The sequence below is a fragment of the Stenotrophomonas sp. As-7 genome (assembly GCF_030291015.1).
Taxonomy (GTDB): domain Bacteria; phylum Pseudomonadota; class Gammaproteobacteria; order Xanthomonadales; family Xanthomonadaceae; genus Stenotrophomonas; species Stenotrophomonas lactitubi.
In genome coordinates, this window is sequence record NZ_CP127405.1 from 1609248 (window position 1) to 1665761 (window position 56514).

54 protein-coding genes (2 of these 54 running past the window's edge) are annotated in these 56514 nt (G+C 66.5%); 19 read left to right on the forward strand and 35 right to left on the reverse strand.

What is annotated here, in order from left to right; genetic code table 11:
* Positions 1-927, forward strand: partial view of a ligand-binding sensor domain-containing diguanylate cyclase gene (locus tag QP457_RS07475; RefSeq protein ID WP_240196358.1) — the 3' end only. It extends 2019 nt beyond the left edge of the window; only the last 927 of its 2946 coding nucleotides appear in the window; its start codon lies beyond the left edge, outside the window; its stop codon occupies positions 925-927.
* A 288-nt stretch (positions 928-1215) separates the two neighbouring features.
* Here the strand turns inward: QP457_RS07475 and rnt are convergent, their stop codons facing one another.
* From rnt to QP457_RS07555, 16 genes are all read right to left on the reverse strand, one after another.
* A complete protein-coding gene (rnt, locus tag QP457_RS07480; RefSeq protein WP_032951815.1) occupies positions 1216-1800 on the reverse strand; it encodes a ribonuclease T in 585 nt (194 codons plus the stop codon).
* A gap of 157 nt (positions 1801-1957) precedes the next feature.
* The gene (locus QP457_RS07485; RefSeq protein ID WP_205403991.1) at positions 1958-2479 is read right to left on the reverse strand and encodes a DoxX family protein; all 522 of its coding nucleotides are present in this window, start codon (positions 2477-2479) and stop codon (positions 1958-1960) included.
* Positions 2480-2502: 23 nt separating this feature from the next.
* The gene (locus QP457_RS07490) at positions 2503-3258 is read right to left on the reverse strand and encodes a putative DNA-binding domain-containing protein (protein ID WP_205403990.1); all 756 of its coding nucleotides are present in this window, start codon (positions 3256-3258) and stop codon (positions 2503-2505) included.
* Positions 3251-4126: a DUF692 domain-containing protein gene (locus QP457_RS07495; protein WP_205403989.1), complete on the reverse strand. Its 876-nt coding sequence runs from the start codon at positions 4124-4126 to the stop codon at positions 3251-3253. Before QP457_RS07495 ends, QP457_RS07490 begins: the two co-directional genes overlap by 8 nt.
* Positions 4113-4463, reverse strand: coding sequence for a hypothetical protein (locus QP457_RS07500; protein ID WP_205403988.1), 351 nt, complete (start codon positions 4461-4463; stop codon positions 4113-4115). The genes QP457_RS07495 and QP457_RS07500 overlap by 14 nt, the downstream gene beginning before the upstream one ends.
* Before the next feature lie 180 nt (positions 4464-4643).
* Positions 4644-5351 carry a phosphate signaling complex protein PhoU gene (gene phoU / locus QP457_RS07505; protein ID WP_049465163.1) on the reverse strand — a complete coding sequence of 236 codons (708 nt, stop codon included), beginning with the start codon at positions 5349-5351 and terminating at the stop codon, positions 4644-4646.
* A gap of 65 nt (positions 5352-5416) precedes the next feature.
* Positions 5417-6247 (reverse strand): phosphate ABC transporter ATP-binding protein PstB, encoded by an 831-nt coding sequence (gene pstB, locus QP457_RS07510; RefSeq protein ID WP_025875381.1) that lies wholly within the window; start codon positions 6245-6247, stop codon positions 5417-5419.
* Between the two features lie 19 nt (positions 6248-6266).
* A complete protein-coding gene (gene pstA / locus QP457_RS07515) occupies positions 6267-7130 on the reverse strand; it encodes a phosphate ABC transporter permease PstA (RefSeq protein ID WP_180164219.1) in 864 nt (287 codons plus the stop codon).
* Positions 7130-8098 carry a phosphate ABC transporter permease subunit PstC gene (gene pstC / locus QP457_RS07520; protein WP_025875378.1) on the reverse strand — a complete coding sequence of 323 codons (969 nt, stop codon included), beginning with the start codon at positions 8096-8098 and terminating at the stop codon, positions 7130-7132. Before pstC ends, pstA begins: the two co-directional genes overlap by 1 nt.
* 82 nt (positions 8099-8180) lie before the next feature.
* Positions 8181-9269, reverse strand: coding sequence for a phosphate ABC transporter substrate-binding protein PstS (gene pstS, locus QP457_RS07525; protein WP_180164220.1), 1089 nt, complete (start codon positions 9267-9269; stop codon positions 8181-8183).
* A gap of 510 nt (positions 9270-9779) precedes the next feature.
* The gene (pstS, locus tag QP457_RS07530; protein ID WP_180164222.1) at positions 9780-10799 is read right to left on the reverse strand and encodes a phosphate ABC transporter substrate-binding protein PstS; all 1020 of its coding nucleotides are present in this window, start codon (positions 10797-10799) and stop codon (positions 9780-9782) included.
* A gap of 136 nt (positions 10800-10935) precedes the next feature.
* A complete protein-coding gene (locus QP457_RS07535; RefSeq protein ID WP_205403987.1) occupies positions 10936-11715 on the reverse strand; it encodes a hypothetical protein in 780 nt (259 codons plus the stop codon).
* Positions 11716-11825: 110 nt separating this feature from the next.
* Complete coding sequence (locus QP457_RS07540) at positions 11826-13037, reverse strand: OprO/OprP family phosphate-selective porin (RefSeq protein ID WP_205403986.1); 1212 nt, start codon at positions 13035-13037, stop codon at positions 11826-11828.
* Between the two features lie 228 nt (positions 13038-13265).
* Positions 13266-13955: an endonuclease III gene (nth, locus tag QP457_RS07545; RefSeq protein ID WP_099819987.1), complete on the reverse strand. Its 690-nt coding sequence runs from the start codon at positions 13953-13955 to the stop codon at positions 13266-13268.
* On the reverse strand, positions 13955-14308 hold the full coding sequence (locus QP457_RS07550; RefSeq protein ID WP_099819988.1) for a hypothetical protein: 354 nt from the start codon (positions 14306-14308) through the stop codon (positions 13955-13957). The genes nth and QP457_RS07550 overlap by 1 nt, the downstream gene beginning before the upstream one ends.
* A 4-nt stretch (positions 14309-14312) precedes the next feature.
* The gene (locus QP457_RS07555) at positions 14313-15107 is read right to left on the reverse strand and encodes an enoyl-CoA hydratase-related protein (protein ID WP_205403985.1); all 795 of its coding nucleotides are present in this window, start codon (positions 15105-15107) and stop codon (positions 14313-14315) included.
* Between the two features lie 166 nt (positions 15108-15273).
* On the opposite strand from QP457_RS07555, the gene QP457_RS07560 reads away from it, so the two are divergent.
* The 3 genes from QP457_RS07560 to QP457_RS07570 all read left to right on the forward strand — a co-directional run bounded on the left by QP457_RS07560 (position 15274) and on the right by QP457_RS07570 (position 17806).
* On the forward strand, positions 15274-15975 hold the full coding sequence (locus QP457_RS07560) for an FKBP-type peptidyl-prolyl cis-trans isomerase N-terminal domain-containing protein (RefSeq protein WP_089239934.1): 702 nt from the start codon (positions 15274-15276) through the stop codon (positions 15973-15975).
* Positions 15976-16103: 128 nt separating this feature from the next.
* Entirely contained in the window at positions 16104-16907 is an 804-nt protein-coding gene (locus QP457_RS07565; RefSeq protein WP_100464395.1) for a CoA pyrophosphatase, read from the forward strand.
* A complete protein-coding gene (locus QP457_RS07570; protein ID WP_205403984.1) occupies positions 16904-17806 on the forward strand; it encodes a sulfurtransferase in 903 nt (300 codons plus the stop codon). The genes QP457_RS07565 and QP457_RS07570 overlap by 4 nt, the downstream gene beginning before the upstream one ends.
* Positions 17807-18135: 329 nt before the next feature.
* Here QP457_RS07570 and QP457_RS07575 read toward each other — a convergent pair whose 3' ends face one another.
* A complete protein-coding gene (locus tag QP457_RS07575; RefSeq protein WP_089239939.1) occupies positions 18136-18702 on the reverse strand; it encodes an N-acetylmuramoyl-L-alanine amidase in 567 nt (188 codons plus the stop codon).
* Between the two features lie 72 nt (positions 18703-18774).
* On the opposite strand from QP457_RS07575, the gene QP457_RS07580 reads away from it, so the two are divergent.
* Together QP457_RS07580 and rlmKL are read left to right on the forward strand one after the other, a co-directional pair.
* Positions 18775-19299, forward strand: coding sequence for a hypothetical protein (locus tag QP457_RS07580; RefSeq protein ID WP_205403983.1), 525 nt, complete (start codon positions 18775-18777; stop codon positions 19297-19299).
* A 144-nt stretch (positions 19300-19443) separates the two neighbouring features.
* Positions 19444-21582, forward strand: coding sequence for a bifunctional 23S rRNA (guanine(2069)-N(7))-methyltransferase RlmK/23S rRNA (guanine(2445)-N(2))-methyltransferase RlmL (gene rlmKL, locus QP457_RS07585; RefSeq protein ID WP_205403982.1), 2139 nt, complete (start codon positions 19444-19446; stop codon positions 21580-21582).
* 62 nt (positions 21583-21644) lie between these two features.
* Here rlmKL and QP457_RS07590 read toward each other — a convergent pair whose 3' ends face one another.
* From QP457_RS07590 to QP457_RS07620, 7 genes are all read right to left on the reverse strand, one after another.
* Positions 21645-21974 (reverse strand): DUF3325 domain-containing protein, encoded by a 330-nt coding sequence (locus tag QP457_RS07590; protein WP_205403981.1) that lies wholly within the window; start codon positions 21972-21974, stop codon positions 21645-21647.
* Entirely contained in the window at positions 21971-23599 is a 1629-nt protein-coding gene (locus QP457_RS07595; RefSeq protein ID WP_205403980.1) for a PepSY-associated TM helix domain-containing protein, read from the reverse strand. Before QP457_RS07595 ends, QP457_RS07590 begins: the two co-directional genes overlap by 4 nt.
* Positions 23596-23916: a DUF3649 domain-containing protein gene (locus tag QP457_RS07600; RefSeq protein ID WP_025875358.1), complete on the reverse strand. Its 321-nt coding sequence runs from the start codon at positions 23914-23916 to the stop codon at positions 23596-23598. The genes QP457_RS07595 and QP457_RS07600 overlap by 4 nt, the downstream gene beginning before the upstream one ends.
* A gap of 106 nt (positions 23917-24022) precedes the next feature.
* Positions 24023-26251 (reverse strand): TonB-dependent siderophore receptor, encoded by a 2229-nt coding sequence (locus tag QP457_RS07605; protein WP_205403979.1) that lies wholly within the window; start codon positions 26249-26251, stop codon positions 24023-24025.
* A gap of 306 nt (positions 26252-26557) precedes the next feature.
* Positions 26558-27844, reverse strand: coding sequence for a DUF445 family protein (locus QP457_RS07610; RefSeq protein ID WP_089239951.1), 1287 nt, complete (start codon positions 27842-27844; stop codon positions 26558-26560).
* 124 nt (positions 27845-27968) lie between these two features.
* The gene (locus QP457_RS07615) at positions 27969-28853 is read right to left on the reverse strand and encodes a plasmid replication/partition related protein (protein ID WP_099819997.1); all 885 of its coding nucleotides are present in this window, start codon (positions 28851-28853) and stop codon (positions 27969-27971) included.
* 63 nt (positions 28854-28916) lie between these two features.
* Positions 28917-30269 (reverse strand): aspartate aminotransferase family protein, encoded by a 1353-nt coding sequence (locus QP457_RS07620; RefSeq protein ID WP_205403978.1) that lies wholly within the window; start codon positions 30267-30269, stop codon positions 28917-28919.
* 153 nt (positions 30270-30422) lie between these two features.
* On the opposite strand from QP457_RS07620, the gene QP457_RS07625 reads away from it, so the two are divergent.
* Together QP457_RS07625 and QP457_RS07630 are read left to right on the forward strand one after the other, a co-directional pair.
* Positions 30423-31919 (forward strand): aldehyde dehydrogenase, encoded by a 1497-nt coding sequence (locus QP457_RS07625; RefSeq protein ID WP_180164252.1) that lies wholly within the window; start codon positions 30423-30425, stop codon positions 31917-31919.
* A gap of 214 nt (positions 31920-32133) precedes the next feature.
* Entirely contained in the window at positions 32134-33414 is a 1281-nt protein-coding gene (locus QP457_RS07630; protein ID WP_205404038.1) for an MFS transporter, read from the forward strand.
* On the opposite strand, the gene QP457_RS07635 is transcribed toward QP457_RS07630, so the two are convergent.
* Together QP457_RS07635 and QP457_RS07640 are read right to left on the reverse strand one after the other, a co-directional pair.
* Positions 33415-33876 carry a bacteriohemerythrin gene (locus QP457_RS07635; RefSeq protein WP_025875341.1) on the reverse strand — a complete coding sequence of 154 codons (462 nt, stop codon included), beginning with the start codon at positions 33874-33876 and terminating at the stop codon, positions 33415-33417. It lies immediately after the preceding gene.
* Between the two features lie 85 nt (positions 33877-33961).
* A complete protein-coding gene (locus QP457_RS07640; RefSeq protein WP_180164332.1) occupies positions 33962-35305 on the reverse strand; it encodes a diguanylate cyclase in 1344 nt (447 codons plus the stop codon).
* A 202-nt stretch (positions 35306-35507) separates the two neighbouring features.
* Here QP457_RS07640 and QP457_RS07645 point away from each other — a divergent pair, with 202 nt between their 5' ends.
* Positions 35508-35894, forward strand: a complete 387-nt coding sequence (locus QP457_RS07645; protein ID WP_223880014.1) for a hypothetical protein — start codon at positions 35508-35510, stop codon at positions 35892-35894.
* A 112-nt stretch (positions 35895-36006) separates the two neighbouring features.
* On the opposite strand, the gene QP457_RS07650 is transcribed toward QP457_RS07645, so the two are convergent.
* Both QP457_RS07650 and QP457_RS07655 read right to left on the reverse strand, forming a co-directional pair.
* The gene (locus tag QP457_RS07650; protein WP_286041398.1) at positions 36007-37617 is read right to left on the reverse strand and encodes an MASE1 domain-containing protein; all 1611 of its coding nucleotides are present in this window, start codon (positions 37615-37617) and stop codon (positions 36007-36009) included.
* A 197-nt stretch (positions 37618-37814) separates the two neighbouring features.
* The gene (locus tag QP457_RS07655; protein ID WP_240196366.1) at positions 37815-39053 is read right to left on the reverse strand and encodes an FAD-binding oxidoreductase; all 1239 of its coding nucleotides are present in this window, start codon (positions 39051-39053) and stop codon (positions 37815-37817) included.
* Between the two features lie 201 nt (positions 39054-39254).
* On the opposite strand from QP457_RS07655, the gene QP457_RS07660 reads away from it, so the two are divergent.
* The 7 genes from QP457_RS07660 (at position 39255) to QP457_RS07690 (ending at position 47139) form a co-directional block, all read left to right on the forward strand.
* Positions 39255-40016 carry a gamma-glutamyl-gamma-aminobutyrate hydrolase family protein gene (locus tag QP457_RS07660; RefSeq protein ID WP_205403976.1) on the forward strand — a complete coding sequence of 254 codons (762 nt, stop codon included), beginning with the start codon at positions 39255-39257 and terminating at the stop codon, positions 40014-40016.
* Positions 40013-41407: a glutamine synthetase family protein gene (locus QP457_RS07665; RefSeq protein ID WP_089239973.1), complete on the forward strand. Its 1395-nt coding sequence runs from the start codon at positions 40013-40015 to the stop codon at positions 41405-41407. The genes QP457_RS07660 and QP457_RS07665 overlap by 4 nt, the downstream gene beginning before the upstream one ends.
* A 91-nt stretch (positions 41408-41498) precedes the next feature.
* Entirely contained in the window at positions 41499-42608 is a 1110-nt protein-coding gene (locus QP457_RS07670; RefSeq protein WP_180164261.1) for a polyamine ABC transporter substrate-binding protein, read from the forward strand.
* Positions 42609-42806: 198 nt separating this feature from the next.
* Positions 42807-43943 (forward strand): polyamine ABC transporter ATP-binding protein, encoded by a 1137-nt coding sequence (gene potA / locus QP457_RS07675; protein ID WP_099820006.1) that lies wholly within the window; start codon positions 42807-42809, stop codon positions 43941-43943.
* The gene (locus QP457_RS07680; RefSeq protein ID WP_180164263.1) at positions 43940-44872 is read left to right on the forward strand and encodes an ABC transporter permease subunit; all 933 of its coding nucleotides are present in this window, start codon (positions 43940-43942) and stop codon (positions 44870-44872) included. Before potA ends, QP457_RS07680 begins: the two co-directional genes overlap by 4 nt.
* Positions 44869-45711, forward strand: coding sequence for an ABC transporter permease subunit (locus QP457_RS07685; protein WP_100464457.1), 843 nt, complete (start codon positions 44869-44871; stop codon positions 45709-45711). Before QP457_RS07680 ends, QP457_RS07685 begins: the two co-directional genes overlap by 4 nt.
* 63 nt (positions 45712-45774) lie before the next feature.
* Positions 45775-47139: an NAD-dependent succinate-semialdehyde dehydrogenase gene (locus QP457_RS07690; protein ID WP_205403975.1), complete on the forward strand. Its 1365-nt coding sequence runs from the start codon at positions 45775-45777 to the stop codon at positions 47137-47139.
* Between the two features lie 88 nt (positions 47140-47227).
* On the opposite strand, the gene QP457_RS07695 is transcribed toward QP457_RS07690, so the two are convergent.
* From QP457_RS07695 to QP457_RS07720, 6 genes are all read right to left on the reverse strand, one after another.
* A complete protein-coding gene (locus QP457_RS07695; RefSeq protein ID WP_089239983.1) occupies positions 47228-48262 on the reverse strand; it encodes a magnesium and cobalt transport protein CorA in 1035 nt (344 codons plus the stop codon).
* Positions 48263-48268: 6 nt separating this feature from the next.
* Positions 48269-49510 (reverse strand): DUF4105 domain-containing protein, encoded by a 1242-nt coding sequence (locus QP457_RS07700; protein ID WP_205403974.1) that lies wholly within the window; start codon positions 49508-49510, stop codon positions 48269-48271.
* Positions 49507-50388, reverse strand: coding sequence for a transporter associated domain-containing protein (locus QP457_RS07705; RefSeq protein ID WP_089239987.1), 882 nt, complete (start codon positions 50386-50388; stop codon positions 49507-49509). Before QP457_RS07705 ends, QP457_RS07700 begins: the two co-directional genes overlap by 4 nt.
* A 64-nt stretch (positions 50389-50452) precedes the next feature.
* Positions 50453-51004, reverse strand: a complete 552-nt coding sequence (locus QP457_RS07710) for a hypothetical protein (protein WP_205404037.1) — start codon at positions 51002-51004, stop codon at positions 50453-50455.
* 120 nt (positions 51005-51124) lie between these two features.
* Entirely contained in the window at positions 51125-51610 is a 486-nt protein-coding gene (gene ybeY, locus QP457_RS07715) for an rRNA maturation RNase YbeY (RefSeq protein ID WP_100552066.1), read from the reverse strand.
* A complete protein-coding gene (locus QP457_RS07720) occupies positions 51607-52593 on the reverse strand; it encodes a PhoH family protein (protein WP_180164269.1) in 987 nt (328 codons plus the stop codon). Before QP457_RS07720 ends, ybeY begins: the two co-directional genes overlap by 4 nt.
* A gap of 364 nt (positions 52594-52957) precedes the next feature.
* Here QP457_RS07720 and QP457_RS07725 point away from each other — a divergent pair, with 364 nt between their 5' ends.
* The 3 genes from QP457_RS07725 to QP457_RS07735 are packed head-to-tail and all read left to right on the forward strand — an operon-like array spanning position 52958 to position 55967.
* Positions 52958-53914, forward strand: a complete 957-nt coding sequence (locus QP457_RS07725; RefSeq protein ID WP_205403973.1) for an HlyD family efflux transporter periplasmic adaptor subunit — start codon at positions 52958-52960, stop codon at positions 53912-53914.
* Positions 53915-53934: 20 nt separating this feature from the next.
* The gene (locus tag QP457_RS07730) at positions 53935-54858 is read left to right on the forward strand and encodes an ABC transporter ATP-binding protein (protein WP_205403972.1); all 924 of its coding nucleotides are present in this window, start codon (positions 53935-53937) and stop codon (positions 54856-54858) included.
* Positions 54855-55967: an ABC transporter permease gene (locus QP457_RS07735; protein WP_205403971.1), complete on the forward strand. Its 1113-nt coding sequence runs from the start codon at positions 54855-54857 to the stop codon at positions 55965-55967. Before QP457_RS07730 ends, QP457_RS07735 begins: the two co-directional genes overlap by 4 nt.
* A gap of 91 nt (positions 55968-56058) precedes the next feature.
* Here the strand turns inward: QP457_RS07735 and miaB are convergent, their stop codons facing one another.
* Positions 56059-56514, reverse strand: the final stretch of a protein-coding gene (gene miaB / locus QP457_RS07740; RefSeq protein ID WP_205403970.1) for a tRNA (N6-isopentenyl adenosine(37)-C2)-methylthiotransferase MiaB. Its footprint extends 963 nt past the window's final position; the window shows 456 of its 1419 coding nt (coding positions 964-1419); its start codon lies off the right edge, out of view; its stop codon occupies positions 56059-56061.

Consider the following 56514-nt stretch of genomic DNA (forward strand, 5'->3'; position numbering starts at 1 on the left):
AGCTATCTGATGTCCGACCGCATCCGCTACCGCACGCGGCTGGAGGGTCTGGACAACGGCTGGGTGGAGCGTGGCCCGCAGCGCAGCGTGGAGTTCGTTGGCCTGCCGCCGGGCGACTACACGCTGCACGTGGCCGCTTCGCACCCGGGCGGCAGCTGGGGCCATCAGGAAGCGGTGTGGAGCTTCACTGTCGAACCGTTCTGGTGGCAGCGGCGCAGCGTGCAGGCGCTGACCGGGCTGGTGCTGCTGGCCGCGCTGGTAGCGCTGTACCGCTTCCTGCTGCAGCAGTACAAGGCCAGCAACCTGCGCCTGGCACGGCGCGTGGATGAGGCAACCTTCGACCTGCAGGCGCAGACCGTGCACCTGCAGGCGTTGAACCAGGAAAAGACCGAGCTGGCCGAGCGCCTGGCGCGGCAGGCCGAGGCATTCGAACGACAGGCCCGCGAGGACGCGCTGACCCGGTTGGCCAATCGTCGCGGTTTTGACGAGGCGCTGGCCCGCGATTTCGCCCGCGCCCAGCGCAGCGGCCACCCGCTGTGCCTGGTGGTGCTGGACATCGACCACTTCAAGGACGTCAACGACCAGCACAGCCACAGCGTTGGTGATGCGGTACTGGTGGAAGTGGCCCAGGTGATTGCAGCGGCCAGTCGCGATTCGGACCTGCCGGCACGCACCGGCGGCGAAGAATTCGCGCTGCTGCTCAACGACACCCGGCTGGAGGAGGCAGCGCAACTGTGCGCGCGCCTGCGTGGCCTGTTCCATGACCACCCGGACTGGGCCGGCATACCGGGCCTGCGGGTGACCTTCAGTGCCGGCCTGGTGGAACTGGATGGCGACGACCGCACCCCGGCGCTGCTGTACCAGCGCGCCGACCGTGCGCTGTACCGCGCGAAGAGCGACGGCCGCGATCGTACGAGTATCGGTTGATCAAGTGCGAAGCATCCACGCATGGCGTGGATCTACTGGAGTGCCGTACCAACGGTCGGCACCCATCGAGCGCAGCGACCCGCTGTTGCCCCCGCTTTTATGATCTTTCCGTGGCGCCCAGGAAACTGTCCGTGGCCGGGCGGGTGGGCTGCGCAGGGGCGTGAGCCGCATGGATGCGGCGACCGAGCTTACAGGGATGTACTTGCAGCGTCCCCTGCGCAGTCCACCCGCCCGGCCTTGCGCCGAATCGCTGTCAGCCCGCCACGAGGGGCTCCGCCGTTGGCTGCCTTACCGCGGCCAGGCGTTGGCAATCGTGCAGAACAACCGCGCCGTCTGCTCGGTGTCATACACCGCGCTGTGCGCCTCGTTGGCATCCCAGCCCAGCCCGGCCGCCGTGGCCGCGCGCGCCAGCACGGTCTGACCGTAGGCGATACCCGCCAAAGTGACCGTGTCGAACACGCTGAACGGATGGAACGGATTGCGCTTGTGCCCGGTACGGGCCACCGCAGCGTTGACGAAGCCCAGGTCGAAATGGGCATTGTGGCCGACCAGGATCGCGCGCTGGCAGCCGTACTTCTTCATCGCTGCACGCACCGGAGTGAAGACGTGATCGAGCGCCGCCTTCTCTTCCTTGGCCAGCCGGAACGGATGGTCGAGGATGATGCCGGTCACTTCCAGCGACTTCGGGTCGATCTCCAGCCCTTCGGCCGGCACCACGTGGGCGCTGGCGGTCTGGCCGGGGTAGAGCAGGCCATTCTCGTCCATCTCGATCGGCACGGCGGCGATTTCCAGCAGTGCATTGCGCTGGCTGTCGAAGCCGCCGGTTTCAACATCCACCACCACCGGCAGAAAGCCGCGGAAGCGTTGTGACATCGCGCGCTGCGCCTGGGGTACGTCGGAAACAGGGGCGGCGGCAGGTGCGGAAGTGGGGTCAGTCATGTGCGGATTCTAGCAGAGCGACCCTGAGCGCCCGGGATCCCGGTAGGTGCCAACCTTGGTTGGCACGCTGTGCGCCGACCAAGGTCGGCGTCTACCGGACCGCGGGCTGCGCCGTGGGGGGCGACGGATACCACCGCTGCAGCACGGCATCCACGCTCAGGCGCCCGGCGCCGGTGAACAGCAGCGGCAGCAGCATCGCCATGAACAGCAGCGGCAGTTTGAAGTTGCCAAAGCCCTGGTCGCTGATCGTGTAGCCCATCGCCAGATCGCCCAGCGAGCCCCATTCGGCTGGCCAGTGCACCGCGTACGTTGCCACGACCGTCAGCACCAGCAGGCTGGCGGCGGCGAAACGGGTACCGAAGCCGAGCAGCAGGCAGGCTGCGCCCAGCAGCTCGAACCAGGTGGCCAACTGCCAGTTCAGCGCAGCAGGCAACTGGTCGAAGGGGAACGGGAACGCGCCCTGCAGGTCGGCGAACCAGTTCTCGCCGTGCAGTTTCTCGCGGCCGGATTCAAAAAATTCCCAGGCCAGCAGTATGCGCAGGCCAAGCGGGGCCAACCACGGGGCGAAGCGGTCCAGCTGGCCGCGGGTTGCGGCCAGGATCGGGGTCTTCATGGGTGAATCTCCTGGAAGGGGCGTCAGGGTGAAGCGGAGAGCGGACCGATCACGCCAGCACGCAGGAACTGCTGCAGCAGTTGCGCACCCGGGGCGGTCAGGGTCTCGGGATCGAGGTGGTGCAGGACGGCCAGTTGCTGCAGCTGTTGTTGGCCGGTGGCCCCGGGCGCCTCGCCGATCAGCGTCAGCAGATGCACCGCCAGGCTGGTCAGGGTGGCAAAGCGCACTGCGCCATCGGCATCGCGCCGTACCAGCAGGCCGGTGGGCTCTGCTGGCGGTTGCGACGCTGCATCGTCGCTACCCAGTTGATGCACCGGCCAGCGATACAGCAGCGGCCAGGCCAGTGGCGAGCGCTGCAACGGTACTTGCAACGGATCGATGTCGCCCGGTTCCGGCAGCGGATCAGCCTGCAGCTGGTACAGCGCGGTCTCCACCCACTCGTAGTGGGCCAGTTCGGCCAACGCCGGGTGCGGCAGCGCCGGCTGCGCCTGCAGCCACTGCACGAACTCGGCCGCCAGCTCGGTGAACAACGGGGTGTGGCAACGGTGGCTGGCGAAATAGTGGCGCACCAGCGCACTCCAGGCCGGTTCGCCCGCCAGGCGCACGCAGACCGGGAAGCCGTTGCTCAACAATCCCAGCAGGTTGTTGAACAGCAGGCGTTGGTACACCGCCACCCGGCGCGGGTCCATGCCGGGCGGCGCCGGTACCTGCGCCGGGTCGCGCAGGTGTGCGGTGAAGGCCCGCTGCTGCGTGCGCAGTCGTTCGGGGGTGTTAGCCATGGGCGACTCCGGCATGCACGGCCTGCAGGCGGTGGATGGTCTGCAGTTCGCCGCGCAGCTCGGCGTAAGGCGGGAAATTGAAGTCGCGTTCGAGCAGGGTAGGGCGTGGGCCGATGCGCGCGTAGGTGCGCGCCAGCAGATCCCACACCGGGTCGATCACCGGGCTGCCGTGGGTGTCGATCTTCAGGTCCGGAGCTTCGTCCAGATGCCCGGCCACGTGCAGGCAGACGATGCGCTGCGCGGGCAGGCCGGCAATGAACGTATCGGCGTCGTAGCCGTGGTTGCAGGCATTGACGTACACGTTGTTGACGTCCAGCAGCAGATCGCAGTCGGCCTCGGCCAGCACCGCATTGGTGAAGGCCAGTTCGTCCATCATCGGTTCCGGCGCCAGGTAGTACGACACGTTTTCCACGGCGATGCGGCGGCCGAGGATGTCCTGCACGCGGGCGATGCGTGCAGCGGTGTGGCGTACCGCTTCATCGGTGAATGGAATCGGCAGCAGGTCGTACAGATGGCCCTCGTCGCTGCAGTAGCTGAGGTGTTCGCTGTACAGCGGCACTCGGTGTTGCTCAAGAAAGGCACCCACCTGTGCCAGCAGCTGGGTATCCAGCGCTGCGCTGCCACCCAGTGACAACGACAGGCCGTGGCAGCTCAACGGATGGCGCGTGACCAGTTCGGCCAGCGCGTCACCGGCGGGGCCGCCTACACCGATCCAGTTCTCCGGCGCGCACTCGAGGAAATCGAAATCGCCGGCGGGTGCGTCGCGCAGGTCCTGCAGCAGGGCGCGGCGCAGGCCCAGGCCCACGGCCGCCGCGGGAAGCGGCGACCGCGGGTGGACGACGCCGGCGCGGAGGTCAGTGCTTGCCACCGCACTTGCCTTCGCCGCACTTGCCTTCGGCCGACTTCTTGTCGCCGCCGGTCTTGGCCTTGGCGTCGGCACCGGCCGCTGCCTTGCCCTTGTCGCCGCCACACTTGCCCTCAGCGCTCTTGCCGTCGGCGCCACACTTGCCTTCTGCATGCTTGGCCGCGTCGGCGGATTTCGCATCGGCCGCCTTCGCGTCGGTGGCCTTGGCCGCCTGGCCGGCAACCAGATAGCCCTGGGCGAGATCGCTCATGCTCAGGGCCGAGGCGGAGGCGGTCATGCCGAGGCCTGCGGCCAGGGCGGTGGCGGTCAGCAGGGACAGCGTCTTGTTGGAGGTGCTCATCGGTCGTGCTCCTGGGTGGTGGGCGGGTGCCCGTGGTGAAGCGATGGTGCAGCGATCCTACTCAACGAATCCTCGCCGGGAGTTCAAATTTTCGTGAGAAGTATTGCGACGCCAAAAAAAAGGCCGCTGTCGCGAGGACAGCGGCCACCCTGGAGTCGAATCCGGTGTTGCAGTGCAGTATCAGATGTCGCCGGCGCTGGAGGTCTCGTCGCGCTTCTGGCGCGGCGGCAGCGGCTGTTCGCCGTGCACCAGGAACCACACGTTTTCGGCGATGTTGGTGGCGTGGTCGCCCACGCGTTCCAGGTTCTTGGCCATGAACAGCAGATGGGTGCACGGGGTGATGTTGCGCGGGTCTTCCATCATGTAGGTCAGCAGCTCGCGGAACAGCGCGGTGTACTGCGCATCCAGGCGGGCATCGTCCTCGCGCAGTTCCAGCGCGGCATCGGCATCGTTGTCGCGGTAGGCGGCGATGGCACGGCGGACCTGCTGCGCAGCCAGACGGCCGAGCGCGCGCAGGCCCTGGATCTGCGGCAGCGGCGGCACCTTGCCCAGCGCGATGGAGCGCTTGGCGACGTTGGCCGCGTAGTCGCCGATGCGTTCGATGTCGGCCGGAATGCGCAGGCCGGCAAGGATCTCGCGCAGGTCGCGTGCCATCGGGCCACGCAGCGCCAGGCGCATCACGTCGTGGCTGATCTGCTGTTCCAGCGCATCGATCGCTTCATCGTTGGCGATGATGCGGTGGGCGGCGTTCTCATCGCGCTTCTCGATGACGTCCATCGACGCCTCCAGCTGGGCGACGGCCATCTCGCCCATGCGCACGATTTCGGCCACCAGGCGCTGCTGCTCTTCGTCGTAGCTTTTGACGATGTGGTCGTTGGGAAGGTTCATGGTCTGCAATCCAGGTAGAGCCAGGCCGCGCCTGGCTGGGACATGTGGCGAAGCGTCAGCGCCGGTCAGCCAAAGCGACCGGTGATGTAATCCTCGGTCTGCTGCTTGGACGGCTGCGAGAAGATCACTTCGGTGCGGTCGTGCTCGATCAGGTCGCCCAGGTACATGAAGGCGGTGTAATCGGACACGCGCGCGGCCTGCTGCATGTTGTGGGTGACGATCACGATGGTGTACTCGTGCTTCAGTTCTTCCACCAGCTGCTCGATGCGGCTGGTGGAGATCGGATCCAGCGCCGAGGTCGGCTCGTCCAGCAGCAGCACCGACGGGCGCAGGGCCACGGCACGGGCGATGCACAGACGCTGCTGCTGACCGCCGGACAGGCCCAGCGCGCTCTGGTTGAGCTTGTCCTTCACTTCGTCCCACAGTGCGCCCTGGCGCAGTGCGTGCTCGACACGGTCGGCCATGTCCGCCTTGGACAGTTTTTCGTGGTGGCGGATGCCGTAGGCCACGTTCTCGAAGATGGTCATCGGGAACGGCACCGGCTTCTGGAACACCATGCCGACCTTGCTGCGCAGGCGGTTCATCGGGTACTTCGGCGACAGGATGTTCTCGCCGTCGAGGATCACTTCACCGCGCGCTTCCAGCTTCGGATACAGCGCGTAGATGCGGTTGAAGATGCGCAACAGGGTCGACTTGCCGCAACCGGAGGGACCGATCAGCGCGGTCACGCGCTTTTCCGGGATCTCCAGGTTGATGCCCTTCAGGGCGTGGAACTTGTCGTAGTAGAAGTCCAGTCCACGCGCGGCGAGCTTGACCGGTGCCGGAGCGTGCAGGTTCTCGTGCGAGGCCGGCACCACGATGCGCTGCATCGGCACGGCGTTGGAAAGGTCGTTCATGGCGGTATCCACGGAAAGGTCAGTCATGGGAGATACGGTTGCGCAGCAGGATGCCGCGCGCAGAGAGGCTGACCAGCAGCACGAACACGGTCAGCACCAGCGCGCCGGCCCAGGCCAGCACCTGCCAGGATTCATACGGGCTGCCGGCGAACTGGTTCATCACCACCGGTACCGAGGCCATCGGCTGGAACACGTTGCTGTTCCAGTACTGGTTGCCGAAGGCGGTGAACAGCAGCGGTGCGGTCTCGCCGGAAATGCGTGCCAGTGCGAGCAGGATGCCGGTGATGATGCCGGCCGACGCACTGCGGTACAGCACCTGCACGATCACCTTCCACTGCGGGATCCCCAGCGACAGGGCGGCTTCGCGCATCTGCGAAGGCACCAGGCGCAGCATCTCGTCGGTGGTACGCACCACCACCGGCAGCACGATGAAGGCCAGCGACAGCGCACCTGCGAAAGCAGAGAAGCTGCCGCCGGTCTGCATCACGTACAGGGTGTAGACGAACAGGCCCAGCACGATGGACGGCGCCGACAGCAGGATGTCGTTGACGAAGCGGACCACGGTGCCGGCCTTGCGGGCGTTGCCGTACTCGGCCAGCCAGGTGCCGGCGAGCACACCCAGCGGGGTGCCGATGCCGATCGCCAGCGCACACATCACCGCACTGCCGAAGAAGGCGTTGGCCAGACCGCCTTCCTGCATCGGCGGCGGCGTCATCTTGGTGAACAGATCCAGGTTGATGCCGGCCAGGCCCTTGGAGGCCAGGGTGAACAGGATCCAGCCGAGGAAGAACAGGCCGAACAGCGCAGTGACGCAGGACATCGCGATGGCGATGACATTGCCGATGCGGCGGCGCAGGTACAGGGAGTCAGCGGTGCTGGACATCAGTTGCCCTCCTTGCGGGACAGGCGCATCAGCATCAGGCGGGCGATGGCGAGCACCACGAAGGTGACGATGAAGAGGACGAAGCCGAGCAGCAGCAATGCCGAGCGGTAGGTTTCGGTGGCTTCGCCGAAGTCGTTGGCGATCAGTGCGGCGATGGTGGTGCCCGGTTCCAGCAGCGACGGCGACAGGCGCACGCTGTTGCCGATCACGAAAGCCACGGCCATCGTCTCGCCGAGTGCGCGGCCGAGGCCGAGGAACACGCCACCGATCACCGCCGAACGGGTGTACGGCAGGACGATGTCCCAGCTCACTTCCCACTTGGTGGAACCCAGCGCGTAGGCCGATTCCTTCAGGCGGGTCGGCACGGTCAGGAACACTTCGCGCATCACCGAGGAGATGAACGGGATGACCATGATCGCCAGCACGAAGCCGGCGGTGAGCATGCCGATGCCCAGCGGCGGGCCCTGGAACACCGGTCCGATGATCGGCCATTCGCCCAGGGTTTCGTTGAGGAACGGGGTGACGTACTCGGTCATCACCGGCACCAGCACGAACAGGCCCCACATGCCGTAGATGATCGAAGGAATGCCCGCCAGCAGTTCGATGGCGGTACCGACCGGACCCCGCAGCCAGCGCGGTGCCACTTCGGTGAGGAAGAAGGCGATGCCGAAGCTGACCGGCACGGCGATGACCATCGCGATCAGCGCGGTGACCAGCGTGCCGTAGATCGGGGCGAGGGCGCCGAACTTGTTTTCGACCGGATTCCAGTCGGAGGAGAAGAAGAAGCTCAGGCCCTGCATCTGCAGGGCGTGGCGACCACCCCACAGCATCGACAGTGCGGCGCAGGCCAGTGCGATCAGGACGAAGATGACGGTGCCGACCAGCACCCATCGGAACAGTTTGTCGTTGCGGGCATCACGCGTGTCACGCGTGGACGGGGCGGCTACAGGCTGGGCGATGGCATTCATGGGGACGGCAGGGCCAGGAAGGGGCGGGGCAGCACGATGTTCAGGAGACGGTGCCCGCACGTGGCGGGCACCGTCGGTTCCATCACTTCAGTTCGGTCGCCCAGTAGGCTTCGATCTGCTTGACCAGCTCGGCCGGCAGCGGCACGTAGTGCAGTTCGTTGGCCTGGGTCTGGCCGCTTTCGAAGGCCCACTTGAAGAAGGCCAGCGCATCCTGGTTGCGCTTGGCATCCTTCGGCTTCTTCTGCATCAGCATGAAGTTGGTGGCAGTGATCGGCCACGCCTGCTCGCCCGGTGCGTTGGTGATGACCAGGTTGAAGTCCTTGGCGCTGGCCCAGTCGGCGCTGGCAGCAGCGGCGGCGAAGGTTTCAGCGTTCGGCTGCACCCAGGTGCCGGCAGCGTTCTGCAGCGAGGCGTACGGCATCGCGTTCTGCAGGGCGTAGGCCAGTTCGACGTAGCCGATCGAACCCTTGATCTGCTTCACGTACGAGGCGACGCCTTCATTGCCCTTGCCACCCACGCCGTCCGGCCACTGCACCGAGGTGCCTTCGCCGACCTTGCTCTTCCACTCCGGGCTGACCTTGGACAGGTAGTTGGAGAAGTTGAAGGTGGTGCCCGAACCGTCCGAACGGTGGACGATGGTGATCTTGCCGTCCGGCAGGGTCACGCCCGGGTTGGCCGCGACGATGGCCGGGTCGTTCCAGGTCTTGACCTTGCCCAGGAAGATGTCGGCGAGCAGGGCGCCACTGAGGCGCAGCTTGCCGGCTTCCAGGCCGTCGATGTTGACCACCGGCACCACGCCGCCGATGGCCGACGGGAACTGGGCCAGGCCGGCCTGGGCCAGCTCATCGCTGCTCAGCGGCTTGTCGGAGGAACCGAAATCAACGGTACCGGCCTTGATCTGGGCGATGCCACCACCGGAACCGATCGACTGGTAGTTGATCTTGGCGCCGGTGGCGGTGTTGTAGTCGGCCGACCACTTGGACACCAGCGGGAAGATGAAGGAGGCGCCAGCACCGGAGACCTCAGCGGTCACCTTGTCGCCGGCGGCGGCCGGAGCAGCGGCGCCGTCAGCGGCCGGCTGCTGTGCGGCCTGCTTGTCGCCACCGCAGGCAGAGAGGCCCAGGGCGATGGCCAGGGAAAGGGCGGCAAGGCTGGCCGAGTGCAGTTTCATGGTCACTCCATAGCGGGGTAGAGCCGACGGTGTCGGCGGATGCGGCTATGAAATGATGTTTTTGTTACAGCCGTATGACGTCCATGACAGAGGTGTCCTGGATCACGTTCTGGCAAGGGTTTCGGGGGATTCACGGTTGGCCGCCGGGCCGGCTGACGGCGCCAACTGCGCGTCTGCGCGGTTCCCGGGCCGTTGCTCTTGCTCCTGCTCCTGCCTTCCATGACCCCACCGTGCCCCCGATGGACTGTCGGAAGGCGGTGGGCCGGGCTGCGCAGGACCGTCCACGGCATGGATGCCGTGGCCGAGCCCCCACGGACGGGTTCACGGCGTGTCCTGTGCAGCCCGGCCCATCGCCGCAACAACACATCAACGCAGGCGCAGCGCCTTTCACGACCAACCGCACAAAAAAGAAGAGCGCCAGACCCCGAAGGATCCAGCGCCCGGTGGGGCCGGCGGGGGAGAGAGGACCCGCCGACCCCGTTCCTGCGGGGGAACGCCTTGCAACGAAACTCAGTACTTCAGGTTCTGCGTCCAGTAGGTCTCGATCTGGCGCACCAGTGCGTCCGGCAGCGGCACGTAGTCCAGCTGCTTGGCCTGCGCATCGCCATTCCTGTAGACCCAGCGGAAGAACTCCTGGGTGGCCTTGGCGCCCGCCACGTTCTTCGGCTGCTTGCGCACCAGGATGAAGTTGGTGGCGGTGATCGGCCATGCGTCAGCGCCCGGGGCGTTGGTCATCACCAGGTAGAAGTCACGGGCGTTGGCCCAGTCGGCGCTGGCCGCGGCGGCCGAGAACGAGGCGTCCGACGGCTGCACGATCTTGCCAGCCGCGTTCTTCATCGCCGCGTAGGACATCTTGTTCTGCAGCGCGTAGGACAGTTCGACGTAGCCGATGCCGCCCTTGATCTGCTTCACGTAGGCAGCAACGCCTTCGTTGCCCTTGCCGCCGATGCCGGCCGGCCACTGCACCGAGGTGCCTTCACCGACCTTGCTCTTCCACTCCGGGCTGACCTTGGACAGGTAGTTGACGAAGTTGAAGGTGGTGCCCGAGCCGTCCGAACGATGGACAATGGTGATCTTGCCGCTGGGCAGGGTCAGGCCGCTGTTGAGGGCGGCGATGGCCGGGTCGTTCCAGGTGGTGATCTTGCCCAGGAAGATGTTGGCCAGGGTCGGGCCGTCCAGCTTCAGCGCGCCCGGGGCGACGCCCGCGACGTTGATCACCGGCACCACGCCGCCGATCACCGACGGGAACTGGGCCAGGCCGGCGGCCGCCAGCTCTTCCGGCTTCAGCGGCGCATCGGACGAACCGAAGTCCACGGTCGCGGCCTTGATCTGGGCGATACCACCGCCGGAACCGATCGACTGGTAGTTGACCTTCTTGCCGGTGGCGGTGCTGTAGTCGGCCGACCACTTGGACATCACCGGGTAGATGAACGAAGCGCCCGCGCCGGTGACATCGGCGGCGTTGGCGGCGAACACGGACGACGCGGCCAGAATGGCGACGGCGGCGCGCGACTTGAAGGCGTGGATCACGGGAGAGACTCCTGGGGTGGTCGAGGGGCGGCTGCCCGACGTTTCGGTGCACATTCCATAACGGTTCCATGACACGCCCGCGTCTGTCATATGACGCGGACGTGACAGCCGTCATGGCGCTGCCGACGCCTCCCTTTCAGAGCCCGCGCAACGCCTCCGGAACGGCATAGCGACCGTCGCTGGGCAGCAGTGTCCAGCGCTGCGCAGGTGCCGTCGTGTCGGTTGCATGGCAGTCGTCACCCACGGCAACGCTGATCGTATCGGTGCGCTTTTCGCGCACCACGATCGGTGCCAGACCAGGGGAGTTGCTGCTGCCCATTTCCAGCGTGCGCTCGAAGCGGCTGAACTCGCCGGCGCAGCGCGTATCCCATTCGCCGCGACTGCCGCTGACGGCCAGCGGGGCAAGCACCCGGCGCAGCTGTCGGCCATTGCGCACGAACAACTGCAGTTCGGTCTGTGCGAACGGGTTGGGGCCTGAGCTGCCGCTGTAGTCCATGCGCACGCCAAACGCGCGGGTGGCCGGATCCAGTTGCCAGCGTGCGGTGTCCAGGCGGAGCCCGGTGAAGCGCAGCGCATCACTGCTGACCGCATCGGCCACGCGGGTCCAGGCCAGTGGCCGGCTACTGGCGGTGTCGATCAGCAGCAGGTCCAGGTCGCCACCGCGCACGTCTTCCGAGGCGGGCTCGGTCCATTGCGCGACGGCCAGCAGGGTCGTGCCGGGTTGTGCGGGCCACGCACGGCAGGCGCTGCTGTCGGCATCGGTGAAGCGTGCCGTCACTGGCAACGCGCCAGCCGGCAGCTGTCGATACGCGGCCTCGCGCACGGCCTCTGCATCGTCACAGGCGAGCGCGGTGACGGGCAGCGCGGTGAGCAGGGCAGCGCACAGCAGGCGGCGCAGGCGGAGGGAAGGGGGCATCCCGAAGGTCCATGTCGACAGGGCAGGGCATCATCGCGCGCCTACCGCCTGCCCACAACGACGAAGGCACGGCCGGAGCCGTGCCTTCGTTCGAACGCGTGCTTCCGGTCTTACCAGAAGAACTGCGCGCGGGCTTCCAGGATGTTCGGATCGTCGTTGACGAAGCCACGGGCGGTCGAGCTGTACTTCTTGCTGTCGACCATCACGTAGTTGAGCATCAGCTTGAAGTTCGAGCGCCAGTACCAGTTGGCGCCGACGGTCCAGATGTCCATCTTGCCGCCGAGCACGCCATCGACGATCGGCGGACGGCCGGCCACCGGGTTGGCGGCGAGGTTGCCGTCGTTCAGGTCCATGTGGTCGTAACGCACGCCCAGCTGCCACTGGCCGCCGGCCGGGTTGTTCGGCAGGCCGGTGCCCGGGGTGCCGCCCTTGTAGCTCCAGCTTTCGCCGGTGACGTTCCACACGCCGCTGACGTAGTAGCCGTCACTGGTGTAGTTGTCGTTGGCCATGCGCTTGGCCTTGCTGGTGTAGTACTCGGCCTGGGCCTTGAACGGACCCTGGAAGTACATCGCTTCGGCGCCGATGGTGCTGACGCGGTCGGTGTCGACCAGGTTGCCGCTGTCGACCAGGCGCGCGGTGGCCAGGTCAGCGTTCGGGCGGGCACGCACGCGCAGGGTGTCTGCGTCGGTGTCGTAGTTCACGTAGCTCAGGCCGAAGTGCAGGACCTGGCCCTTCTCGTTGATCGGGGCCCAGGTACCACGTGCGCCGTAGCCGCTGCCGTGGGCCAGGTTGCGGGTCAGTTCGCGGCCGAAGGCGCTGGCGGTGACCGACCAGTTGTCCTGGCCGTAGCTGTAGGCACCGCCGAGGCGACGGGCGACGGCGTAGGTGTTGGTGACCGCAGCCTTGGAGATGAAGTCGTTGTTCTTGGTGCTGGACAGCTCTTCCAGGCTGTTGGGCTGCTTGAACTGGCCGACCTGGATGAAGTGGTTGGCGTTGCCCAGCAGCTTGTACTTCACGTTGGTGTCGAGGAACTTGTCGGCCTTGGCGTCATAGCCGACCACCCACTCCACGTTGCCCGGGCCCTTGCCCTTCAGCACCAGCTCGGCGCGACGCAGTTCGAACTCGCTGTTCTTGCCGTTGCCGGCGTCACCGCCGTTGAGGTCCACGACGTCATTGTCGTACCAGTTGCCGTCGGCCTGGACCAGGCCTTCGAAGGTGATTTCCGAACCGCCGATCACATCGATGGCGACTTCGGCGTGGGCGGCCGGCACATACAGCGCAGCAGCCACGGCGACCGTCAGGAGTTGGTGATGCAGTTTCATGGAGAGGAGCCTTGCAGGCAGGTGGGAAGATGCGCGCAGGCTAAAACGTGAAGATTGCGTAAATGTGACAGTTCGCGCACGGCCGCGATCCGCCGCAGGCCCCGTCGCGGCTGGGCCTGCCATTGGAACCGGTTACGTATGACGCCCGGATTGCGCCCCGGTTGCAGTAGATCCACGCCATGCGTGGCTGGTGTTTCCGTGCATCCACGTCATGCGCCGATGCCGCCATCACTCGGCGAGGGTCTTGTCCTTGAACCGGCAAAGATCGGCAATCACGCACCCAGGGCAATCCGGTTTGCGTGCTTTGCACACGTACCGTCCGTGCAGGATCAGCCAGTGGTGCGCATCCAGCAGGAACTCGGCGGGAATCGCTTTGACCAATCGGTCTTCGACCTCGCGCACGTTCTTTCCTGGCGCAAGTCCAGTGCGGTTGGCGACACGGAAGATATGCGTGTCCACCGCCATCACCGGTTCGCCGAAGGCGGTGTTGAGCACCACGTTGGCGGTCTTGCGACCGACACCGGGCAGGGCCTCCAGTGCATCGCGATCGCGTGGCACTTCGCCGCCGTGCTTCTCCAGCAGCAGCGCGCAGGTGGCGATCACGTTCTTCGCCTTTGCGTTGAACAGGCCGATGGTGGCGATGTACTTCTTCAGTCCCTCTTCGCCCAGGGCTAGGATCTTCGCCGGCGTGTTGGCAACCGGGAACAGGCGACGGGTGGCCTTGTTGACGCCGACGTCGGTGGCCTGCGCCGACAGTGCGACCGCCACCAGCAGTTCGAACGGCGAACTGTATTCAAGCTCGGTCTTCGGATGCGGGTTGAGTTCGCGCAGGCGGGTGAACATTTCCACCACGTCGGCGCGCGGCATCGTACCGCCGCGGCGCGCAGGTGCGCGCGCGGTCTTCTTCGCTGTCGCCATTACTGCTCCTTGCCGGCGGCGCGGGCCTTGGCCCGGGCGAGGATGGCGGCCGCTGCGGCGGGCAGGGCGGGTTTGGCGTCCGGCGCCGGCGCGGGCGTGCGACGCGCATCACGCTCGGCCTCGCGTCGGGCCAGGCGCACCGCGCGTGCGCGGAAACGTTCGCGCGCGGCCCATGCACGCTGCAGTTGCAGCTGCATCTGGCAGAGGCGGTCCGGCAGGTCTGGATGGTCGGGCAGCAGCCGGTCATCGCCAGCGCGCACGACGTAGTCCATCAGTCCAGCCTGCAGCGCGCCATCAGGATCGTCTGCCTGGACCCGGGCGAACAGCAGCACGGGATTGGGTCGGGATGCCATGGCGTCAGCGGTTCTGGAAGGCGGGAGGACGGCGCTGCAGGAAGGCGCTGGTGCCCTCGCGCATGTCCTCGGTGGCGAACAGCAGGCCGAACTGCGCACTTTCGTATTCCAGGCCGGCGTCCAGGCTGCATTCGCCACCCACGTGCACCGCATCGAGCAGGCCACGCAGCGCCAGCGGCGCCGACTGTGCCAGCTGCCGGGCCAGGGCCTGCACGCGGGCGTCGAGCTCGGCGGCAGGCACCACTTCGTTGACGATGCCCAGGGCCAGCGCGCGTGCGGCATCGAGCGGGGTGCCCAGCAGGCACAGCTCCAGCGTGGCCGCGCGGCCACACAGGCGCAGCAGGCGCTGGCTGCCACCGAAGCCGGGAATCAGGCCGAGATTGATCTCCGGCTGGCCGACCTTGGCGGAATCGGCCGCAATGCGCAGGTGGCAGGCCATGGCCAGCTCCAGCCCGCCGCCCAGCGCAAAACCGTTCACGCGGGCGATCACCGGCTTGGGCATGCGTTCGATGCGGCGCATCAGGGCCTGGCCGAGCAGGGAGAAGTCACGTCCCTGAACCGCGCTCAATGTGTTCATTTCCGCGATGTCGGCCCCCGCCACGAAGGCCTTGGGGCCGGCGCCGGTCAGCACCACCACCCGTACCGCCGGATCGGCGGCGGCGTCGCTGAACGCCTCGGCCAGAGCCTGCAGGGTCGCGGCATTGAGGGCGTTGAGCTTGTCCGGTCGCTGCACGGTAATGGTGCGGATGGCGCCGTCGTCGCTGATGGCGACCGGGTGGGGAGCGGGGGCCTCGGCCACGGGAAACTCCTGGAACGTTAAAAAAAAGTGAGATTGAACTCTGTAAACGCAGACAGGTCATAGCCTGCGTGGTGAGTAGCGGTTACACGTTGTGGCCGTTATCCTAACCCGTCGCCTCAGGGCGGCGCAGAACGTCCCTGAGTTACCACCCCTGGAGAACTGTTTGATGAAGTTGCGTTCTATCGCGGTCGCCGTCGCGGCCCTGGCCCTGACGGGCAATGCCTTCGCCCAGGACATCGCGTCCGAGAAGGGCAAGCTGAGCTACTACTTCGGTTACGACTACGGCAACAACCTGGCGGAGCTGACCGGTCGCGGTGAGCAGCTGGACATCAACTCGGTGGTGAAGGGTCTGCAGGACGCCTACGCCAAGAAGCAGCCGGCGATCACCGCCGAGCAGCTGAAGCCGGCCGTTGAAGCGTTCCAGAAGCGCGAGCAGGGCCGTGCCCAGGCCGCCAAGGCCGAGTACGAAAAGGCTGCTGCCGACAACAAGACCAAGAGCGATCAGTTCATGGCGCAGAACAAGGCAAAGGCGGGCGTGCAGACCCTGCCGAGCGGCGTTCAGTACCGTGTGATCGAAGCCGGCAAGGGTGCCAAGCCGACCCAGGCCAGCACCGTGCAGCTGGAAGTGGCCGGTCCGTTCCCGTACGGCCAGCGCCCGACCGAGGCTCGTCCGGCCCAGCAGATTCCGTCGATCAAGGTCAGCGAAGTCGAAATGAAGGCCATGCGCGAGACCCTGCTGCAGATGCCGGCTGGCTCGAAGTGGGAAGTGTCCCTGCCGCCGGATCAGGCCTATGGCGCCGACCCGCGCACCCCGTTCCCGCCGAACGTGGCTGTGCAGTTCGAGATCAAGCTGATCAGCGTCAAGTAAGAAGAAACAGCGTCAACATCAACGCGCCGGTGATTCCACCGGCGCGTTTTTGTTTCTGCGGTACGCAGCAGCCGTGCGGGCCCATCCCAAATCCGGCCCATTCGCGCTACTGTTGACCGGTGCAAATAATGGAAGAAACGGCGCGTGCTGTCGCAAGCCCCTGCATCAACGTGTGCAAGCTGGATCGCAACCGGCTGTGCGCCGGCTGCGGGCGGCATATCGACGAAATCGCACGGTGGTCGTCGATGAGCGACAGCGAGCGCACCCACATCCTGCAACGCGTGCTGCCACTGCGCCAACAGCTGCAGCAGTCGCTGCGAGGCTCGTTGGCCGATCACGAGCGCCTGCTGCGCGCGCTGCATCCGCTGGCCGAACCGCCGGCAGGTGACGGCTGGAACCGCAGTGAACTGGATGATCTGCTGCCCCCGGGCCCACCGGTCGAGGCGGCCGTGCTGGCCGGCATCGTCCCGCGCGCCAACGGTGCGCAGGTGATCCTGACCCGGCGTACCGAAACCCTTCGGCAACATGGTGGCCAGGTCGGTTTTCCCGGTGGCCGTACCGAGCCGGATGATCGTGATGCGCTGGCCGCAGCACTGCGCGAAAGCCAGGAAGAAATCGCATTGGCGCCGACGCAGGTGCAGGCACTGGGTTATCTCGATCCGTTCGTGACCATCACCGGCTACCGAGTCACCCCGGTGGTAGCGGTGATCGATCCGGATTTCGTGGCGGTACCGCAGCCCAGCGAAGTGGCCGAGGTGTTCGAAGTGCCGCTGGACTATCTGATGGCCGCCGACAACCTGCGCCAGGTTGAAATCAACCATCGCGGCCGCGTCCGCCATGTCCTCGAGTACGGCTGGCCCGGCCAGCGCATCTGGGGCGCCACTGCGGCCATCCTGTACAACCTGCGTCGCCGCCTGGAGCAAGTGCAATGAAGCCGACCGATCCGCCGTGGACCACCCTCGTCGATGTTGCGACCCTGGCTGCGGTGCTGGGCGATGGGGTACGCGTGGTCGATGCCCGCGCGACCGCAAGCACTGCCGTACGCGTGGTCGATGCACGTGCATCGCTCGCCGATCCGCAGGCGGGCAATGGCCTCTATGCGCAGGGACACATTCCCGGTGCGGTGCATGCCGATCTCAACCGCGACCTGTCCGACCTGACGCGGGTCGGACATGGGCGCCACCCGTTGCCGGACAGCGATGCGTTCGCCACACGGCTGGGGCAATGGGGCATCGGCCCCGACACGCAGGTGGTGGTGTATGACGGCAGCGATGGCAGCATGGCCGCTGCGCGACTGTGGTGGCTGCTGCGCCTGATCGGGCACACGAAGGTGGCTGTCCTTGATGGCGGCATCGCTGCCTGGCAGACCGCCGGCCAGCCGCTCGCGACCGGCAGCAGCGAGGTCGCGGCGTTGCCCGCATATCCGGGGCGTTTCGATACCAGCCAGATTGCCAGCGCTGAAGAGGTCGAGTCGCGCCTGAAGCATGCTCCGGGCTGGCTGGTCGACGCCCGCGCAGGCGAGCGTTTCCGTGGCGAGGTGGAGCCGCTGGACCCGGTCGCCGGCCATGTGCCGGGGGCAGTCAATCGACCGTTCGCATTGAACGTGCTGGACGGCAGCCTGCGTGACGCACAGGAACTGCGCGCCGAACTGCAGGGCGTGATCGGCAACCACGACCCGCAGCGCGTGGTCCTGATGTGTGGCTCGGGTGTGACCGCCTGCCATCTGCTGCTGGCGATGGAAAGTGCGGGCCTGTCCGGCGCGCGCATCTATGCCGATTCCTGGAGTGGCTGGGTCAGCGACAGCAGCCGCCCGGTGGCTACCGGCGCCTGAGCGAAGCGGGCAGATCGATTTGACGTTCATCCACGCATGGCGTGGATCCATGTGTCGACCAAGGTCGACACCTACCAACAGCAGCGCGGTCGACACCCATCAAAAGCGAGCCGTGCCGTCCCGACAGATCGCGGGAACCTGTCGAAGGCGGGGTGGGTCCGGTTGCGAGGGTGTCCGCGGCATGGATGCCGCGGCCAAGCCCCCAGGGACGGGTTTACGGCGTCCCTCGCAACCGGACCCATCCCGCCATCCCACGGAATGCACGCTTCTGACGTTGACGTTGACGTTGACGTTGATTCGGCGGGTGCAGGGCGCAGCCCTGCCGGCCCTCACCCCAGCGGCTGCAGCGGCACCTTGGCCAGGATCCGCTGCCACGGGAACAACGGGCCCGGATCGCGCTTGCGCGCCACGGTCACGGCCGGGTCGTCACTGGCAGGTACCTGCTCCAGGTCCAACTGGTCGTGGCCGGCGATCTGCCGCAGCGACGGGTACTGCAGCACCAGCGCCTGCAGCAACCGCTCCAACGCCAGCAGCTGCGCTTCGGTGTAGGGCTCGTCCATCGCCTGGTGGCGGCTGTCGAGCCAGTGCGGGTAGCGCCCCGAATTGACCAGTTCGATGCCCACCGAGTCGGCATTCATGCCGCGCACGTGGTGGGCGATGCGCTCCGGCGCCACGTACTGCACCACGCTGCCGTCGCGGTCGATGTAGAAATGCCCGCTGTTGCCGGCACCGCTGTCGTACAGCACGCGCTCGCCGTACTCGCGGGCGGTGGCCAGGTCGGGCAGTTCGGTGCAGTGGATCACCACCATCGCCAGGCTGGATGGATCGCGCACGGGCAGGCGGTCGTGGTAGGGCAGCGGCTGCAGCTGCAGGCCGGGCAGGAGCGGGTTGGGCATGCAGCGATGCTAGCATTGCCGAATGAAACTGCCTTCCCTTCTGCTGTCGGTCCGCTCCGTGGGAGCGCACGCATGAGTCGCGGTCACTGCATCCTGTCGCACGGCTTCGAGAGCGGCCCGGAGGCGACCAAGGTCACCGCCCTGGCCGAGGTCGCCGAGCGCCTGGGCTGGACCCATGAACGCCCCGATTACACCGACCTCGACGCGATGAGCGAGGTCAGCCGCGTTGGTGACGTGCGCACCCGCCTGCAGCGCCTGATCGAGCGCACTGCCGCTGCCGCCGCGCAGGGCCCGGTGGTGCTGGCCGGCTCCAGCCTGGGCGCCTACATCTCGGCCATCGCCTCGCTGCAGGTGCCGGTGGCCGGCCTGTTCCTGATGGTGCCGCCGACCACCATGGGCCCGATGCCGGCGCTGGACGCCGCACCGGTGCCGACCACGGTGGTGCAGGCCTATGACGAGGTGGTGCCGGCTGCCGGGGTCATCGCCTGGGCGCAGGCGCGCTCGGCGCAGCTGCTGCTGGTGGACGACGGCCATCGCCTGGAACACCACGTGGAGGCCTCCGCGCAGGCCTTCGAGCGCCTGCTGCGGCAGCTGTGAAGCCCGGGCGCACGGCGCGCCCGCCCGCATTGACTACAATGGCAGCCCCGCCGCCCCCGGCGCGGGCCTGCCGGCCGTGCCTACGGCCCTCCCTTCCGAATGGCCCGGCTCCCTGCCGCGCCTGACCACCTGCGAACCGATCCCGTGAAATTTTTTGTCTCCTGCGCCAAGGGCCTGGAATACCTGCTTGCCGATGAGCTGTCGGCCCTCGGCCTGGAAAAGGCCACTGCCACCATCGCCGGCGTCAATGCCGATGGCGAACTGGATCAGGCGCTGCGGATCGTCATGTGGTCGCGGCTGGCCAGCCGCGTGCTGTGGCCGATCGACGAATTCGAATGCCCGGACGAGCAGGCGCTGTATGACGGCGTGCGCGCGTTGCCGTGGCACGAACACATCAAGCCGGAGATGACCCTGGCGGTGGACGCGCATGTGTCCGGCGACAAGATCACCCATGCCCGTTTCGCCGCGCAGCGGATCAAGGACGCCATCGTCGACCGCATGCGTGACGAAGGGCTCGAGCGCCCCTCGGTCAACACCGATCTGCCGGATGTGCGCGTCAACCTGTCGCTGCGCAAGGGCCGCGCCTCGCTGTCGATCGACCTCGGTGGTGGCCCGCTGCACCGCCGTGGCTGGCGCGGTGCTGCCCATGACGCGCCGTTGAAGGAAAACCTGGCTGCCGCGCTGCTGATGCGTGCACAGTGGCCGCGCCTGCATGCTGCCGGTGGCGGCCTGCTGGACCCGATGTGCGGCAGCGGCACCTTGCTGATCGAAGGCGCGCTGATGGCTGCCGACGTCGCTCCCGGCCTGATGCGCCATGGCAGCCTGCCGCCGAGCCGCTGGCTGGGCTTCGACAAGGCGGCCTGGAAAACCATCCAGAGCGAAGCGCGTGATCGCGAAGCGGCCGGCCTGGCTGCGCTGAAGCCGGTCATCCACGGCAGCGACATCGATCCGGTGGCGATCCAAGCGGCGCGCGAGAACGCGGAAGTGGCCGGCGTCGCCCATGCCATCCGCTTCACCCGCGCCGATGTGGTCGACCTGCCCACCCCGGAGCAGGAGATCGGCGCGGTGGTCTGCAACCCGCCGTATGACGAGCGCCTGGCGGCCGATCCGGCGCTGTATCGCAAGCTGGGCAATGCCCTGCAGAAGGCGGTGCCGCAGTGGCGCGCCAGCCTGCTGTGCGGCAATGACGAACTGGCCTTCGCTACCGGCCTGCGTGCGGGCAAGAAGTACCAGATGTTCAATGGTGCACTGGAATGTGCACTGATCGTCTGCGATCCGATCGCGGTGCCGGGTCGCGATCCGGCACAGGTGCGCGAGCTGAGCGAAGGCGCGCAGATGGTGGCCAACCGCCTGCGCAAGAACCTGAAAAAGTTCAAGAGCTGGCGCGCGCGCGAAGGCATCACCTGTTTCCGCGCCTACGACGCCGATCTGCCGGAATACGCAGCGGCCATCGACGTGTACGAAGAGGATGGCGGCCAGCGCCGCACGTTCCTGCATGTGCAGGAGTACGCCGCACCGGCCGCGATTCCCGAGAACGACGTGCGCCGCCGCCGCAATGAACTGCTGGCCGCTGCGCGCGAGGTGTTCGGCGTACCGCCGGAACAGGTGTCGATGAAGTCGCGCGAACGTGGCAAGGGCGGCAGCAAGTACGGCCGTTTCGAGCAGCGTGATGAGTTCCTCGTGGTACGCGAGAACAACGCGCTGCTGCAGGTGAACCTGTTCGATTACCTTGATACCGGCCTGTTCCTCGACCATCGCCCGCTGCGTCGCCTGATGGCCGAGCAGGCGCGCGGCAAGCGTTTCCTCAACCTGTTCTGCTACACCGGCGTGGCCAGTGTGCAGGCGGCGGTGGCCGGTGCGGCCAGCACCACCAGCGTCGACCTGTCGGCCACCTATCTGCAGTGGTGCTACGACAACCTGGCCTTGAACGGGCAGGGCGGCAATCAGCACCTGCTGGTGCAGGCCGATGCGATGGCATGGCTGGAAGGCGATCGCGGCCAGTACGACGTGATCTTCTGCGACCCGCCAACGTTCTCCAACTCGGCCCGCGCCGAGGACTTCGACGTGCAGCGCGAACAGGTGAAGATGCTGCGTGCGGCCGTCGCAAGACTGGCACCGGGGGGCGTGCTGTACTTCTCCAACAACTTCCGCCGCTTCAAGCTGGAAGAGAACGCCATCGCCGAATTCGCCCAATGCCGCGAGATCAGCGCCAGCACCATCGGCCCGGATTTCGAGCGCAACGCACGCATCCATCGTGCGTGGGAGCTGAAGCGCCTGGCGTGAACCGATGTCCGGGGTCGGATCCCTTGCACTTCGCGCAAGGGCTCCGACCCAGGTGGCTTCGGCTACACCAACGCCACCACCAGCCCGATCACCGGCAGCGCGACCGCCAGCGGTGCGATCCATTTCGGCCGGTACGGATACAGCGCGAACGCCAGCACGATGCCACCCAGCGTAAGCGCGCCGAGCCACAGCACCGGGCCCATTGCCCAGCCGTGGTCGAGCACACACAGCGCGAACGCCACGGTCAGCAGCAGCCAGCCCAGCACCCGCCATTGCGTGCGCCGTACCGGTGACGCCGCTGCCTTGCCGTGCAGTTCCTGCTGGTGCTTTTCCATCGCCAGCGACAGCGCGGTGAACGCTGTGAACGACAACCCCAGTACCAGCAGCATCATGCGCTGGCCTCCGCTTCCACTGCATCGGCCGGTGCCTTCGTCGCTGCAGCGGCCGCCGCGCGCTTCTTCTTCTCGGCGGCAGTCAGCGGTGGCGTCCAGCGCTGCATGCGCCAGCCGCACAGGGCCAGCATCGCGCCGAAGGCGATCATCGACAGGTCGAAACCGGCCAATGCCCAGTCACCGTTGAACAGGGTCACGCCCAGGTGCGCGTGGGTGGTCAGCGCGTTCACCAGCGGAATGAGCGCGAACGCGGCCGCGCCGATGTACAGCTGCCACGCCCACATCATCCGCTTGGGCCAGAGGAAGGCTGCCAGCAACGAGGCGCCCCACGCGTAGAAGAACACGTTCGCCTCGGCGTTGGAGCGCTCGGCCAGGCCGAGCGGCAGCAGCCGGTTGCCCCAGAAATAGGCGGCAAAGGCGATCGGCAGGCCGGCCACGGCGCCGATGTTCAGTGCATCGACCAGGCGCAGGCCGAAGCCGGTGCGGCCGCTCTTGGCATGCTTCGGGCGCTCCTTCACTGCCCACAGCACCACGCCACTGGCCACCATCAGGCAGCCGGTCAGGCCGGACAGGAAGAACAGGGCGCGCAGGCCCCAATCGGCGAAGCGGGCCAGGTGCAGGCCATACAGCACGCCACGGGTGGCGGTGGCGCCACCGGAAGGCGGGGTTTCCTGCAGCAGCGCGCCAGTGACCATGTCATAGCGCAGCGCGGGGGTATCGATGGACAAGCGTTTGCCGTCGCGCTGGCGGATGTCGATCACCGCGTTGGCGGCGCCGGGGTTGGCGACGCTGAAACCGGCCACCTCGGTGCCGTGCCAGTGCGTGCGGGCGCTGTCCAGCAGCTGCCGCAGCGGCAGCGGTGCGGCCTTGCCTTCGGCGGGCGCGGTGACTTCGGGCAGGCCACCGAAGGCCTCCGCGTAGAAGGCATCCTGGTCGGTGCCGTAGGCCGCGTTCACTCCCCACGGCAGGTACATGATCATCAACGTGACGATGCCGGTGTAGGTGATCATCGCGTGGTAGGGCAGGGCCATCACCGCGCTGACGTTGTGGAAGTCCAGCCAGGAGCGCAGGCCCTTGTCCTTCCGGAAGGTGAAGAAGTCCTTGAAGATCTTCTTGTGGGTGATCACGCCGGTGATGATCGCCACCAGCATGAACATCGCGCAGAAGCCCACCAGGTAGCGCGCCCACAGCACGGGAATGTAGTGCAGGTCGAAATGCAGGCGGTAGAAGAAGTCGCCGCCACGGGTCTCGCGGGCCTTCAGCTCGGTGCCGGTGTTGGGGTCCAGGGTGGCATCACCGAAGGCGCCGCGTCGGCCCTTGGCGGGGTCGGCCAGCTCGGCTGGCAACCGCCAGAACATCTGCATGGCCGGATTGCGCGGCTGCGGCAGGGTGACGAACCAGCTCTCGGCCTGTGGTGCATTGGCCAGCAGGTAGTCGGCCGCGCGCTGCGCCGCTTCGTCGGTGCTGACCGTGCTGCGCGGCAGTTCCGGGCGCATCCAGCGGCTGATTTCCTCGCGGTAGTAGCTGGCGGTGCCGGCCATGAAGATCAGCAGCAGCAGCCAGCCGACCAGCAGGCCGGTCCAGGTGTGCAGCCAGGCCATCGATTGGCGGAATCCATTCTTCATGCCCACGCTCCCAGCAGGCGCGAAATGCCGGCCATCAGCAGGGTGGGGGCGAGAATGCCGACCCAGGCGCGCAGCGCACTGCGGGTGGCGAACGCCCACAGCGCCGCACAGGCGGCGACCAGGATCGCCAGCAGCATGCCGGTCAGCACAGCCTGGCCGCGCGCGCCCGGCAGGGCCAGCGCACAGAACACGGTGGTCATCGAGGCAAGCGCGTAGCCGCCGAAGATGGCGGCAAGGGATCGGGACAGCACGCCCCATCGCGGGTTGGCGAAGAAGGTGCTGAGGCGGGGGCTGGCGGTTGCGGGCGAGCGGTCCACGGCGGTCCTGCAGGTTGAATGAAAGAGGACCGGCGCACCGAAGCGCGCCGGGGTTGGCCATCCGTGGCCGTGGCCGGTCGCAGAACCGGCGCCATCCATCAGATCGTCAGAGCTTCCAGCGCAGCGTCATCATCACGTTGCGCGGTTCGCCCCAGTACACGCCGTCGTAGAAACCGACGCGGTTGTAGTACTTCTTGTCCAGCAGGTTGTTCACGTTCACCTGGGCGCTGAAGTTCTCGTTGAAGCGATAGCCGGCCGACAGGTTGAGCAGGTAGATGTCACCCTGTTCGATCGCCACGCGGTCGCGCTTGCCGCTGACCAGGAAGTCATCGCGCGGCTTGTTGCTCAGGCTCCAGATGCCGCTCTGCCAGGTCGCGCCGCCACCAATCCAGAAGCGGCCTTCGGCACCACCCGGGCGCCAACTGGCGTTGAGGCGGAACAGATCGACCGGAACGGTGGTGTTCTGGCGAACGCCCAGTGCATTGCGGCTGACGGTGTGGGTGAACCCCGTCGACAGGTTCCAGTGCTCGCCCAGGCTGCCCTGCGCTTCGATTTCCCAGCCCTTCACCTTGTTGCCCTTGCCGGTGGAGCGGTAGGCACTGATGCCACCGGGCAACGAGTTTTCCGGCACCGAATCATCCAGCTCGGCGACGTTGTCCTTCTCGCCCTTGAACACCGCGACCGAGGTGTTGAGCAGGCCATCGAAGAACTCGGCCTTGAGCCCGGCTTCCCACATGTCACCGACGACCGGTTCGAGGTAGTTGTTGGCCTTGTCGCGGTAGTTCTGCGGTTGGAAGATGTCGGTGTAGCTGACGTAGCCGCTGAAGTAACGGTTGAAGTCGTAGATGAAGCCCGCGTACGGCGTGAGTGAGTCGTCAGGCTTGTAGCCACCGCGGGTGGTACCGGTCAGGCGGCCGGCGGCGTCGTGGGTGTAGTTCCAGCTGCGCGTTTCCCAGCTGCCGTAGCGGGCGCCGAGCACGGCGGTCAGCGGCTCGGCCAGCTGCAGGCGTGCGGCCAGGTAGGCGGCACGCTGGCGCAGTTCGTCTTCCGAGGCGAGATAGCCCAGGCGGGTGACCTGCAGCGGCGCGACGTCGCCGTTCCAGCTGCGCCAGTCCGGCACGCGGGCGTAGCTGTCCGGATAGTCGGCGGTTTCACTCGCAGGCACTTCGCCCTTGCGCACCGACTGGCCGAAGCCGAATACCAGTTCGTGTTCGCGGCCGAACAACTGGAACGGACCGCCGACGTTGAAGTCGAACACCTGCATGTCGCCGTTTTCACCGAAGCTGCCGACGAAGGCAGAGATGCCGCTGCCATCGGCACGCGGGTAACCGGACGCGCCATACCAGACCGCGCCGTCGGTCTCGCGCTTGGAGCGGGTGTAGGCGAATTTCGCGGCCCAGCCATGGCCCAGTTGCTGTTCAAGGCGGGCGAAGGCGCTCTTTTCGATGATCGGCCAGCTGCTCCAGCGCGCCGACAGGTTGGTCGAGCGCGGCAGGTTGGCCGGCTTGCCATCGGCGCCCCAGTACGGCACCACGCCCCAGGTCACGCCGGTGGTGCGCGGCGACTGGTACTCATAGCCGGCTTCCAGCAGGGTGGTGTCGGTGATGTCGGCCTGGACGATGCCGTAGAAGACGTCCTTGTCCAGCTTGTACACATCGCGGAACGAATCGCTCTGCTGCTTGGCAGCGACCACGCGGGCGCGGATGCGGCCATCCAGGGCGATGGGACCGCCGAGGTCGGCTTCCAGGCGCTGGTTGCCCCAGCGGCCGAGCGTCAGGTTGGCGCTCATCTGGAACGTATCGGTGGGGCGCTTGCGGACGAAGTTGATGGTGCCCGACGGATCACCGGCACCGGTGGTCAGGCCGGTGGCACCACGCACCACTTCGATGCGGTCGTAGATCACGCTGTCGGTGTTGGTCTTGATGTAGCCACCGAAGGTGTTGAGCATGCCATCGACCTGGAAATTGGTGATGTTGTACCCGCGCGAAACGTAGTTGATGCGTTCGCTGTCGGTGACCGACACCGCTACGCCGGTGACCTGGCCCATCACATCGGACAGGGAGAACAGGCCCATGTCGTCCAGCCGCTGCCGGGTCACCACGGTCATCGACTGCGGGGTGTGGCGCAGTGACAGGCCGAGCTTGGTTGCGGTGCTGGCCCGCTTGACGGTGTAGCTGTCGGCAATGTCGCCATCGGCAGTGACCTGGACGGTGTCCAGGGTGCGCGCAGAGGGGTCGGCAGAACCTTCCTCAGCGTGTGCCAACGGTGCGATCAACAGTGCGGTCACGGCCAGGGCCAGCAGGGTTGGACGGGGAGTAGTCAGGAGCGATGCCATCGGTGCGATTCCATGCAGGACAAAAAACAGGCGATGGCAAACGCACCCATGGCAGCCATGCGCTCCGCGCACGTTACCCAGCGTGATTCCCATCGACGGTGCGCCACCTGCGGCAGGCAGGCGACCCAGTGGTCGGGGGATGTACACGGGCGAAGGGGCGGGTGGGCGCGTGCTTCCGTGCCCCGCTTGGCTAAGCGTACAACCGATCAGTAAATGATAGGCATTCGCATTTCGTTAAGCAAGCGTGACAGCCTCGGTCATCCACGCATGGCGTGGATCTACTGGCCAGGGCTCCGGAATCTCAGCCTAGAAGCGGAACAGAACAGTCGCCGCATGCAGCAGCAGGCCGATCAGGCCGCCGACCAGGGTGCCGTTGAAGCGGATGAACTGCAGGTCACGGCCCACGCTCAGTTCCAGCTGCTCGACCAGGTGGCGCTCGTCCCAGCTCTTCACGGTCTGCGCGATATGGGTGGTGACGCCCTCGCGCAGGCGCCCGGTGAGGCGCTGTGCGCCTTCCAGCAGGTGCTGGTTCAACGCCTCGCGCAACGCCGGGTCCGATTGCAGGCTGTCGCCCAGCGAGGCCAGGCTGCGCTGCAGATGGCCGACCAGTGCCGAATCCTCGCGCTGCAGATCGCCGCGCAGGCTGGCCTGGATGCGCGACCACAGGCCCTGTACGTACTCCTGCAGGGCAGGGTGGTCGATCATTTCCTGCTTGAGCTGCTCGATGCGCTCGGCCAGTGCCGGGTCTTCGCGCAGGCGCTGCACGTAGTTGCCCAGCCACTGCTCGTAATCCTGGCGCAGCGGATGCTGCGGCTCGGCCAGCACCTGCTGCAGTTCTTCCAGCACCGCCCGTGCCAGGCGTTCGGCAAGGTTGTCGCCGATCTCATCGATCGGCTTGATCCAGTTCACCGTGCTCGACAGCGTCGGCCATTCGCGCTGGATGTAGCGCACGATCAGCTGCGAAGCGCGTTCCTTCACTTCCGGCTGTTCCAGCCAACGCCCCAACCGTTGCAGGCCTTCGTCCAGCACCCGCTGGTGGCGGCCATCGGCGGTCAGCAGGCCCAGCAGTTCGCCGGCGGTGGCCGCGGCATTCCACTGCCGCAGCTGCTGCACCACGAAGCTGTGCAGCTGCCGTCGCACCGCAGCTTCATCGAAGAAGTCCAGCGCCTGCAGTGCCCAGCCACGGGCCATGTCGGCCAGCATCCGTGACCGCGCGGGATCGGCCAGCCAGCTGCCGAGGCGGCTGGCCGGGTCGAACACCTGCAGCTTGGCCAGCAGCACCGTCGGTTCCAGGAACTGGTCGCGCACGAACAGGGCCAGGCTGTCGCCGATGCGTTCCTTGCTGCGCGGAATGATCGCCGTATGCGGAATCGGCAGGCCCATCGGCCGCCGGAACAGGGCGACTACCGCGAACCAGTCCGCGAGTGCGCCGACGGCGGCAGCCTCGCAGAAGGCCGAGACCCAGGCCCAGATGCCGCGCTCACCCTGCCAGTGGCTGACCGCGAAGCCGGCCAGCATAAACAGCAACAGGCCAAGGGCGAGGGCTTTCAGGCGCCGCAGCTGAGCGCGGCGCGGATCGATGGCAGACGTCATGCCTGAAGTCTACCCGCAGGCCGGTGACGCCTACCTGTAGAGCCGAGCCCATGCTCGGCTGCTCTTTGCCGCGCGCAAGGCAGCCGAGCATGGGCTCGGCTCTACAGCGGCGTGACGCGATCGGTTACAGCGCTTCCAGCTGCTTGCGCAGGTGGGCCAGCTGTGCGCGCAGGGTGTCATTCTCGCGGGTCAGGTTCACCACGCGACGGCGCAGCGCCGGGGCATCCTCGCCCAGCTGCTCCAGCGCAGCCAGTACCTCGGCATCGCGGCTGGCGATCTCATCCTCGTTGGCTTCTTCGAAGTCCATTTCCGGCGACTCCGTTTCCGGCTTCGGCGCGCGCGGCTTGCGCTTGGATTCACGCACACGCTTTGCAGCCTGCTTCAGTTCATCCTTGCCACCGGCGGCAGCGGCGCGCTGCTCTTCTTCCGGCAGGTCGGCCACGGCAGCGGCGGCGCTGATCGAGATCATGCCGGCCTTCACCGCTTCCACCACCTCGGCCGCGGCCTGGGCGTGGATGCGTTCGATCATGCCGACCTGGCTGGTGCTCAGCTTGGCTTCGCGGGCCAGTTCGGCGCGGCTGATCTTCGGTGCCGGCTCCCACGGCGGGCTGTCTTCGCCGGCCTCGTCGGCAGGCTCGGCGGTGCCATCGCTTTCGCGCTGCAGCTGCGCCTGCTCGACCTGCTTGCGCGCGGACAGGATGTCGCGCTTGCGCAGGGCCAGCACGCCGCGCTGGAAATCGGAGACGCTACGCCGGCCCAGGTGCTGCTCGATCATCCACAGGTGCACGTCTTCCATGCTCTGGAAGCGGGTGTTCTGCACGGTATTGAACGGCAGGCCATGCTTCTGGCAGATGCCGTAACGGTTGTGTCCATCCACCAGCACCTCGCCCCACAGCACCAGCGCATCGCGGCAGCCTTCGGCGAGGATGCTGCGCTCCAGCGCCTCGTGTTCGTCCGCGGTGAGCGGGTCGATGTAGGCCTTGAGTTCTTCTTTGACGACGATGTTCATGGGCACGGCAACGGGCAGGAGCGGAACCGCCCATTGTACCCGCTCGCCACCACCGTCCCGACCTCAGGCGGTGGCCCGGATCATCTCGCCCAGGGTGCCGGTGATCTGGTCGATCTGTGCCTTGTCCACGATCAATGGAGGTGACAACGCGATGATGTCGCCGGTACAGCGCACCAGCAGGCGCCCGTCATGGAAGCAGCGGCGGAACACCTCGTAGCCACGGCTGCCGGGGGCGTCCTTGCGCGGCGCCAGCTCCACCGCACCGACCAGGCCGAAGTTGCGGATGTCGATCACGTTCGGCAGCCCCTGCAGGGCATGCAGGCGCTCCTGCCAGTACTCGCCCAGTTCGATCGCACGCTCGAACAGGCGTTCGTCGGCGTAGACGTCCAGCGTGGCCAGCGCCGCCGCGCAGGCCAAGGGGTGGCCCGAATAGGTATAGCCATGGAACAGCTCGATGGCCTGTGGCGGACCCTGCATGAAGCTGGCATGCACGCTGTCGCCGACCAGCACGCCACCCAGCGGCACCGCGCCGTTGCTGGCGCCCTTGGCAAAGGTCAGCAGATCCGGGGTGACCCCGAAACGCTGTGCGGCGAATGCCATGCCGACCCGGCCGAACCCGGTGATGACTTCATCGAACACCAGCAGGATGCCGTGCTGGTCGCAGATCTCGCGCAGGCGTTGCAGATACCCCGGTGCCGGCAGGATCACACCGGCCGAACCGGCGATGGGCTCGACGAACACGGCGGCAATGGTGGAGGGATCGTGCAGGGCGATCAGCCGTTCCAGATCGTCGGCCAGCTCGGCGCCCTGGCGCGGCAGGCCCTTGCTGAAGGCATTGCGTGACAGGTCCAGCGTATGCCGCAGGTAGTCCACGCCGCCCAGCTGCAGGCCGAACTGGCGGCGGTTGTTGGGCAGCCCGCCCAATGCCATGCCGCCGAAGCCGACCCCGTGGTAGGCCTTCTCGCGGCTGATGAAACGCGTGCGCTGGCCTTCGCCGCGCAGGCGGTGATGGGCCAGCACGATCTTCATCGCCGAATCCACCGCCTCCGAGCCCGAGCTGGTGAAGAACACGTGGTTCAGCCCGGCCGGAGCCAGCGCCGCCAGTCGCTGCGCCAGGGCGAAGGCCGGCGGCGAACCCATCTGGAAGGCGGGCGAGTAATCGAGCGTGGCGGCCTGCTCGGCGATCGCGTCGACGATGCGCCGGCGCGCATGCCCTGCATTGCAGCACCACAGGCCAGCGGTGCCATCAAGGATGGCGCGTCCATCCACGTCTTCGTAGTGCATGCCCTCGGCGCGTACCAGCATGCGCGGCGCGCCCTTGTACTGGCGGTTGGCAGTGAACGGCATCCAGTACGCGTCCAGTGAATCGGGGCGCTGGGTGGCCAGGTCGTGCAGGTCGCTTGCAGGGGTTTTCATGCCGGCTCCATCGGGTCCGATGGTTGTGACTCTAGCGCAGCTGCGTCACGGATCTGTCGGCGGGCACGGCCCGGTACGGGCGGGATATGCACGTCACGGCCCGGTAGCAGCCGCGTCGGTATAACAGCGGACAGTCGATACGCGGAGGACCCCATGACCCACTTCCCCGACCGCAGCCACTGGCAGGCCCTGTCCCGCCGCGTGGCGATTCCCGGACAAGCGTTCATCGATGGCCGTTACATGGATGCCGCCAGCGGCGCGCGCTTTGATTGCATCAGCCCGATCGACGGGCGCGTACTGGGCGCAGTGGCCGACTGTGATGCGCAGGACGTGGAGCGTGCAGTGGCCTCGGCGCGCCGCGCGTTCGAGGCAGGCCACTGGTCACAGGCCAGCCCCGCCCATCGCAAGCGCGTGCTGCTGGCACTGGCCACACTGGTGGAGACGCATGCTGATGAGCTGGCTCTGCTGGAAACGCTGGACATGGGCAAGCCGATCCGCGATGCGCGCCGCATCGACCTGCCCGGCGTGGTGCGCTGCCTCACCTGGACCGCCGAAGCGGTGGACAAGCTGTACGGTGAAATCGCGCCCACCGGCCCGCACGAGCTGGGTCTGGTCACGCGCGAGGCCGCAGGCGTGGTGGCGGCCATCGTGCCGTGGAATTTTCCGCTGCTGATGGCCTGCTGGAAGATCGCGCCAGCCTTGGCGATGGGAAATTCGGTGGTACTCAAGCCCTCCGAGCGCTCGCCGCTGAGTGCGTTGCGGTTGGCCGCACTGGCGGCCGAAGCGGGATTGCCCGAGGGCGTACTGAACGTGCTGCCGGGCCACGGTTCACGCGTGGGTGAGCCGCTTGCCCTGCACATGGATGTGGACGTGCTGGCCTTCACCGGCTCCACCGCTACCGGCGCGAAGCTGCTGGAGTACGCCGGCCGTTCCAACCTCAAGCGGGTGTGGCTGGAATGTGGTGGCAAGAGCCCGCACGTGGTGTTCGCCGATGCGCCGGACCTGGATGCGGCGGCCAAGGGCGTGGCGCAGGGCATCTTCTTCAACCAGGGTGAGGTATGCACGGCCGGTTCGCGGTTGCTGGTGCAGCGTTCGATCCGCGATGACTTCGTGCACCAGGTGATCGCCTATGGCCAGCGCATGCAGCCCCGCCATCCGCTGGAGGCAGATGCCCCGATGGGGGCGTTGGTCGATGCCGCGCACGTGGACAAGGTGCTGGCCGACATCGCCCGGGCCGAAGCCGATGGCGCGCGGCTGTTGCTGGGCGGCCAGCGTGCCGAGGTGGAGGCGGGCGGTTGCTATGTGCAGCCGACGGTGTTCGACCAGGTGCGGCCGGAGCAGGCGCTGGCCCGCGAGGAAGTGTTCGGCCCGGTGCTGGCGGTGCTTGGCTTCGACGACGAAGCCGAGGCCGTGCGCGTGGCCAACGACAGCCGCTACGGGCTGGCCGCCGGCCTGTGGACGCGGGATCTCGGTCGCGCCCATCGCGTGGCCCGCCAACTGCGTGCGGGCAGCGTGTGGGTGAACGGCTGGGACGGCGGTGACATGACGGCGCCGTTCGGCGGCTACAAGCAGTCCGGCAACGGCCGCGACAAATCGCTGCACGCCTTCGACAAGTACAGCGAGATGAAGGCCACCTGGATCCAGTTGTAGCGACGAGCCGCGCCCGGCTGCCTTTGGTAGATGCCAACCTTGGTTGGCGCCGGGCAGATTCATCCCGCATGGCGTGGATCTACTGTAGAGGCGGCATGGTGGGATTCATTCACGCAGAAAGAATTCGTTGGCATCGGTGTCGGCTGAAACCATCGCCCCGTACAGCCACTGCCCCGTGGCAGAATCGGTCGATCCGCCGTTACCCGCCTTGCCGATGTCGACGATCGCCGCTGCCGCGCCACCCGTGAATTCTCCCCGCCGTGTCCTGCTGGCCAGCCTGATCGGCACCACCATCGAGTTCTTCGACTTCTACATCTACGCCACCGCCGCGGTGTTGGTGTTCCCGCACCTGTTCTTCCCGGAAAGCAGCGACCAGGCCGCATTGCTGCAGTCCCTGGCGACCTTCGCGGTGGCCTTCATCGCGCGCCCGGTCGGCTCGGCGGTGTTCGGCCACTTCGGTGACCGCATCGGCCGCAAGGCCACCCTGGTGGCCGCGCTGCTGACCATGGGCCTGTCCACGGTCGCCATCGGCCTGTTGCCGACCCACGCACAGATCGGCCTGTGGGCGCCGGCGCTGCTGGCCCTGTGCCGCTTCGGCCAGGGTCTGGGCCTGGGAGGCGAGTGGGGTGGGGCGGTGCTGCTGGCCACCGAGAACGCGCCGCCGGGCAAGCGCGCCTGGTACGGCATGTTCCCGCAGTTGGGTGCACCGATCGGCTTCCTGCTGTCAGCAGGCATCTTCCTGCTGCTCGGTCGCTGCCTGGGCCAGGACGATTTCCTGCAATGGGGCTGGCGCATTCCGTTCGTGGCCAGCGCGTTGCTGGTCGGCCTGGGCCTGTGGGTGCGCCTGAACATCCACGAGACGCCGGATTTCAAGCGCGCGCTGGAGCGCAAGGCGCCGCTGCGGCTGCCGATGTGGACCGTGCTGCGCGACCATCCGCTGCCGATGCTGCTGGGCACGCTGGGCGCGTTCGCCACCTTCGTGCTGTTCTACCTGATGACGGTGTTCAGCCTCGGCCACGGCACCGCCGTGCTCGGCTACAGCCGCGAGCAGTTCCTGCTGATGCAGATGGTGGCGATGCTGTTCTTCGCCTCCGGCATCCCGTTGTCGGCACGTTACGGCGACCGCTGGGGAACGCGCCGCACGATGGCCATTGCCAGTCTGCTGATCATCGGCTTCGGTGTGCTGTTCGCCCCGTTGTTCCAGGCCGGCAGCCCGTGGCTGGTGCTGACATTCCTGTGCCTGGGCCTGTTCCTGATGGGGCTGACCTACGGCCCCTGCGGCACCTTCCTCGCCGAGATCTACCCGGTGGAAGTGCGCTACACCGGTGCTTCGCTGTCGTTCAACCTGGCGGGCATTCTTGGGGCAGCCCCGGCACCGTACCTGGCCACCTGGCTGGCCGAGCGTTATGGGCTGGTCGCGGTCGGCTACTACCTGTGCCTGACCGCGGTGGTCACGTTGTGCGCGCTGCTCGCCCTGCAGCGCCGCCAGCGCTGATCAGCCGAAGAAGCGCTTGAGCGTGCGGCCCAGCCAGCCGCCGCTCTGGTGTTCGCGGGCAAACTGGTTCAGATGCTGCTTGACCTGTTCGGCATAGGCCTGGTCGTCGCCGCGGATGTGGTTGAACAGCCAGCGCGAGAGCATGGTGCGCAGCTCGTCGCTGATGTCCTCGCCGGCCTGGAAGCGCATGCGGTATTCCGATACCCGCTTGATGAAGACCTCATGCACGCGCTTGTGCGCGGCGCAGAACGGATAGCCCGCTTCTTCCATCAGCTCTTCTTCGAATGCGAAGTGGGACATGGTGTAGTCCACCACCTCGTCGATCACTTCGCCCACCGCCGCCCGCTGCAGGCTGGTCTGCGCCACGTGCAGGTGGTTGAGCATTTCGATGATGCGGCGGTGTTGCTGATCGATCACATCGATGCCGATGTTCAGATCGTCCTGCCAGACCAGTAGTGCCATCCCCGGCTCCCCTTCATGCTGATGTCGGGGCCGACTGTAGAGGCGCCGCCCGCAGGCGGCGTTGATCTGGATCAAAGCATGCCGGTCAGGACAGCGCAGCCTCACGCGGACGCAACGGGCTGGCCACCGTGGTGCAGCTGACCCGGTTGCGGCCGCCGGCCTTGGCCAGGTACAGCTGGCGATCGGCCTCGGAAATCAGCCGGTGCAGCGCATCGCGCTGCGGACGCAGGCAGCACAGGCCGATGCTGACCGTCATGCGCAGGGTGGCGCTGCCGATGTCCACTTCCAGCGCGGCGATGCGCTGGCGCAGCTCCTCGAAATAGAGCAGCGCTTCGTCCTGTTCCATGTCCGGCACCAGCAGGCAGAATTCCTCGCCGCCGAAGCGCGCGATCAGGTCCTGGCTGCGCGCGTGGTCGCCGACGGCACGGGCTACCGCACGCAGCGCATCGTCACCGGCTTCGTGGCCGTGGGTGTCGTTGATGTGCTTGAAATGGTCGATGTCGATCATCGCCACCGCCACGCACTGGCCGTGCAGCTGCAGCTGCGGCAGCTGGCGCTGGCTCTGTTCCAGGAAGCAGCGGCGGTTGGGCAGGCCGGTGAGGAAATCGCGGGTGGCCAGGTCCTGCAGCGTGCCGATCAGCTCCAGCTGGTCGACGTTCTGCGACACACGGCAGAAGAACTCTTCGCGCGAGAAGGGCTTGCGCAGGAAGTCATTGGCACCGTTCTTCAGGAAACGCGGGATCAGCGACGCATCGGTATTGCCGGAAATGCCGATCACCGCCACCTTGTCGCGCGAACGCAGGGTGCGCAGGCGACGGGTGAACTCCACGCCCTGCATGCCCGGCATTTCCTGGTCGACTACGGCCAGGCGGATCGCCGGGTGCGCCTCGATCGCCGCAAGGCCTTCGTTGCCATCGGCCGCTTCGTACACCTCGTGACCGTACATGCGCAGCAGGGCGGCGGCATAGCCACGCGCGGACGGCGAGTCGTCCACCACCAGCGCGGCGATGCGCCGGTTGCGCTCCAGGCGCTGCACCAGCCAGACCAGGTAATCGATGCTGCCCGGGGTGTTCTTCAGTACGTAGTCGATGATCTGCTGCTGCAGTACACGCTTGCGCAGGTCCTCGTCATACACACCGCTGACCACCACTGTGGGCAGGTTACGCTTGAGGAAGAACTCGACCACCGCGTCGCGGTCACCATCGGCCAGCACCAGCCCGGTCAGGACCAGGAACCAGCCGCCTTCTTCACTGAGCAGGCGATCGGCTTCGGCCAGCGAGCTGGCCACCACCACCGGCAGCTCCAGGCGTTGTTCGATTGCTTCGCGCAGCATGCCGGTGAACGCGCGCGAGTTTTCCACCAGCAGGATCCGCTGAGGCAGGGGATCGGTCAGGTCGCCATCCAGAGCGGCCTGCGACAGGACGGGCATGATGCGGTGGCTCATGTGGGAGGGTCTTGGCACGGATAGCGGCGGTTTCGGGCGTAACTTTAGGACGAAAACGTCCATGCCCGTCGCTTGGCCAATTGATTGGACAGGAAGCGGTTAGTATCTGCTGGAGGTTCCCGACGTTAACTTCGACCTGGAGGTCATTGTGCGATTTTCATGTTTTGGTGCGGCTACTGGATTTCTGATGCTTGCCGCTGCCCCGGCAATCGCGGGCGGTCCGTCGGATTTCCATGGAAAGCCATTGGCTACGGCTGGATTGGGGCAGGCCAGTCCGGCCGCGATCAATCTCAGCCAGGACCCCAGCTGGCAGCTGTATGGATTCCAGCGTGACGGCATCACCTATCTGCAGGTGAATGACCTGCTCGGAAATGTGCAGCTGATCATCGGCAATGCAGGAGGTACCTACTGGGTGTTGCCGGCAGGCAACAACGCGGCCCGGGTTTCGCTGCCCCAGCAGCAGATCCAGATTCCGGCAGGTGCCAGTCGCTCGCAGATCTACAGCGGCAGTGATTTCTCGCTGGTGCGCTATCGCAGTGGCGGCGACGTCATCTGGTCGGTGGAAACACCGTAAAGACGGTGAAATGCGCAGCGGCGTCGGGATCTCCCACGCCGCTGCGTTTGCCGCGATGGTTGTGGCCGAAGCACGATATGCGGCAAGGGAGGCCCTCGGCGGATACCGGCCGTCAGGTCTGGGTCTGCGAGTTTCCCTGCCCGAAGGCCGTCACGTGATCCATTGGGTTGAACGACGCCAGGCCGAGGGCAGCGGAATCACCCGTTTCCACCATCGCCATCCGTATCCGGTTCCGATGGCACTGCACCGTTCCACCATAGGCAATCGTCCGGCCAGCCAATCGCTCCACTGTGGCGGTGACGGTGGACGGTGCCAGGCTGCGATATGAATCCAGCAGTGCGACCGTCATCAGGATGCCGCGGCGTCCGCCTGCCTGGCCGCAACGCACGCGGATGCGGATCTGGCCTGATTCGCTGTTGATCAACAGTGAAACCGCATCGGTGAGGGCGCGATAGGCGGCCAGCTGAAGGCCCACACTGAGCTGACAGGGATCGCCGAGCAGGCGAGGGCGCATCACCCGATGGCTCAGGTCCCAGGTTTCACGTACGCCGCCGGCCTGGAGGGCGACATAGAGCCCAAGATGTTCCAGCGCAGCGGGGTAGACCATGCTGGTCTGTTCCCGGAACTGTCGCGAATGGACCGAGGCCATGTGCAGGAGACTGTTCGCTATCGTGGGATGGCCCTGAGCATTGAGCCAGTTCACCACCTCGCTGAGCGAGGTGTCGATGCCGTCCCCCAGTTTCCTCAGGTGCCGGGCGCGCTCGCGAAGATCAAGCTCGCTTGCCACCAATGAATTGCGCGCATGCTTGAGCGCGTCTCTTTCACCTACTTCGCCCAATCGCGAACGGTGGTAGTAGTGGGTAATGCGCGACCCCAGTACCAGCAGTGCAGCGCCGGTGACCGCCATGATCTGCTGGGTCGCGAAGGCGGCTGGATCGAATGCTCCCGTGTAGGGACTGGGCGTGGTCAGGCCGATGATCAGGTTGAGCGAGGGCACTCCGATCGCCGCACCTCGCCAGCCATACAGGCAGGTAAGCACCACGACCGGCAGCGCCATCAGCAGCTGCATCGACGTCTTGGCGTTGACTTCGTCCAAGGGCAGCTGTGCGGCATACAGGCCAATCATCGCCATCATCGTCAGGGCGGCGAGTGCAGGCGGGGCGAAGCCTGACGTCCACCGGGCGTTGCTGGTCCGTCGTGTCCACAGCAACGCGAGCGGCGCAAGGGTCAGAATGCCGATGAAGTCGCCAACGACCAAGCGCGCGATGCTGGCAAGTACCGGCATCTCCGGGGGTGTCGGCCACAGAAGGTGTGCCAGCACCAGATTGAGCGCCGTGACCACCAGCGCCGAAGCCGCTGCGACTGAAATCAGCCACGCATTCTTCGTGGTCACCATCATCTTCCGGTGCAGATGCACGATCAGCATCACGGCAGGCATCAGCAGTGCCGAACCCAGCACGATCCAGGTCAGCCCGTACTTCTCGATCATTGGCACGCGCATCTGCGCAAAGTAGGCATATTCGCCCAGCAGCAGATACGGCCACCAGCGAGGGGGGAACAACAACACTGCAGCGACGCGGACGCCGGCGGGCAGATAGAACTGGTCGAGCGACAACTGGCGCGACGCCCAGCATGCGACGGCGTACAGCAGCGCAAGGACCAGCCCCGCCGGGCGGATACGCAACTTCAACTGCAGGCCTTCATTCCACCAGTTCAATCGCACTACCCCTTCACAGTACGTTCCCTGTCAGCATCCATTCGCCGCGGGACCCGGTTCTTAACGACGGTATCGACACGCGTTCGATTATGCAATCGCCTCAGTGGTCTGCCCGACAAGTGGGAAAGTCATCACATGATTACCTGCGGCGACGAGTTTCACAGTTTTCGGGGGACGGTAGATTCAGCTCGCTTCCCGATGACTCACCACAGCGCATCCCGCAGTTTGTACCAGGACATGGCCGCCACCAGCAGCGGCATGCGCAGCAGCCGTCCGCCGGGGAAGGGCGCATGTTGCAGGCGCTGGAACACGTCCAGACGCTCGCTCTGGCCCGAAATCGCGGCGGCAATGACCTCGCCGGCCAGCCCGGCCGCTGCCACACCATGGCCGGAGAAGCCCTGCGCGAAGTACAGATTTCCGTCCAGCCGGCCCCAATGCGGGGCGCGATTGCGGGTGATGTCCACATAGCCGCCCCAGACCTGCTGCAGCGGGATGTCGGCCAACTGCGGGAACACCTGGTGCATGCGCCGCTGCATCACCCGGTGCAGGCCGGGCGGGGGCAGCGCGGAATAGCTGGCACGGCCGCCGAACAACAGGCGGTGGTCATGGCTGAGCCGGAAATAGTCCAGCGCCCAGGCGGTATCGGAGACCGCCATGTTGTTGCCGATCAGGGCGCGGGCGCGCTCGGCACCCAGCGGCGCGCTGGCGCCGATATAGGTGCCGACCGGCATGATGCGCCGTTCCAGCTCAGGCACCAGCCCCTGCAGCAGGGCGTTGCCGGCCACCACCAGCTGCGGCGCGCGCACGCTGCCGTGGTCGGTATGCAGCACCGCGTTTGCACCACGTTGAATGCGCGTCACCGGCGATGCTTCGTGGATGACCACTCCGGCCGCGCGCGCGGCATCGGCCAGCCCACGGGCGTAGGCCAGCGGATGCAGGTGCGCGCTGAGCGGGTCGAACATCGCCGCGCGGTAGCGCGGGCTGTCCAGCTGCATGCGCAGGGTATCGCGCGGCCACCACTGCATCGGGTAGTCGTAGTGCTGCTGCAGATGCTCGCAGTTGGCGCGCAGGTCCTGCTCGTGGCGTGCGCGGATGGCGACGCTGGCGTGGCCCTGCACCCAATGGCAATCGATGCCATGCCGGTCGATGCGCGCGCGCATCGCCTGTACCGCGTCACGCGACCAGTCGAACAGGTGGCGTGCATCCTCGCGGCCGAGCTGGCGTTCCAGCTCGTCGACTTCGCAGCCGTAGCCGACCAGCGCCTGGCCACCATTCCGGCCCGAGGCTCCCCAGCCGATCCGCTGCGCCTCCAGCACCACCACCCGCTGGCCGCGCAGGGCCAGTTCCAGTGCGGCGGTGAGGCCGGTGTAACCGGCGCCCAGTATCGCGACATCGGCCTGCAGTTCACCGCGCAGCGGCGGCAGCGCGGGCGGTTCGGGCAGGCTGCTGGCGTACCAGCTGGGCGGGAAGGCGGCGCTCACCGGCGGCCTCGCAGAAGCGGGAAAGGGCGTCGGAGCGGGGGAGGACGGTCGGGCTTCACGCCGATAGTTTGGCCCAAGCGGAGCGCCCGTGGTGTGACGGCAGCGGCTTGCCGTTGCCGGTGCCGGGCGGGTAACGTGATTGCACGCCAAGGAGTTTTCCCCATGCGCCGCCTGCCCTGGGTGGGCCTGCCCACCGACAGCACCGTGCTCGGCCATCATCGTTTCGCGGTGGCCGGGGAAAAGTATGTGCGTGCCTTGGTTGACGCTGCGCAGGCAACGCCACTGGTGCTGCCGAGCCTGCAGCCGCCGCTGCCGGCACGCGACTGGTTGCAGGGCCTGGATGGCCTGCTGTTGACCGGCGCGGTCAGCAACATCGAGCCACAGCATTACGAAGGGGGCCGCAGCTGGGAAGGCAACCTGCACGACCCGGCCCGCGATGCCACGGCGTTCGCCCTGCTGCACGATGCGCTGGCGATGGATCTGCCGGTGCTGGCGATCTGCCGCGGCTTCCAGGAATTGAATGTGGCGCTCGGCGGCACGCTTCATCCGCAGGTGCATGCAGTGCCTGGCCTGAGCGACCATCGCGAAGACCTGCAGGCGCCGGTGGACGTCCAATATGGGCCCGCTCATGCGATCACCCTGTCCGATGGCGGTTGGCTGGCACAGTGGTCTGCCGGCGATCGGGTGCAGGTCAATTCGGTACACGGCCAGGGCATCGCGAGGTTGGCCGACGGCCTGCAGATCGAGGCCCGGGCCGATGATGGCCTGGTTGAAGCGGCACGCAGCCCGCGCCATCGATTCGTGCTCGGCGTACAGTGGCACCCGGAGTGGCGGGTCATGCAGACGCCGTTCTATCACGCTATTTTCCGTGCGTTCGGCCAAGCTTGCCGACAGCACCAACAGAATCGACTGGAATCCCCATGAGTTCGCGAACGCGCCCGCGCAAGACGGCTACGCCCACGCCCCCGCAGGAAAGCAGCCTGCTGCGCTGGCTGAAGGAGCGGCGCATCACCGAGGTCGAATGCCTGGTTCCGGACATCACTGGCAATGCGCGCGGCAAGATCATCCCGGCCGACAAGTTCTCGCACGATTACGGCACGCGCCTGCCGGAGGGCATCTTCGCGACAACCGTCACCGGCGAATTCCCGGACGACTACTACGACCTGACCTCGCCGTCGGACTCGGACATGATCCTGCGCCCCGACCCGGACACCGTGCGCATGGTGCCGTGGGCGACCGATCCGACTGCGCAGGTCATCCACGACTGCTACACCAAGAACGGCGAGCCGCACGAACTGGCCCCGCGCAACGTGCTGCGCCGGGTGCTGGATGCCTACACCGAGCTCGGCCTGCGACCGGTGGTCGCGCCCGAGCTGGAATTCTTCCTGGTGCAGAAGAACACCGATCCGGATTTCCCGCTGCTGCCCCCGGCGGGCCGCTCGGGTCGCCCGGAAACGGCGCGGCAGTCGTACTCGATCGACGCGGTCAACGAGTTCGACCCGATCCTCGATCTGATGTACGACTACTGCGATGCGATGAAGCTGGACGTGGACACGCTGATCCACGAATCCGGCGCAGCGCAGCTGGAGGTCAACTTCACCCACGCCAATGCGATGGATCTGGCCGACCAGGTGTTCCTGTTCAAGCGCACCATGCGCGAGTCGGCGATGCGCCACGGGGTGTATGCCACCTTCCTGGCCAAGCCGATGGAGAACGAGCCGGGTAGTGCGATGCACATCCACCAGAGCCTGCTGCGGATCAGTGATGGCCAGAACGTGTTCACCGGCGAGCACGGCGGTGAGGATTTCAGCCCGCTGTTCGCCCACTACCTGGCCGGCCTGCAGAAGTATGTGCCGATGGCGATGGCGTTCTTCGCGCCGAACGTGAATTCCTACCGGCGCCTGGTGTTCGGCGAAGTCTCGCCGAGCAACGTGCACTGGGGCTTCGACAACCGCACCTGCGGCCTGCGGGTACCGTTGGATACGCCGGAGAACATGCGGGTGGAAAGCCGCTTTGCCGGCTCCGATGCCAATCCTTACCTGGCGATGGCCGCGACCCTGGCCTGTGGCCTGCTCGGCATCCGCGAGCGCCTCGCGCCGGATGCACCGGTGACCGGCAGCGCCAAGGAGCTGGGCTACGACCTGCCGCGTTCGCTGGGTGAAGCGCTGGACGGGCTGGAGCAGTGCAGCGAGCTGCAGGCATTGCTGGGCGAGCGCTTCTGCCGCGCCTACATCTCGGTCAAGCGCAAGGAATACGAGACCTTCTTCCGTGTGATCAGTTCGTGGGAGCGCGAGTTCCTGCTGCTGAACGTGTGAAGGCCGCGAATAGAAAAATCCGTCGCCGGGGGGTAGGCTGGCACCCGTCGCCGGCCCGGCCGGCCCCCCTTTCCGCATTCTGGAGCACCCGATGAAGCTGCGTATCCTCACGCTCGGCCTGGCCTCCGCCATGCTTTCCGCCTGTGGCGGCGGCAACGGCGGCGGACAGGACAGCAAGGTCCTGAACGTCTACAACTACAGCGACTACATCGCCGAAGACACCATCCCGAACTTCGAGAAGCAGAGCGGGATCAAGGTCACCTACGATGTGTTCGACAGTGACGAGATGGTCGAGACCAAGCTGCTGGCCGGCAACAGCGGCTACGACGTGGTGGTGCCGACGCTGAACTTCTTCGGTCGGCAGATCCAGGCCGGTGTGTTCCTGCCGCTGGACAAGTCGAAGATCCCGAACCTGGCCAACCTCGACCCGGCGGTGATGAAGCGTATCGCCACCCAGGATCCGGGCAACCAGTACGGCGTGCCGTACATGATCGGCACCACCGGCATCGGCTACAACGTGGACATGCTGAAGGAGCGTTTCGGTGGCAGCGCCGACATCGCCAACAGCTGGGACCTGGTGTTCAAGCCGGAAAACATCAGCAAGATGAAGGACTGCGGCGTGACCATCCTGGACACGCCGGCGGACATGATTCCGATCGCGCTGCACTACCTTGGCCTGGATCCGCACAGCGGCGATCCGGCCGACCTGCAGAAGGCGGCCGATCTGCTGAAGTCGATCCGCCCGTACGTGCAGAACTTCCACTCCTCGCAGTACGTCGGCTCGCTGGCCAACGGCGGCACCTGCCTGGTGGTGGGCTGGTCGGGTGACATCATCCAGGCCCGCGATCGCGCGGCCGAAGCCAGCAATGGCGTGCACGTGGCCTATTCGATTCCCAAGGAAGGCGCGCCGCAGTGGTTCGACATGCTGGCCATCCCGAAGGATGCCAAGCATCCGGAAGCGGCCTACGCGTTCATCAACTACCTGCTGGAACCGAAGGTGGCCGCGGCCAACACCAACTTCATCCACTACGGCAACCCGGTACCGACCGCGACGCCGCTGGTGGACGAGGCGATCCGCACCGACCCGACCATCTACCCGCCGGCCGACGTGGCCGCGAAGATGTTCACCTATTCGATCAACACGCCGGAGACCGACAAGCTCTACACCCGGCTGTGGACCGAGGTGAAGACCGGCCGCTAGGCCGTTCGGCCGCCGCCGGGCCACGCCCGGCGGAGCCGGCTCTCCAGGTAGCGCCGGGCCATGCCCGGCGAGCGCAGCGGTTTCCCCAGGCACACGCGCTGGGTCTTCCGGACCCGGTCGCCAGCCGCCGTCATATCCCCATCGGCCCCCGGCCGTTAGAATGGCGGCCGCTGTCCACCGCCCGCTCCCGGAGCCCCCATGCCCGTTGAAGCCCAGCCGGAAGCCGCCGTCGTCGAAGCGACCGGTGTGCCCGGCTATCTCTCCATTCGTGATCTGCGCAAGGAATTCGATGGCTTCGTCGCCGTCGATGACGTCAACCTGGACGTCCGCAAGGGCGAGATATTCGCCCTGCTGGGCGGCTCGGGCAGCGGCAAATCGACCCTGCTGCGCTGCCTGGGTGGCTTCGAGACGCCCACCAAGGGCAGCATCACCGTCGATGGCCAGCGGATGGACGCGCTGCCGCCGTACCAGCGGCCGGTCAACATGATGTTCCAGTCCTACGCCCTGTTCCCGCATATGACCGTGGAGCAGAACATCGCCTTCGGCCTGAAGCAGGATGGGCTGGGCAAGGACGCGATCAGCAAGCGTGTCGGCGAGATGCTGGACCTGGTGCAGATGGGCCATCTGGGCAAGCGCAAGCCGCACCAGTTGTCCGGCGGCCAGCAGCAGCGCGTGGCGCTGGCGCGGTCACTGGCCAAGGGGCCCAAGCTGCTGCTGCTGGACGAACCGATGGGCGCGCTGGACAAGAAGCTGCGCTCGCAGATGCAGCTGGAACTGGTCAGCATCATCGAATCCTCGGGCGTGACCTGCGTGATGGTCACCCACGACCAGGAAGAGGCGATGACCATGGCCACGCGCATCGCGGTGATGGACGCCGGCTGGATCCAGCAGGTCGGCAAGCCCGATGAGGTCTACGAGCAGCCGGCCAACCGCTTCGTCGCCGAGTTCATCGGTTCGGTGAACCTGTTCGACGGGGTGATCGACGAGGACCTGCCCGAATACGTGACCGTGCGCTCGCCGCTGTTCCCGGCGCCGGTCTACATCGCCCACGGCATCACCTGTTATGAAGGGCAGCCGGTCGCGTTCGCACTGCGCCCGGAAAAAGTGATGATCGGCAAGGACGAGCCGGAAGGGCACACCAACAAGGCGCAGGGCGTGATCGAGGACATCGCCTACTTCGGCAGTCATTCGGTCTACCACGTGCGCCTGCCCAGTGGTGCCAAGGTGCTGGCCAACTTCGCCAACTCGCAGCGCTGGGCCAGCGATGGCCTGACCTGGGGCGACGAGGTGTGGGTGCACTGGCGCGACAACGACGGCGTGGTGCTGACCTCATGAGCGCCGCCGGCCTGAAGCGCTGGCTGCCGGGCATGCGTGCCACGGTGATCGGCATTCCGTACCTGTGGCTGCTGCTGTTCTTCGCCGTGCCGTTCCTGATCGTGCTGATGATCAGTTTCTCGCACAGCCGGGTCGGCTCGCCGCCGTACACCTGGCTGCTGCAGTACGTCGATGGCGGCCTGTCGCTGAAGCTCAACCTCGAGAACTACCTGGCGCTGTTCCGTGATTCGATCTATGCGCAGGCGTTCCTGAGCTCGATCAAGATTGCCGCGATCTCGACCTTCCTCACCCTGCTGATCGGCTATCCGATGGCCTATGCCATCGCCCGCCTGTCGCCGGCCGCGCGCAACGTGGCGATGATGCTGGTGGTGCTGCCTTCGTGGACCTCGTTCCTGATCCGCGTCTACGCCTGGAAGGCGATCCTGGACCGCAACGGCCTGCTCGACCAGTTCCTGCAGTACACCGGCCTGCAGACGCTGATGACCAACATGGGCCTGCCCAAGCTGCAGCTGATCGATACCCCGACTGCGGCCTATATCGGCATCGTGTACTGCTATCTGCCGTTCATGGTGCTGCCGCTGTATGCCAACCTGGTCAAGCATGACCACCGCCTGCTGGAAGCGGCCTACGATCTCGGTGCCAAGCCGTGGCAGGCATTCCTGCGCATCACCCTGCCGCTGTCGAAGGCGGGCATCATCGCCGGCTGCATGCTGGTGATGATTCCAGCGATCGGCGAATTCGTGATCCCGGAAATGCTCGGTGGCTCGGAAACGCTGATGGTTGGTCGCCAGCTGTGGAACGAGTTCTTCAACAACCGCAACTGGCCGGGCGCCTCGGCGATGGCAGTGGCGATGATCCTGTTGCTGCTGGTGCCGATCCTGCTGTTCAACCGATCCCAGCAGCGACTGCTGGAAGGGAAGCAGGCATGAGCCCGCGTTCTGCCAAGGGCCTGGGGCTGGGCGTGCTGCTGCTCGGCTTCGCCTTCCTGTACCTGCCGATCCTGCTGTTGATGTTCTATTCGTTCAACAGCTCGCGGTTGGCCATGGTCTGGGCCGGGTTCTCCACCCGCGCCTACAGCGATCTGTTTGCCGACCGCGCGCTGATGGATGCGATGTGGACCAGCCTGGTGGTCGCGTTCTGGACCGCCTGTACCGCCACCGTGCTCGGCACGCTGGCGGCAATGGTGATGACCCGCTTCAAGCGCTTCCGCGGCAAGCCGTTCTTCGGTGCGCTGGTAACTGCGCCGCTGGTGATGCCGGACGTGATCCTCGGCTTTTCGTTGATGGCACTGTTGGCCTCGATGGGCGCGATTCCGGGCTTCCCGGCGCGCGGCCTGGCCACCATCTGGATCGCCCACGTCACCTTCACCCTGTGCTTCGTCACCGTGGTGGTGTCCTCGCGCCTGCAGGAGATGGACCTATCGCTGGAAGAAGCGGCGATGGACCTGGGCGCGAGCCGGCTGACCGTGTTCGGCCGCATCACCTTGCCGATCATCGCGCCGGCGCTGGTGGCCGGCTGGCTGCTCGCCTTCACCCTGTCGCTGGACGACGTGGTGGTGGCCAGCTTCGTCGCCACACCGGGCTCGACCACGCTGCCGATGAAGGTGTTCGCCTCGGTGCGCATGGGCATCAGCCCGAAGATCAATGCGCTGGCTACGCTGCTGGTATCGGCGGTGTCGATTGCCGCGGTGATCGGCTGGTACATCAATGCGCGTGCCGAGAAGCGGCGCCAGCGCGACCTGCAGCTGGCACGCCAGGACAACGGCTGAGCCGGCAACATCCGGCTCACGGCCGCCGGCGCACAATGGGGGTCACCCTGATGGAGACCCCCAATGACCGTCGAGATCATCAACCCGGCCACCGGCCAGGTGACCTACCGCCATGAGCTGATGGACGCCGCTGCCATCGAGCAGCGCCTGCAGGCGGCGGCCGATGCATTCCCGCGCTGGGCCGAGCGCTCGCTGCAGGAACGTGGCGCGATCCTCAAGCAGATCGCTGGCCATCTGCGTGCGCGCCGCGACGACCTGCAGCAGGCCATGACCAGCGAAATGGGCAAGCTGAAGGCCGAAGCCCTGGCCGAAGTGGAAAAGTGCGCGACCACCTGTGAGTTCTATGCCGACCACGCCGCCGACTACCTGAAGCCGCAACTGATCGATACCGAGGCGCAGCGCAGCTACGTGCGCTATGAGCCGATCGGCTGCGTGTTCGCGGTGATGCCGTGGAATTTCCCGATCTGGCAGGTGTTCCGCTTCCTTGCTCCGGCGTTCATGGCCGGCAACGTGGCGCTGCTCAAGCACGCCAGCAACGTGCCGCAGTGCGCCGACCTGATCCTGGCGGTATGCCGCGATGGCGGCCTGCCTGACGGCGTGTTCGACGTGCTGCACATCGACAACGACCAGGCTGCCGAGGTGCTGCGCGATGCACGGGTGAAAGCCGTGACCCTGACCGGCAGCGAGCGGGCAGGGCGCTCGATCGCATCCAACGCTGGCAGCCAGTTGAAGAAGTCGGTGATGGAGCTGGGCGGCAGCGACGCCTTCGTGGTGCTCGATGATGCCGACCTGGACAAGGCGGTGGCCGCCGCGGTGAAGTCGCGCTTCGACAACAGTGGCCAGACCTGCATTGCCGCCAAGCGGTTCATCGTGGTGGACGCGGTGGCCGATGAATTCACCCGGCGCTTCGTCGAGGCAGCAGGCGAGCGCCAGTACGGCGACCCGAACGAGCGCGGCACCACGCTGGCGCCGATGGCCCGTGCCGACCTGCGCGACGAACTGCACAAGCAGGTGCAGGCCAGCGTCGCCAAAGGTGCGCGCGTGCTGATCGGCGGCGAACCGATCGCCGGTTCGCATGCGGGCTACCCGGCCAGCGTGCTCGACCAGGTGGGGCCGGGCATGCCGGCCTACGACGAAGAACTGTTCGGGCCGGTCGCCGCCGTCATCCGGGTCAAGGATGAAGCCGAGGCACTGCGTGTGGCCAATGACACGCGCTTCGGCCTCGGCGGCAGCGTGTGGACGCGTGACCCGGTGCGCGGTGAGTCCTTCGCCCAGCGCATGGAATGCGGCGCGGCGTTCGTCAACGCCATCGTCAAGAGCGACGCGCGGTTGCCGTTCGGTGGCAGCAAGGAATCAGGTTTCGGCCGCGAGCTGGCCGACCACGGCATCCATGAGTTCATGAACATCAAGACCATCTACGTGGCTTGATGCACCTGCCTGAGTAGAGCCGAGCCCATGCTCGGCTGCTCTTTGCCGGGAACAGCCGAGCGTGGGCTCGGCTCTACAAAAAAGCGGGTTACAACCACTTCACCCGCTTGAACAGCCGGTACAGGCCGACGCAGATGCCACCGACGCCGACGATCATCAGCGGGTAAGCCCACGGCTGGTTCAGTTCCGGCATGTGGCTGAAATTCATGCCATACCAGCTGGTGATCAACGTCGGCGCGGCCAGCAGCGCGGCCCATGCACCCAGCCGCTTCACCGTCTCGCCCTGGGCCAGCGTCACCAGTGACAGGTTCACGCTCAAAGCCGTGCCCAGCATCTCGCGCAGGGTGTCGATCACATCGCTGATGCGTACCGCATGGTCGTGCACGTCGCGGATATACAGCTTCACTTCGTCCGGGAACAGTTCGCCCTGGTAGCGGCGCAGCTGCGCCAGTACATCCTGCAGTGGCGCCACTGCCATCCGCATCTTGTTCAACTCGCGCTTCAGCTCATACAGGCGCACCACGGTGCTGCGCTTGTAACTGTCGGCGAAGATGTCCTTCTCCAGCAGTTCCAGGGTGTCGCGGAAACGGTTGGTGATGGGCAGGTAGTTGTCCACCACGAAGTCGGCCACGGCGTACAGGCAGTACGACGGCCCCATCTTCAGCAGTTGTGGTTCGCGCTCGACGCGTGCGCGCACCGGCGCGTACGACAGCGAGGCGCCATGGCGCACGGTCACCAGGAACCGTGGGCCGAGGAAGGCATGGGTTTCGCCGTACTGGATGCGCTCGTCGACCATCTGCGCGGTGGTCACCACCACGAACAACGAGTTGCCGTAGGCCTCCACCTTGGGGCGCTGGTGCGCGTTGCGTGCATCCTCGACCGCCAGGTCGTGCAGGCAGAATTCTTCCTGCAGCTTCAGCAGTACGTCTTCGTTCGGGTCGTACAGGCCGACCCAGACGAAACCGTTGTTGCTGGCGATGACATCGCTGATGGCATCCAGGCTGATGTCGTGGCGTTTGCCGTCGTCATCGTAGTGGACGCAGTTGATGACGCAGGTGGGATTGGCTGCGGCGGAGGCGGCAGCAGGGGCGGGCAATGAGGCGGGCAATGACATGCCCGCCATCGTGCGTCAGTGCTGCGTTTCCGACAAGTGAGGACGGCGCCCCAGCACCCAGGCCAATGCAGCGTGGACCGGCAGCAGCAGCACGATCCACTGCACGTTGTACTGCGCCTGCAGGCTCAGCCAGTGCAGCACCAGCGCGGCCACGGCCTGCACCGCCACCAGCCACAGCACGATCCTGAACATGCGACCGGGCACGCGCCGCCGCAGCAGGCTGATCGCCCCCGGCAACAACAGCAGGCAGAGCGGCGAGAGCAGCAGCAGGTTGCGGTTGGCCCAGGCGGCGTAGTGCGTGCTGAAGCCCCACAGGAACACCAGCAGGCCACCGGCGATCGTGCACAGCAGCCACAGCGGCAAGGCCAGGCCGGCCAGCAGGCGCGGACGGTTGCGCAGCGCCAGCACGCCCGCCGCGATCACCAGGCCGCACAGCAGCCACGGCCACCAGCGGCGCGCGAACTCCTTCGGCTCGGGGTCGATGCGGTGCGGCAGCAGTTCCTGCTCGGACTGCACCAGCGGGCGGCCGTCACTATTGCGGGCTTGGCGCAGGGCATCGGCCAGGCGCATCGGCACGAACGCTTCCTGCCAGCGCGACAGCGGCTGGTCGGCAAACGGGCCCAGGCCGATATCGAAGCCCAGCCACATCCACGTGGCCGGAGACGCCAGGCGAACCGACTCGCTGCGATAGGTGTTGCCGCGCGAACGGCCGGACAGCTGCGAGTGCAGCCCGCCCCCCAACGCCTTGTCGAGGGTGTCGCGCACCATCGTCGCGCAGTTGGCGGTGTAGTAATCGTAGTGGTAGCGCGCGTTTTCCGGCTTGGCCCGTTCGGCCAGGTCGGCAGCCAGCGAGCGTGCCTGGTCCGGGGTGATATCCAGCCACTGTACGCTGGCACCGCGGCCGGTCTCGTCGTAGTACGACAGGTCCTGCTGCAGCGGCAGGGCCACCAGGTAATACATCATGTCGCCACGTACGAAGCGGCCGATGAAATCCTGTTCGGACGGATCGAAGTAGCCGAAGTTGTACGAGATCGCCTCGCCGCTCACCGGGTCCAGCACGACGATGGCATCGTGGCCGAAGCGCTCGAAGAACACGGTGCCCGGCTGCATGGTGACCACGCCGACACGCGGGGCAGGGGCATCGCTGGCCGTCGAAACGGTCGGCGCCGCCGCCTGCGCGAATGCAGCCGGTGCCAGGGTCGTGGCCAGCACGCACAGCGCCAGCCACAGGGTCAGGATCAGGCCACGGTGTTTCAAGCGTCGTCCTGCGCGTCCGGTGCCAGCACCGTTACATGGAAAGCCTGGACCCGGCGCGCATCGGCGCGGGCCACACGGAACATGAAACGGTCCAGGGCCAGCTCATCGCCGACTTCCGGCAGATGGCCGACGGCTTCGGTCACCAGGCCGCCGATGGTGTCGTAGTCCTCATCGGAGAAGGTGGCACCGAAGCGCTCGTTGAAATCGCCGATCGGCGTGAGCGCATCCACCACGTACTGGCCATCGGCCTGGATGGCGATCTGCGCCGAGAAATCCTCGGCCTCGTCGTGTTCGTCGTCGATGTCGCCGACGATCTGCTCCAGCACGTCTTCGATGGTGACCAGGCCGGCGACGCCGCCGTACTCGTCCACCACGATCGCCATGTGGTTGCGCGACAGGCGGAACTCCTTCAACAGCACGTTGAGCTTCTTCGCTTCCGGAATCAGCACCGCCGGGCGCAGCAGTTCACGTACGTTGCCCGGACCATTGTCGGCAACCACGCCGCGCAGCAGGTCCTTGGCCAGCAGCACGCCGAGGATGTCGTCCTTGTTCTCGCCATGCACCGGGAAGCGCGAATGGCCGGACTCGACCACCTGCTTCATCAGCTCCAGGAAGGGCGCCTCCACCGGCAGCGAGACCATCTGCGAACGCGAGATCATCACGTCGCCCACGGTCAGCTCGGCTACCGAAATGGCGCCTTCCATCATCTTCAGGGTATCGGCGGCGATCAACCCTTCTTCCTGCGCGGTGTGCAGGACAGCGACCAGCTCGTCGCGGGTGTGGGGTTCGCCGGAAAAAGCGGACGTCAGGCGTTCAAGCCAGCCGCGCTTCTTTTCACTGTGCTCCACGGAGGAGCTACTACTGTCGTCTTCTGACATCTCTGGAAAAAAGGCACCCGGCAGGCCGGGCGATGGCTCCAGTCTAGCAGGATGTGGGTGCCTGTCAGTGACCCTCGCCAGCCGGGGCGGCGGCGGCCGGGCCCTCGTCCTCTGCCGGCAGGTCCAGGCTGTAGGTACAGCCGGCCAGGGTCTTGCCCGGGTGGGTGGCGACGGTGGATACGCTGAGGATGATCGACTCGATCTGCGCCTCGCCGGTCTTCGGGTCGGTCACATCGCGGCTGACCAGCTCGCGCCCGGCCATGAACTTGCCGTCCTGGTCGTAGCCGGTCTCCAGGGCCAACTGCGTGGCCAGCGGCCGCGGGTCGGACTGGTCGAGCACGGCCATGATGCTGGCGCCGGCCACGGCCACGCGCTCGGTCTGCTGGCCGAACACGGTGATCGGGCTGGCCAGCCGGTACTCGCTCATGAACTGGTTGCCCTGCGGCAGCGGCTGCAGGCCGTGGGCCACCGCCTTCAGCGGATCGGCCAGCAGGGGGGCCAGCGCGGCATGCTCGGCCACGCCCTGGCGGCACTCGATCAGTGCAGGCAGGTCCAGCGGCGCGGCGGAAGCGGTGGCGGCAAGCAGGAGCGGCAGGAGCAGGAAGGTACGCAGCAGCACAAGCGAGGTTCCGTGGTAGAGCCGAGCCCGTGCTCGGCTGCTTTTGGGTCGGGTCTGCGGGGAGCAGGGCGTACCACGGCCGAGCATGGGCTCGGCCACGCAGCGCCTGGCCAGGTGTCAGCGCTCGCCGGCGTAGGGATCGTCGATGCCGAGCTCGGCCAGGATCTCGCGCTCCAGCTGTTCCATCGCCTCGGCTTCCTTGTCGTCCTCGTGGTCCCAGCCGAGCAGGTGCAGCACGCCGTGCACGGTCAGGTGCGCGTAGTGGGCATTGAGCGCCTTGCTCTGCTCGTCGGCTTCACGCGCCACTACCGGCGCGCAGATCACCAGGTCGCCCAGCAGCGGGAACTTGACGCCCTTGGGCAGGCCCTCCGGCACGTCCGCCGGGAAGCTGAGCACGTTGGTAGCGTAGTCCTTGCCCCGGTAATGCCGGTTCAGGGATTGGCCTTCCTTGCTGTCGACCACGCGGATGGCGAGGTCGGCCTCGCGGATGCGACCCTTCAGCGCGGCCGCGACCCACTTGCGGAAGCTGACGGCCGAGGGCAGGCCGGCACGCGGCAGGGCATAGCTGACGGCGACATCCAGTCGCACGGGACCACGGGTCATGGAGTCGCTCCAGGTTGGATCTGATGCAGGTCGCGGCGGTCGTAGGCGCTGACGATGCGCGCCACCAGTGGGTGGCGGACCACGTCGCGGGCTTCGAAGAAGGTGAAGCTGACGCCCTCCACATCGCGCAGTACGTCGATGGCATCGCGCAGGCCCGACTTCACATGCTTGGGCAGGTCGGTCTGGGTCAGATCGCCGGTGACCACCGCAGTCGAGCCGAAGCCCAGTCGGGTCAGGAACATCTTCATCTGTTCGATGGTGGTGTTCTGCGCTTCATCCAGGATCACGAACGCATCGTTGAGCGTGCGGCCGCGCATGTAGGCCAGCGGCGCAATCTCGATGACGTTCTTTTCCAGCAGCTTGAGCACCTTCTCCACACCCAGCATTTCATACAGGGCGTCGTACAGCGGTCGCAGGTACGGGTCGACCTTCTGGCTCAGGTCGCCGGGCAGGAAGCCCAGCTTCTCGCCGGCCTCAACCGCCGGACGCACCAGGATCAGGCGCTGCACGCGCGATTCGTTCAGTGCTTCCACCGCACTGGCCACGGCCAGGAAGGTCTTGCCGGTGCCGGCCGGGCCGATACCGAAGTTGATGTCGTGGCTGACGATCTGGTGCAGATAGCGGCTCTGGTTGGAGCCGCGCCCGCGCACGGTTCCGCGCTTGACCTTGATTGCCACGTCCTGCGCTTCGTAGGAGCGATCGGCGATCTGTTCGATGTTGGCCGCGTTCAGGCGCAGGTGGATGCCGTGGCTGTCGAAGGTGGTCTCGGCGGCCTCTTCATACAGCGCCTCGATCAGCTTCTGCGCCTCGGCGCTGGCCTCGGCCGGCCCGCTGATGCGGAACACGAAGCCGCGGTTGGCGATTTCCACGCCAAGCTTCAGTTCGATCTGGCGAAGGTGGCCGTCGAACGGGCCGCACAGGTTGGCCAGCTGCGCGTTGTCTTCCGGCGACAGGGTGAAGTCTCGATGCTCGATGCTTTTCATTGCTTGGGGTGGGGCGGGGTCGCCGTCCACCGCGATGGCGTCAGGGACGACAAGGGTAACGCGCAAGGCGGCAGGACGACAGTTCTCCACACCGGGTGTGGACCGGCGCCGAAGAAACCTGTGGATAGTCCTTCGCAGCGCTTGTGCCACAAGGAAGATGATGCGGTGGTGAAAATTGCGCCAGTGCCCGCGGGGTTCTCCACATGTGGTGTGGACGGTGTTGCCGCGAACCTGTGGATAGGTGGCAGCGAGCCTTGCGGCAGTGGCGTTGCCGGCAGGTGATCAATTATTGACCAGCCCTGTTCTGGATCATTGCGGGTGCACAGGGAGCATGGCACCGTGGCGCCATCGGAGGAGGTGGCGCATGGCCGTGGGCACGTGGATGCGCAGGATGGGGCTGCTGGGCAGCTGCCTGCTGGCGGGCTGCGGCGAAGCACCGCCGGCGGCACTGGGTACGCTTGAATGGGACCGGATCAGCGTGCCCGCACCGGCGGCGGAAGTGATCAGTGCCGTTGACGTGCGCGAAGGGCAGGCGGTCAAGGCCGGCGAGCTGCTGATGCGCCTGGATCCTGCCCGTGGCGCCGCCCAGTTCGACGCCGCACAGGCCGAAACCGCCCGCGTGCAGGCACAGCTTGAAGAACTGCAGGTGGGCCCGCGTCCTGAGCAGATCGCCCAGGCGCAGGCACAGCTCACGGCGCTGCGCGCGCAGGCGGCTGAAGCCACTGCGTACTACCGCCGGGTGCAACCGCTGGCCCGCCAGAGGCTGGTCTCTGCTGCCGACCTGGACCGGGCCCGCGCGGCCGCCGACAACGCCGTGGCCAGCGTGCGCGCTGCCGAACAGGCGTGGCTGGAGCTGCAGCGCGGCAACCGTCGTGAGGACATTGCCCAGGGTCAGGCCGCCTCCCGGGCAACGCAGGCACAGGAGGTGGTGCAGGCCGTCAACCTGCAGAAGCTGCAGCTGCGTGCGCCGCGCGATGGCGTGGTCGATGCGTTGCCGTACCGGCAGGGCGACCAGGCACCGATCGGTGCGCCATTGGTGGTGATGCTGGTGGGCGAACGCCCGTATGCGCGCGTGTATCTGCCGCAGCCATTGCGCCTGCGGGTGAAGGTGGGGCAGGGAGCGCAGGTGCAGCTGGATGGTGCCAACACCGTGCTGAAGGGGCATGTGCGGTCGATCCGCAGCGAGCCTTCCTTTACGCCGTATTACGCGCTGACCGGTGATGACGTCTCGCGGCTGAGCTACCTGGCCGAGATCGAGCTGGACGACAGTGCCGACATGCAGGCGCTGCCCGCCGGGCTGCCGGTGCAGGTGCGCTTCTGAATCCTGTCGATGACATTGCCGTGCGTGCGCAGGGCCTGAGCCGCCGTTTCGGCGAGCTGCTGGCAGTGGACAACGTCGATCTGCAGGTGCCGCGAGGGCAGGTATACGGCTTCCTCGGCCCGAACGGCTCGGGCAAGTCGACCACCATCCGCATGCTGTGCGGACTGCTTGAACCAAGCGCTGGCGAGATTGAAGTGCTGGGCCTGGCGATCCCGGCACAGGCCGAAGCGCTGCGCCGCCGCATCGGCTACATGACCCAGCGCTTTTCGTTGTACGAAGACCTGTCGGTGCGGGAGAACCTGGAATTCCTGGCCGCCATCCAGGATCTGCCACGGGTGCAGGCGCGGCAGCGGGTCGATGCGCTGCTGCAGCAGTACCGTCTGCAGGACCGCCAGGTGCAGTTGGCAGGCACCCTCAGCGGCGGGCAGAAGCAGCGGCTGGCGCTGGCCGGTGCGGTGATCCATGCGCCGGAACTGCTGTTCCTCGATGAGCCGACCAGTGCGGTCGATCCTGAGTCGCGGCGCGATTTCTGGGAGGCGCTGTTCGAACTCGCCGATGCCGGCACCACGGTGCTGGTGTCCACCCACTACATGGACGAGGCCGAACGCTGCCATCGGCTGGCGATCCTAGATCGCGGTGCCCTGGTGGCCGATGGAACCCCGGCCGAGCTGTGCGCGCAGCTGCAGGGCCGTACCCTGAAGGTCACCGCCTCGCAGCCCCGGCAGGCCAGCCGCGCGCTGGCGGCGTTGCCGGGTGTGCTCAGCGTGGCCCAGATCGGCACCGAACTGCGCGTGCTGTGCAGCGAGGGTGCGGCCGATACCAGCGTGTTGGCGCAGGCACTTGCCGCCGCCGATCCGCAGGCCAGCATCGAACCGGTGGCACCCAACCTGGAAGACGTATTCGTTGCCGCCACCCGTGGCCGTGGTCGGGAGCCGGCCGCATGAGCGTGCGACGGCTATGGGCGATCATGCTCAAGGAGCTGCGGCAACTGCGCCGTGACCGCATCACCCTGGCGATGATCGTTGGCATCCCGGTGATGCAGCTGCTGCTGTTCGGCTATGCGATCAACCTCAACCTGCGGCACCTGGATGCCGGTATCGCCGATCAGGCCAACAGTGCGGCGTCGCGCGCGCTGGTACAGGACATGGTCGCCACCGGCGTGATCACACCGCGCGCGCAGGCCTATACGCCCGATCGACTGATGGAGGCGTTGCGACGGGGCCGGATCAGCGTGGGCATCGTCATTCCCTCCGATTTCGAGCGACGCCGCTACGAAGGCCGCGAAGCGGTGCAGGTGCTGGTCGACGGCAGCGACACGGTGGTGCAGAGTGCGGCGATCCAGCTGGCGCAGGTGCCGCTGGACACGCGTCCGGCCAGCAACGCGCGACCACTGCGCGAAGGCAGCATCGCCAGCGGGCAGGTGAGCGTCATCAGTTTCTACAACCCGCAACGGCGCTCAGCGGTGAACATCGTGCCCGGCCTGATCGGGGTGATCCTGACCATGACCCTGGTGATGTTCACCGCAGTGGCGGTGGTACGCGAACGCGAGCGCGGCAACATGGAACTGCTGATCGCCACGCCGGTATCGCGCAGCGAACTGATGGTCGGCAAGGTGTTGCCCTATGCGGCGATCGGTCTGCTGCAGACCACGCTGGTGCTGCTGCTGGGAACCTGGTTGTTCGAGGTTCCGATTCGCGGCAGCCTGCTGGATGTCTACCTGGCCGCCGTGCTGCTGGTGCTGGCCAACCTGGCGCTGGGCCTGCTGATTTCCACGCGCGCACGCTCGCAGTTCCAGGCCATGCAGATGACCCTGTTCCTGTTCCTGCCGTCGATCCTGTTGTCAGGTTTCATGTTCCCGTTCGCCGGCATGCCCAGGCCGGTGCAGTGGCTGGCGGAAGTACTGCCGCTCACCCATTTCCTGCGCCTGGTGCGCGGCATCATGCTGCGCGGGGCCTCGCTGTGGGAGCTGTGGCCGGACGCACTGGCACTGCTGGTGTTCATCGTGGCGATGATGACCCTGGCGATCCTGCGTTTCCGCAAACGCCTGGACTGAAGCATGCCGACCAACGGTCGGCATCCACCTCGGTAGTGCCCGCCGCTGGCCGGCATCAATGCGGTGGGTGCCGACCGTTGGTCGGCACACCTTATTCCGCCACCACGCGGCCGCGCAGCGAATTGGTCAGCGCTTCAGTGATCACCACGTCCACGAACTGGCCGATCAGGCGCGGGTGCGCCGGGAAGTTCACCGAACGCATGTTCTCGGTCTTGCCGGTCAGTTCATTCGGGTTCTTGCGTGAAGGACCTTCCACCAGCACGGCCTGTACGCTGCCAACCATCCTTTCGGAGATGCTTGCAGCGTGCGCGTTGATGCGTTCCTGCAGGCGCGACAGGCGTGCATGCTTCTCCGCATCGCTGATCGTGTCTTCCAGGTCCGCTGCCGGCGTGCCCGGGCGACGCGAATAGATGAAGGAGAAGCTGTGGTCGAAGCCGATGTCCTCGATCAGTTTCATGGTCTTCTCGAAATCCGCATCGGTCTCGCCGGGGAAGCCGACGATGAAGTCCGAACTGATCGAGATGTCCGGACGTACCGCACGCAGTTT

Excerpts from the sequence above, each read along its gene's own strand:
- rnt (WP_032951815.1), bottom strand. The coding sequence starts at position 1,800 with ATGTCACAACGCTTCCGCGGCTTTCTGCCGGTGGTGGTGGATGTTGAA.
- QP457_RS07485 (WP_205403991.1), bottom strand. The coding sequence starts at position 2,479 with ATGAAGACCCCGATCCTGGCCGCAACCCGCGGCCAGCTGGACCGCTTC.
- QP457_RS07490 (WP_205403990.1), bottom strand. The coding sequence starts at position 3,258 with ATGGCTAACACCCCCGAACGACTGCGCACGCAGCAGCGGGCCTTCACC.
- QP457_RS07500 (WP_205403988.1), bottom strand. The coding sequence starts at position 4,463 with ATGAGCACCTCCAACAAGACGCTGTCCCTGCTGACCGCCACCGCCCTG.
- phoU (WP_049465163.1), bottom strand. The coding sequence starts at position 5,351 with ATGAACCTTCCCAACGACCACATCGTCAAAAGCTACGACGAAGAGCAG.
- pstB (WP_025875381.1), bottom strand. The coding sequence starts at position 6,247 with ATGAACGACCTTTCCAACGCCGTGCCGATGCAGCGCATCGTGGTGCCG.
- pstA (WP_180164219.1), bottom strand. The coding sequence starts at position 7,130 with ATGTCCAGCACCGCTGACTCCCTGTACCTGCGCCGCCGCATCGGCAAT.
- pstC (WP_025875378.1), bottom strand. The coding sequence starts at position 8,098 with ATGAATGCCATCGCCCAGCCTGTAGCCGCCCCGTCCACGCGTGACACG.
- pstS (WP_180164220.1), bottom strand. The coding sequence starts at position 9,269 with ATGAAACTGCACTCGGCCAGCCTTGCCGCCCTTTCCCTGGCCATCGCC.
- QP457_RS07535 (WP_205403987.1), bottom strand. The coding sequence starts at position 11,715 with ATGCCCCCTTCCCTCCGCCTGCGCCGCCTGCTGTGCGCTGCCCTGCTC.
- QP457_RS07540 (WP_205403986.1), bottom strand. The coding sequence starts at position 13,037 with ATGAAACTGCATCACCAACTCCTGACGGTCGCCGTGGCTGCTGCGCTG.
- nth (WP_099819987.1), bottom strand. The coding sequence starts at position 13,955 with ATGGCGACAGCGAAGAAGACCGCGCGCGCACCTGCGCGCCGCGGCGGT.
- QP457_RS07550 (WP_099819988.1), bottom strand. The coding sequence starts at position 14,308 with ATGGCATCCCGACCCAATCCCGTGCTGCTGTTCGCCCGGGTCCAGGCA.
- QP457_RS07560 (WP_089239934.1), top strand. The coding sequence starts at position 15,274 with ATGAAGTTGCGTTCTATCGCGGTCGCCGTCGCGGCCCTGGCCCTGACG.
- QP457_RS07565 (WP_100464395.1), top strand. The coding sequence starts at position 16,104 with ATGGAAGAAACGGCGCGTGCTGTCGCAAGCCCCTGCATCAACGTGTGC.
- QP457_RS07570 (WP_205403984.1), top strand. The coding sequence starts at position 16,904 with ATGAAGCCGACCGATCCGCCGTGGACCACCCTCGTCGATGTTGCGACC.
- QP457_RS07575 (WP_089239939.1), bottom strand. The coding sequence starts at position 18,702 with ATGCCCAACCCGCTCCTGCCCGGCCTGCAGCTGCAGCCGCTGCCCTAC.
- QP457_RS07580 (WP_205403983.1), top strand. The coding sequence starts at position 18,775 with ATGAGTCGCGGTCACTGCATCCTGTCGCACGGCTTCGAGAGCGGCCCG.
- QP457_RS07590 (WP_205403981.1), bottom strand. The coding sequence starts at position 21,974 with ATGATGCTGCTGGTACTGGGGTTGTCGTTCACAGCGTTCACCGCGCTG.
- QP457_RS07595 (WP_205403980.1), bottom strand. The coding sequence starts at position 23,599 with ATGAAGAATGGATTCCGCCAATCGATGGCCTGGCTGCACACCTGGACC.
- QP457_RS07605 (WP_205403979.1), bottom strand. The coding sequence starts at position 26,251 with ATGGCATCGCTCCTGACTACTCCCCGTCCAACCCTGCTGGCCCTGGCC.
- QP457_RS07610 (WP_089239951.1), bottom strand. The coding sequence starts at position 27,844 with ATGACGTCTGCCATCGATCCGCGCCGCGCTCAGCTGCGGCGCCTGAAA.
- QP457_RS07615 (WP_099819997.1), bottom strand. The coding sequence starts at position 28,853 with ATGAACATCGTCGTCAAAGAAGAACTCAAGGCCTACATCGACCCGCTC.
- QP457_RS07620 (WP_205403978.1), bottom strand. The coding sequence starts at position 30,269 with ATGAAAACCCCTGCAAGCGACCTGCACGACCTGGCCACCCAGCGCCCC.
- QP457_RS07625 (WP_180164252.1), top strand. The coding sequence starts at position 30,423 with ATGACCCACTTCCCCGACCGCAGCCACTGGCAGGCCCTGTCCCGCCGC.
- QP457_RS07630 (WP_205404038.1), top strand. The coding sequence starts at position 32,134 with ATGTCGACGATCGCCGCTGCCGCGCCACCCGTGAATTCTCCCCGCCGT.
- QP457_RS07635 (WP_025875341.1), bottom strand. The coding sequence starts at position 33,876 with ATGGCACTACTGGTCTGGCAGGACGATCTGAACATCGGCATCGATGTG.
- QP457_RS07640 (WP_180164332.1), bottom strand. The coding sequence starts at position 35,305 with ATGCCCGTCCTGTCGCAGGCCGCTCTGGATGGCGACCTGACCGATCCC.
- QP457_RS07645 (WP_223880014.1), top strand. The coding sequence starts at position 35,508 with ATGCTTGCCGCTGCCCCGGCAATCGCGGGCGGTCCGTCGGATTTCCAT.
- QP457_RS07660 (WP_205403976.1), top strand. The coding sequence starts at position 39,255 with ATGCGCCGCCTGCCCTGGGTGGGCCTGCCCACCGACAGCACCGTGCTC.
- QP457_RS07665 (WP_089239973.1), top strand. The coding sequence starts at position 40,013 with ATGAGTTCGCGAACGCGCCCGCGCAAGACGGCTACGCCCACGCCCCCG.
- QP457_RS07670 (WP_180164261.1), top strand. The coding sequence starts at position 41,499 with ATGAAGCTGCGTATCCTCACGCTCGGCCTGGCCTCCGCCATGCTTTCC.
- potA (WP_099820006.1), top strand. The coding sequence starts at position 42,807 with ATGCCCGTTGAAGCCCAGCCGGAAGCCGCCGTCGTCGAAGCGACCGGT.
- QP457_RS07680 (WP_180164263.1), top strand. The coding sequence starts at position 43,940 with ATGAGCGCCGCCGGCCTGAAGCGCTGGCTGCCGGGCATGCGTGCCACG.
- QP457_RS07685 (WP_100464457.1), top strand. The coding sequence starts at position 44,869 with ATGAGCCCGCGTTCTGCCAAGGGCCTGGGGCTGGGCGTGCTGCTGCTC.
- QP457_RS07690 (WP_205403975.1), top strand. The coding sequence starts at position 45,775 with ATGACCGTCGAGATCATCAACCCGGCCACCGGCCAGGTGACCTACCGC.
- QP457_RS07695 (WP_089239983.1), bottom strand. The coding sequence starts at position 48,262 with ATGGCGGGCATGTCATTGCCCGCCTCATTGCCCGCCCCTGCTGCCGCC.
- QP457_RS07705 (WP_089239987.1), bottom strand. The coding sequence starts at position 50,388 with ATGTCAGAAGACGACAGTAGTAGCTCCTCCGTGGAGCACAGTGAAAAG.
- ybeY (WP_100552066.1), bottom strand. The coding sequence starts at position 51,610 with ATGACCCGTGGTCCCGTGCGACTGGATGTCGCCGTCAGCTATGCCCTG.
- QP457_RS07720 (WP_180164269.1), bottom strand. The coding sequence starts at position 52,593 with ATGAAAAGCATCGAGCATCGAGACTTCACCCTGTCGCCGGAAGACAAC.
- QP457_RS07725 (WP_205403973.1), top strand. The coding sequence starts at position 52,958 with ATGGCCGTGGGCACGTGGATGCGCAGGATGGGGCTGCTGGGCAGCTGC.
- QP457_RS07735 (WP_205403971.1), top strand. The coding sequence starts at position 54,855 with ATGAGCGTGCGACGGCTATGGGCGATCATGCTCAAGGAGCTGCGGCAA.